Source organism: Pseudomonas sp. TMW22091, assembly GCF_022496705.1.
Classification (GTDB): domain Bacteria; phylum Pseudomonadota; class Gammaproteobacteria; order Pseudomonadales; family Pseudomonadaceae; genus Aquipseudomonas; species Aquipseudomonas saxonica.
Window position 1 is genome coordinate 57,672 of the sequence record NZ_SCFI01000011.1, and the last position, 55,697, is coordinate 113,368.

The 55,697-nt window shown below is 56.1% G+C and carries 56 protein-coding genes (2 of these 56 cut by a window edge); 25 read left to right on the plus strand and 31 right to left on the minus strand.

From position 1 onward, the window contains the following. The 4 genes from prmC to EQV93_RS18430 all read left to right on the plus strand — a co-directional run. A protein-coding gene (gene prmC / locus EQV93_RS18415; protein WP_240892135.1) for a peptide chain release factor N(5)-glutamine methyltransferase crosses the window boundary here: on the plus strand, nt 1–597 show its 3' portion. The gene continues 234 nt to the left of window position 1, outside the view; the window shows 597 of its 831 coding nt (coding positions 235–831); the start codon falls outside the window, past its left edge; its stop codon occupies nt 595–597. Next, nucleotides 591–1,340 (plus strand): molybdopterin-synthase adenylyltransferase MoeB, encoded by a 750-nt coding sequence (locus EQV93_RS18420; RefSeq protein WP_240892136.1) that lies wholly within the window; start codon nt 591–593, stop codon nt 1,338–1,340. Before prmC ends, EQV93_RS18420 begins: the two co-directional genes overlap by 7 nt. Next, on the plus strand, nt 1,333–2,124 hold the full coding sequence (murI, locus tag EQV93_RS18425; RefSeq protein WP_240892137.1) for a glutamate racemase: 792 nt from the start codon (nt 1,333–1,335) through the stop codon (nt 2,122–2,124). The genes EQV93_RS18420 and murI overlap by 8 nt, the downstream gene beginning before the upstream one ends. A 115-nt stretch (nt 2,125–2,239) precedes the next feature. Then, nucleotides 2,240–2,758 carry an acyloxyacyl hydrolase gene (locus EQV93_RS18430; protein WP_122786354.1) on the plus strand — a complete coding sequence of 173 codons (519 nt, stop codon included), beginning with the start codon at nt 2,240–2,242 and terminating at the stop codon, nt 2,756–2,758. Here the strand turns inward: EQV93_RS18430 and EQV93_RS18435 are convergent, their stop codons facing one another. The 13 genes from EQV93_RS18435 to EQV93_RS18495 form a co-directional block, all read right to left on the minus strand. Beyond that, nucleotides 2,759–3,064, minus strand: coding sequence for a YkgJ family cysteine cluster protein (locus tag EQV93_RS18435; protein ID WP_122786355.1), 306 nt, complete (start codon nt 3,062–3,064; stop codon nt 2,759–2,761). It abuts the gene before it with no gap. 77 nt (nt 3,065–3,141) lie between these two features. Further along, a complete protein-coding gene (locus EQV93_RS18440; RefSeq protein WP_240892138.1) occupies nt 3,142–4,305 on the minus strand; it encodes an MFS transporter in 1,164 nt (387 codons plus the stop codon). A 397-nt stretch (nt 4,306–4,702) separates the two neighbouring features. Then, nucleotides 4,703–5,104, minus strand: coding sequence for a DUF5329 domain-containing protein (locus tag EQV93_RS18445; RefSeq protein WP_240892139.1), 402 nt, complete (start codon nt 5,102–5,104; stop codon nt 4,703–4,705). A gap of 467 nt (nt 5,105–5,571) precedes the next feature. Further along, on the minus strand, nt 5,572–6,060 hold the full coding sequence (locus tag EQV93_RS18450; protein ID WP_122786358.1) for a DUF2878 domain-containing protein: 489 nt from the start codon (nt 6,058–6,060) through the stop codon (nt 5,572–5,574). After that, a complete protein-coding gene (locus tag EQV93_RS18455; protein ID WP_146385458.1) occupies nt 6,053–7,324 on the minus strand; it encodes an SAM-dependent methyltransferase in 1,272 nt (423 codons plus the stop codon). Before EQV93_RS18455 ends, EQV93_RS18450 begins: the two co-directional genes overlap by 8 nt. Further along, complete coding sequence (locus tag EQV93_RS18460) at nt 7,311–8,111, minus strand: DUF1365 domain-containing protein (protein WP_122786360.1); 801 nt, start codon at nt 8,109–8,111, stop codon at nt 7,311–7,313. Before EQV93_RS18460 ends, EQV93_RS18455 begins: the two co-directional genes overlap by 14 nt. After that, the gene (locus tag EQV93_RS18465) at nt 8,108–9,355 is read right to left on the minus strand and encodes an NAD(P)/FAD-dependent oxidoreductase (RefSeq protein ID WP_240892140.1); all 1,248 of its coding nucleotides are present in this window, start codon (nt 9,353–9,355) and stop codon (nt 8,108–8,110) included. Before EQV93_RS18465 ends, EQV93_RS18460 begins: the two co-directional genes overlap by 4 nt. After that, on the minus strand, nt 9,352–10,122 hold the full coding sequence (locus EQV93_RS18470) for an SDR family NAD(P)-dependent oxidoreductase (protein WP_240892141.1): 771 nt from the start codon (nt 10,120–10,122) through the stop codon (nt 9,352–9,354). Before EQV93_RS18470 ends, EQV93_RS18465 begins: the two co-directional genes overlap by 4 nt. After that, nucleotides 10,115–11,560 (minus strand): deoxyribodipyrimidine photo-lyase, encoded by a 1,446-nt coding sequence (phrB, locus tag EQV93_RS18475; protein ID WP_240892142.1) that lies wholly within the window; start codon nt 11,558–11,560, stop codon nt 10,115–10,117. Before phrB ends, EQV93_RS18470 begins: the two co-directional genes overlap by 8 nt. Nucleotides 11,561–11,573: 13 nt before the next feature. Continuing rightward, entirely contained in the window at nt 11,574–12,509 is a 936-nt protein-coding gene (locus EQV93_RS18480) for a MerR family transcriptional regulator (RefSeq protein ID WP_240892143.1), read from the minus strand. Between the two features lie 2 nt (nt 12,510–12,511). Further along, nucleotides 12,512–13,480: a DUF523 and DUF1722 domain-containing protein gene (locus EQV93_RS18485; protein ID WP_122786489.1), complete on the minus strand. Its 969-nt coding sequence runs from the start codon at nt 13,478–13,480 to the stop codon at nt 12,512–12,514. 142 nt (nt 13,481–13,622) lie between these two features. Further along, nucleotides 13,623–13,838, minus strand: a complete 216-nt coding sequence (locus EQV93_RS18490; RefSeq protein ID WP_122786365.1) for a TIGR02450 family Trp-rich protein — start codon at nt 13,836–13,838, stop codon at nt 13,623–13,625. Then, on the minus strand, nt 13,835–14,824 hold the full coding sequence (locus tag EQV93_RS18495; RefSeq protein ID WP_122786366.1) for an NAD(P)/FAD-dependent oxidoreductase: 990 nt from the start codon (nt 14,822–14,824) through the stop codon (nt 13,835–13,837). Before EQV93_RS18495 ends, EQV93_RS18490 begins: the two co-directional genes overlap by 4 nt. 192 nt (nt 14,825–15,016) lie before the next feature. Here EQV93_RS18495 and EQV93_RS18500 point away from each other — a divergent pair, with 192 nt between their 5' ends. Together EQV93_RS18500 and hemH are read left to right on the plus strand one after the other, a co-directional pair. Then, nucleotides 15,017–15,919, plus strand: coding sequence for a TIGR01777 family oxidoreductase (locus EQV93_RS18500; protein WP_240892144.1), 903 nt, complete (start codon nt 15,017–15,019; stop codon nt 15,917–15,919). A 13-nt stretch (nt 15,920–15,932) separates the two neighbouring features. Continuing rightward, the gene (gene hemH / locus EQV93_RS18505; RefSeq protein ID WP_122786368.1) at nt 15,933–16,958 is read left to right on the plus strand and encodes a ferrochelatase; all 1,026 of its coding nucleotides are present in this window, start codon (nt 15,933–15,935) and stop codon (nt 16,956–16,958) included. Nucleotides 16,959–17,039: 81 nt separating this feature from the next. Here the strand turns inward: hemH and EQV93_RS18510 are convergent, their stop codons facing one another. Together EQV93_RS18510 and upp are read right to left on the minus strand one after the other, a co-directional pair. Further along, nucleotides 17,040–18,314 carry a uracil-xanthine permease family protein gene (locus EQV93_RS18510; protein WP_122786369.1) on the minus strand — a complete coding sequence of 425 codons (1,275 nt, stop codon included), beginning with the start codon at nt 18,312–18,314 and terminating at the stop codon, nt 17,040–17,042. Nucleotide 18,315: 1 nt separating this feature from the next. Then, the gene (gene upp / locus EQV93_RS18515) at nt 18,316–18,954 is read right to left on the minus strand and encodes a uracil phosphoribosyltransferase (RefSeq protein ID WP_122786370.1); all 639 of its coding nucleotides are present in this window, start codon (nt 18,952–18,954) and stop codon (nt 18,316–18,318) included. Between the two features lie 165 nt (nt 18,955–19,119). Here upp and EQV93_RS18520 point away from each other — a divergent pair, with 165 nt between their 5' ends. From EQV93_RS18520 to EQV93_RS18530, 3 genes are all read left to right on the plus strand, one after another. Continuing rightward, on the plus strand, nt 19,120–19,677 hold the full coding sequence (locus EQV93_RS18520) for a hypoxanthine-guanine phosphoribosyltransferase (protein WP_122786371.1): 558 nt from the start codon (nt 19,120–19,122) through the stop codon (nt 19,675–19,677). A 17-nt stretch (nt 19,678–19,694) separates the two neighbouring features. Further along, a complete protein-coding gene (locus EQV93_RS18525) occupies nt 19,695–20,168 on the plus strand; it encodes a WbuC family cupin fold metalloprotein (RefSeq protein ID WP_122786372.1) in 474 nt (157 codons plus the stop codon). Nucleotides 20,169–20,235: 67 nt separating this feature from the next. Beyond that, on the plus strand, nt 20,236–21,177 hold the full coding sequence (locus tag EQV93_RS18530) for an AEC family transporter (protein ID WP_240892145.1): 942 nt from the start codon (nt 20,236–20,238) through the stop codon (nt 21,175–21,177). A 9-nt stretch (nt 21,178–21,186) separates the two neighbouring features. Here the strand turns inward: EQV93_RS18530 and EQV93_RS18535 are convergent, their stop codons facing one another. From EQV93_RS18535 to gatC, 5 genes are all read right to left on the minus strand, one after another. Then, a complete protein-coding gene (locus EQV93_RS18535) occupies nt 21,187–22,227 on the minus strand; it encodes a calcium/sodium antiporter (protein ID WP_122786490.1) in 1,041 nt (346 codons plus the stop codon). A gap of 47 nt (nt 22,228–22,274) precedes the next feature. Then, on the minus strand, nt 22,275–22,646 hold the full coding sequence (locus tag EQV93_RS18540) for a septal ring lytic transglycosylase RlpA family protein (protein ID WP_122786374.1): 372 nt from the start codon (nt 22,644–22,646) through the stop codon (nt 22,275–22,277). A 180-nt stretch (nt 22,647–22,826) separates the two neighbouring features. Next, nucleotides 22,827–24,272 carry an Asp-tRNA(Asn)/Glu-tRNA(Gln) amidotransferase subunit GatB gene (gene gatB / locus EQV93_RS18545; RefSeq protein WP_122786375.1) on the minus strand — a complete coding sequence of 482 codons (1,446 nt, stop codon included), beginning with the start codon at nt 24,270–24,272 and terminating at the stop codon, nt 22,827–22,829. 10 nt (nt 24,273–24,282) lie between these two features. Next, nucleotides 24,283–25,734 (minus strand): Asp-tRNA(Asn)/Glu-tRNA(Gln) amidotransferase subunit GatA, encoded by a 1,452-nt coding sequence (gatA, locus tag EQV93_RS18550; RefSeq protein ID WP_146385444.1) that lies wholly within the window; start codon nt 25,732–25,734, stop codon nt 24,283–24,285. Nucleotides 25,735–25,749: 15 nt separating this feature from the next. Further along, nucleotides 25,750–26,037 carry an Asp-tRNA(Asn)/Glu-tRNA(Gln) amidotransferase subunit GatC gene (gene gatC, locus EQV93_RS18555; RefSeq protein WP_122786377.1) on the minus strand — a complete coding sequence of 96 codons (288 nt, stop codon included), beginning with the start codon at nt 26,035–26,037 and terminating at the stop codon, nt 25,750–25,752. Between the two features lie 210 nt (nt 26,038–26,247). On the opposite strand from gatC, the gene mreB reads away from it, so the two are divergent. The 8 genes from mreB to tldD all read left to right on the plus strand — a co-directional run bounded on the left by mreB (nt 26,248) and on the right by tldD (nt 37,509). Then, nucleotides 26,248–27,285 carry a rod shape-determining protein MreB gene (gene mreB, locus EQV93_RS18560; RefSeq protein ID WP_002555108.1) on the plus strand — a complete coding sequence of 346 codons (1,038 nt, stop codon included), beginning with the start codon at nt 26,248–26,250 and terminating at the stop codon, nt 27,283–27,285. A gap of 144 nt (nt 27,286–27,429) precedes the next feature. Further along, the gene (gene mreC, locus EQV93_RS18565) at nt 27,430–28,545 is read left to right on the plus strand and encodes a rod shape-determining protein MreC (protein WP_336247130.1); all 1,116 of its coding nucleotides are present in this window, start codon (nt 27,430–27,432) and stop codon (nt 28,543–28,545) included. Next, nucleotides 28,545–29,033, plus strand: a complete 489-nt coding sequence (gene mreD, locus EQV93_RS18570; protein WP_122786379.1) for a rod shape-determining protein MreD — start codon at nt 28,545–28,547, stop codon at nt 29,031–29,033. The genes mreC and mreD overlap by 1 nt, the downstream gene beginning before the upstream one ends. A 52-nt stretch (nt 29,034–29,085) precedes the next feature. Continuing rightward, complete coding sequence (locus EQV93_RS18575; protein WP_122786380.1) at nt 29,086–29,691, plus strand: Maf family protein; 606 nt, start codon at nt 29,086–29,088, stop codon at nt 29,689–29,691. 56 nt (nt 29,692–29,747) lie between these two features. Then, on the plus strand, nt 29,748–31,205 hold the full coding sequence (gene rng, locus EQV93_RS18580; RefSeq protein ID WP_122786381.1) for a ribonuclease G: 1,458 nt from the start codon (nt 29,748–29,750) through the stop codon (nt 31,203–31,205). A 77-nt stretch (nt 31,206–31,282) separates the two neighbouring features. Then, on the plus strand, nt 31,283–35,095 hold the full coding sequence (locus EQV93_RS18585) for a YhdP family protein (RefSeq protein WP_240892147.1): 3,813 nt from the start codon (nt 31,283–31,285) through the stop codon (nt 35,093–35,095). Between the two features lie 61 nt (nt 35,096–35,156). Next, nucleotides 35,157–36,005: a carbon-nitrogen hydrolase family protein gene (locus EQV93_RS18590; RefSeq protein WP_122786383.1), complete on the plus strand. Its 849-nt coding sequence runs from the start codon at nt 35,157–35,159 to the stop codon at nt 36,003–36,005. 61 nt (nt 36,006–36,066) lie between these two features. Beyond that, nucleotides 36,067–37,509, plus strand: a complete 1,443-nt coding sequence (gene tldD, locus EQV93_RS18595; RefSeq protein WP_122786384.1) for a metalloprotease TldD — start codon at nt 36,067–36,069, stop codon at nt 37,507–37,509. Nucleotides 37,510–37,553: 44 nt separating this feature from the next. On the opposite strand, the gene yjgA is transcribed toward tldD, so the two are convergent. After that, on the minus strand, nt 37,554–38,075 hold the full coding sequence (gene yjgA, locus EQV93_RS18600; RefSeq protein ID WP_122786385.1) for a ribosome biogenesis factor YjgA: 522 nt from the start codon (nt 38,073–38,075) through the stop codon (nt 37,554–37,556). A gap of 107 nt (nt 38,076–38,182) precedes the next feature. Between yjgA and pmbA the strand changes: the two genes are divergently transcribed. The 7 genes from pmbA to EQV93_RS18635 all read left to right on the plus strand — a co-directional run bounded on the left by pmbA (nt 38,183) and on the right by EQV93_RS18635 (nt 47,947). After that, on the plus strand, nt 38,183–39,529 hold the full coding sequence (gene pmbA, locus EQV93_RS18605) for a metalloprotease PmbA (RefSeq protein WP_240892148.1): 1,347 nt from the start codon (nt 38,183–38,185) through the stop codon (nt 39,527–39,529). A 249-nt stretch (nt 39,530–39,778) separates the two neighbouring features. After that, complete coding sequence (locus tag EQV93_RS18610) at nt 39,779–44,074, plus strand: dermonecrotic toxin domain-containing protein (protein ID WP_240892149.1); 4,296 nt, start codon at nt 39,779–39,781, stop codon at nt 44,072–44,074. Between the two features lie 102 nt (nt 44,075–44,176). Continuing rightward, complete coding sequence (locus tag EQV93_RS18615; RefSeq protein ID WP_122786388.1) at nt 44,177–44,572, plus strand: FagA protein; 396 nt, start codon at nt 44,177–44,179, stop codon at nt 44,570–44,572. Beyond that, nucleotides 44,565–45,941 carry a class II fumarate hydratase gene (locus EQV93_RS18620; RefSeq protein WP_122786389.1) on the plus strand — a complete coding sequence of 459 codons (1,377 nt, stop codon included), beginning with the start codon at nt 44,565–44,567 and terminating at the stop codon, nt 45,939–45,941. The genes EQV93_RS18615 and EQV93_RS18620 overlap by 8 nt, the downstream gene beginning before the upstream one ends. 27 nt (nt 45,942–45,968) lie before the next feature. Further along, complete coding sequence (locus EQV93_RS18625; protein ID WP_240892150.1) at nt 45,969–46,418, plus strand: DUF2753 domain-containing protein; 450 nt, start codon at nt 45,969–45,971, stop codon at nt 46,416–46,418. 1 nt (nt 46,419) lies between these two features. Next, the gene (locus EQV93_RS18630; RefSeq protein WP_122786391.1) at nt 46,420–47,031 is read left to right on the plus strand and encodes a superoxide dismutase; all 612 of its coding nucleotides are present in this window, start codon (nt 46,420–46,422) and stop codon (nt 47,029–47,031) included. Nucleotides 47,032–47,053: 22 nt separating this feature from the next. Then, complete coding sequence (locus EQV93_RS18635; RefSeq protein WP_122786392.1) at nt 47,054–47,947, plus strand: ZIP family metal transporter; 894 nt, start codon at nt 47,054–47,056, stop codon at nt 47,945–47,947. Between the two features lie 7 nt (nt 47,948–47,954). On the opposite strand, the gene EQV93_RS18640 is transcribed toward EQV93_RS18635, so the two are convergent. The 10 genes from EQV93_RS18640 to EQV93_RS18685 all read right to left on the minus strand — a co-directional run bounded on the left by EQV93_RS18640 (nt 47,955) and on the right by EQV93_RS18685 (nt 55,040). Then, nucleotides 47,955–48,227 carry an HPr family phosphocarrier protein gene (locus EQV93_RS18640; protein WP_122786393.1) on the minus strand — a complete coding sequence of 91 codons (273 nt, stop codon included), beginning with the start codon at nt 48,225–48,227 and terminating at the stop codon, nt 47,955–47,957. 16 nt (nt 48,228–48,243) lie between these two features. After that, nucleotides 48,244–49,101, minus strand: a complete 858-nt coding sequence (rapZ, locus tag EQV93_RS18645; RefSeq protein WP_240892151.1) for an RNase adapter RapZ — start codon at nt 49,099–49,101, stop codon at nt 48,244–48,246. Between the two features lie 2 nt (nt 49,102–49,103). Next, on the minus strand, nt 49,104–49,568 hold the full coding sequence (gene ptsN / locus EQV93_RS18650) for a PTS IIA-like nitrogen regulatory protein PtsN (protein WP_240892152.1): 465 nt from the start codon (nt 49,566–49,568) through the stop codon (nt 49,104–49,106). A gap of 12 nt (nt 49,569–49,580) precedes the next feature. Further along, nucleotides 49,581–49,895 carry a ribosome hibernation-promoting factor, HPF/YfiA family gene (gene hpf, locus EQV93_RS18655; RefSeq protein WP_122786396.1) on the minus strand — a complete coding sequence of 105 codons (315 nt, stop codon included), beginning with the start codon at nt 49,893–49,895 and terminating at the stop codon, nt 49,581–49,583. Nucleotides 49,896–49,971: 76 nt separating this feature from the next. Then, a complete protein-coding gene (locus EQV93_RS18660) occupies nt 49,972–51,465 on the minus strand; it encodes an RNA polymerase factor sigma-54 (RefSeq protein ID WP_122786397.1) in 1,494 nt (497 codons plus the stop codon). Between the two features lie 238 nt (nt 51,466–51,703). Beyond that, nucleotides 51,704–52,429: an LPS export ABC transporter ATP-binding protein gene (lptB, locus tag EQV93_RS18665; RefSeq protein ID WP_122786398.1), complete on the minus strand. Its 726-nt coding sequence runs from the start codon at nt 52,427–52,429 to the stop codon at nt 51,704–51,706. Next, entirely contained in the window at nt 52,429–52,974 is a 546-nt protein-coding gene (gene lptA / locus EQV93_RS18670; protein ID WP_122786399.1) for a lipopolysaccharide transport periplasmic protein LptA, read from the minus strand. Before lptA ends, lptB begins: the two co-directional genes overlap by 1 nt. Continuing rightward, nucleotides 52,961–53,533: an LPS export ABC transporter periplasmic protein LptC gene (lptC, locus tag EQV93_RS18675; RefSeq protein ID WP_122786400.1), complete on the minus strand. Its 573-nt coding sequence runs from the start codon at nt 53,531–53,533 to the stop codon at nt 52,961–52,963. The genes lptA and lptC overlap by 14 nt, the downstream gene beginning before the upstream one ends. An 8-nt stretch (nt 53,534–53,541) precedes the next feature. After that, nucleotides 53,542–54,066: a KdsC family phosphatase gene (locus EQV93_RS18680; protein WP_122786401.1), complete on the minus strand. Its 525-nt coding sequence runs from the start codon at nt 54,064–54,066 to the stop codon at nt 53,542–53,544. Then, nucleotides 54,066–55,040 carry a KpsF/GutQ family sugar-phosphate isomerase gene (locus tag EQV93_RS18685; RefSeq protein WP_122786402.1) on the minus strand — a complete coding sequence of 325 codons (975 nt, stop codon included), beginning with the start codon at nt 55,038–55,040 and terminating at the stop codon, nt 54,066–54,068. Before EQV93_RS18685 ends, EQV93_RS18680 begins: the two co-directional genes overlap by 1 nt. A 295-nt stretch (nt 55,041–55,335) precedes the next feature. Here EQV93_RS18685 and EQV93_RS18690 point away from each other — a divergent pair, with 295 nt between their 5' ends. After that, a protein-coding gene (locus EQV93_RS18690) for an ATP-binding cassette domain-containing protein (RefSeq protein ID WP_146385426.1) crosses the window boundary here: on the plus strand, nt 55,336–55,697 show its 5' portion. 448 nt of this gene lie beyond the right edge of the window; 362 of the gene's 810 nt are visible here — the first part of the coding sequence; its start codon is at nt 55,336–55,338; its stop codon lies off the right edge, out of view.

A 55,697-nucleotide genomic window follows, 5' to 3' on the forward strand; every position in this document is an offset into this window, starting at 1 on the left:
CTTGACCTGGAAGTGGCACCGCACACGCTGATCCCGCGCCCGGACACTGAGCTACTGGTCGAAACGGCGTTGGCGTTATTGCCTGCAACTCCGGCTCGTGTGCTGGATCTGGGTACTGGCAGCGGCGCCATCGCCTTGGCGCTGGCCAGTGAACGTCCGGCATGGAAGGTCACGGCAGTTGACCGGGTGCTCGAAGCCGTGGCGCTTGCCGAGCGCAATCGTCAGCGCTTGCAGCTTGAAAACGTCAGTGTATTCACCAGTCACTGGTTCAGCGCGCTGGCAGATCAACGCTTTGACTTGATCATCAGCAACCCGCCTTATATAGCCGCCGGCGACGTTCATCTGGCTGAAGGCGATGTGCGCTTCGAGCCTGAAAGCGCGTTGGTGGCCGGTACCGATGGCCTTGACGACCTGCGTGAAATCGTCGCGCAAGCCCCGCAACACCTCAATGCCGGCGGCTGGCTGATGCTTGAACACGGTTACGATCAGGCTGGCGCCGTGCGTGATTTGTTGCACACGGCAGGCTTCGAACAGATTGAAAGTCGCAAGGACTTGGGCGCTCATGAGCGCATTACCTTGGGTCGCCTGCCGTGCTGACCGATCAGGAACTGTTGCGCTATAGCCGACAGATTCTGTTGCAGCAGGTCGATATTGACGGTCAGCTAAAGCTGAAAAACAGCCGCGTACTGATTGTCGGTGTGGGCGGGTTGGGTTCGCCCGTTGCCCTTTATCTTGCGGCTGCGGGAGTGGGTGAGCTGCATTTGGCCGACTTCGACCGCGTTGACCTGACCAACCTGCAGCGCCAGATTATTCATGACACCGACAGCGTGGGCGAACACAAAGTCGATTCGGCGCTACGCCGTCTGAGTGCAATCAACCCTGAAATCAAATTGGTCGCCCATCGCTCGGCGCTGGAAGCTGACTCATTGGCGGACGCAGTGGCTGCTGTTGATCTGGTGCTTGATTGCTGTGACAACTTCAGCACCCGTGAAGCGGTCAACGCCGCCTGTGTGGCTGCACGCAAACCGCTGGTCAGCGGTGCCGCGATCCGGCTGGAAGGGCAGTTGTCGGTGTTTGACTCACGCCAGGCGGCCAGCCCTTGCTACCACTGTTTATACGGGCATGGCAGCGAAGAAGAATTGACCTGTAGTGAGGCCGGGGTCATTGGCCCGTTGGTGGGGCTCGTAGGCAGCTTGCAAGCTCTGGAAGCCCTCAAAGTGCTGGCCGGTTTTGGCGAGCCATTAGTGGGTCGCCTGTTGCTGATTGATGCCATGAGCACGCGTTTTCGCGAGTTGCGGGTTAAGCGCGATCCGGCATGCAGCGTATGCGGCCATGCGTGAAGCACCGATTGGTGTGTTTGACTCCGGCATCGGCGGCTTGTCGGTGCTCAACGAAATCAATCAACGGCTGCCCAGTGAGTCGCTGCTCTATGTAGCGGATTGCGGGCACATCCCTTATGGCGAAAAAAGCCCCGAGTTTATCCGACAGCGCTGTGCCGTGATGGCCGAGTTTTTTCAACAGCAAGGGGCCAAGGCGTTGGTGCTGGCCTGCAATACCGCTACCGTGGCGGCTGTTGCCGACCTGCGTCAGCGTTACCCCGCGTGGCCCATTGTGGGGATGGAACCCGCGGTCAAGCCAGCCGCCGCAGCGACACGCAGCGGCGTCGTCGGCGTGCTCGCCACGACCGGTACCTTGCAAAGTGCCAAATTCGCCGCCTTGCTGGATCGCTTTGCCAGTGATGTGCGCGTCATCACCCAGCCTTGTCCGGGCTTGGTGGAGTTAATAGAAACCGGCGACCTGCACAGCGAGGCCTTGCGTACGTTGTTGCAGGGGTATGTCGAGCCTTTGCTGGCGGCCGGTTGTGACACCCTGATTCTGGGCTGTACGCATTATCCCTTCCTCAAGCCTCTGCTCAGTCAGATGCTCCCGTCTTCGGTCATCTTGATCGACACGGGCGCCGCCGTGGCTCGCCAATTACACCGTCTACTGGCTGAGCGCGATTTGCTGGCATCCGGCCCGGCAGCTGACACACAGTTTTGGACCAGCGCTTCTGCGCAACATTTAAGAAAAATCCTGCCGATGCTATGGAATAAATCAGGAAGTGTGCAAAGCTTCGGGCAGTAAAAAAAGGTAATTTTTGGTTAAATTGGATGAACTTTCAGCGTTTGATTGGATTCATAACCGCTGTCTGATGAGACACACAACTACTGACCTATGCATACGAAAATAGGATTTTCTTATGAAGCAATTGTTTTGCCTGGCTGCGCTTGCGGCTTCCATTCTGGGGTATAGCTACACTGCGCAAGCGGCGGGCGTCGAATTTAGTGTTGGGCATAGCAGCCAGTCGACCATGACCTATCGACTGGGTTTGAAATCCAACTGGGACAAAAGTTGGCTACAAAGTGATGTGGGCCGCCTGACCGGCTATTGGGATGGTGCTTACACCTACTGGGATGGAGACAAGTCTTCGAGCGCCAGCAGCCTGACGTTCTCTCCGGTGTTTGTATACGAATTTGCTGGCGAAACAGTTAAGCCGTATGTCGAGGCAGGCATCGGTGTATCGCTGTTCTCCAAGACCAAAGTTGAAGAGCAGGAATTGGGCACGGCCTTCCAGTTTGAAGACCGCCTTGGTTTTGGCCTGCGTTTCAACGGTGGGCATGAAGTGGGTATTCGCGCTACTCACTATTCCAATGCCGGACTCTCCAGCAACAACGACGGCATAGAAAGCTACGCGCTGCATTACACGATGCCACTGTAACTAGCGATACGCGGTCGTGATGCCTTGACGTTCGTTGAGGCATTCGACTTCTCCCATCTCGAACTCGCGGCAAATCAGCGGGCGCACTTCATAAATAGTGCACATCATGGTGTTGCGATCCAGCGCTGCACACCAGCCATCATCCAGACGCAGCATCACCTCACCACCCCAGTCATCGTTGTCGATAAAGCGCTCAGGCACGCCCGTGTCCGTGATCAACATCACTTCCAGTTGGCAGCAGCATGCCGCGCACGTCGAACAGGTGACGGCGGGTTCGGTAATTTCAGTCAGGGGGATGTTGGTCATAGGCGCGCAGTGTAAGGCAGAGTCGGGGTGATGTGTGAAACGCCAGACAGACTGAGGCGATCAGCTCGCTAAACGGGTCAAGCCCTTGGCTGCATAATCTTCACACCCAGCACCATGACGACCAATAGCAAACAGAGGCTGGCCAGAGCTATCGGCTGTTGAATACCCAGCCCACTGACTGACGCGCCAATCACCGCCGCCAGCACCTGGTGGATAAACCCACACAGCGCCATTGCATAAGGGCCGCCAACAGGGGAATGCTCACTGGCTTGAGACAAGCTGATGGGGTAATTGATCGCTTGCCCGCAGATGATTAAACAATACGGCAACCACAAGAGCAGTGCGGACGTGGAATTTATCCACAATGCGGCCATCATTCCGGCACTTGCGGCCAACATCACCCTGATAGCCATGCGGCTCATCGTCGTTTGGCCCCAGACGGTGACGTATCGGTTAACAACCAGTGACCCCAGTAGATAAGCCAGGCTCATTGCCCAGCCTAATTGCCCATAGTCGTAGGCAGACCACTGATACGTGTTTTGAAAGATCGAAGGCGCCGTCGTGTTGAATCCAATAATGATTCCGTAGCCCAAGCCCCCCATCAGCACCGGGAGCAAGAAAGGCCGGTGCCGCACAAGCGTCAGATAATGGCTCCAGCAAACGGGTGTATGGCTGACGTGTGGTGAGTCAGGCAAATAGGTGTAAACCACAACAATCTGAATGAGGGCTGAGGCTCCCAGTCCCCAAAATATGACAGGCCAGTCAAAGGCGCTCATTAACACCGCCCCTGCGTATTGGCCAATGCCCAGCGAGATGACAAAGGCGATAGACAGCCACGACAATACTTTGGCCAACTCACTGCCTTTAAAGTGCTGCGCGATTAATGATCGTGCCATGACCGAGAGGCCGCTGGCGCCCATACCCTGGACAAACCGCAGTGAAATGAAGGTTTCGATCTGCGTGCACAGGCTCAACAGTGCGCTGCTGACGCTGAACAGTAAAAGCGAACCCATCATGATTCGCTTGATGCCCAGCGCTGCTCCCCAATTGCCCCACAGCAACATGGGCAGCGCCATGCCCGCCAGATACACAGGCAGCGCCAATGAGGTCAGGTCTTGAGTGGTGTTCAATGCCTGGGCGATTGAAGGCAACGCTGGCAAGTACATCATCATGCCCAGTTGCGACAGGAATACGGCCAGGCAGGACATACTGATCAAGAAGGCGGCGTTTGAAAGGGGCATCAGTAGGTCCGCAGGCGAGGGGAGAGTGTTTGGTTAAAGCGGCCACTGAGCGAGGTTAATTAAACATGAGCGCTCAATCCATGTTCTTTCCAATACGCGTTGACTGAATCACAAAACTGCCTTGTCAGCTCAAATGTCATGTCGGCCTGAAGGGTGATTCTTATTGCTGATTGATGTTGCGCCCCGACCGGGGAAAAGACGGCCGCTGAGAAAGCCATTGTTAGAGAGGTATTCAACTGCTTGAGTGGCAATCTCTGTTTCACTAAAGTGAATCAAACGAATGGCGGTAAAACTTCCCTGTTGCCGGAGGTCTTTATAGTGCCTCTGATTTTTAGTAGCTCAAAGAATACCCGTCCCCTCTATGCAACGGTAAAAACTACCAATCCCGTGTCACAACCTACGGTCGGAACTGTCGTAGCCTTTTTAGTTCTGTGGTGAGCCAAATGCTCGCCGGTTGTACACCTGTCGGGCATCTAACCTCATAGGCAGTGCCCGTCATACTGCTTTTAGTGGCCCCTAGATCAATGAAGTCTTCTGCACTGCTCACCCGGTTTTTGCCTTCGAGATAAGCCAGCTTTTTACCCAAATGGGCACTCGCCTGGGCACCCGGGTATTCTTTACCGTTGCGCACAAACCGACACTCACTGTGTTCGACAAAGGCCAGCAAGCCCTGAATTTCTTGAGCGGCCTGCGGTGTGGTTTGGGCCTGTACAGGGGGCACCATGATCATTAGGCCGAGACCCGCCGCGCTTAAGCATTGGCTGATGAGGAGAGCCTTCCATCGTTTCAAAATACGCATGATATTTCCTGAGATTCATTGACTGTAAAGAGTGTTTAGTCATGAGCACCGACTGGCGCGCCGTTATTTCAGGGGGCTACTGAATGGCATCGGTTAACAATAAGTTCGTTGTTTTGGTTGAGTGTCTATTCATTTCATTTAATCCAGCTAAGCGCGAGGGAATAAATTAACTAATAAACGCGCAGTTTCATTCTGAGGCTGCCTCGGTCGTTCGCGTGGGTAGTACAGTATTAGTTGAGTAAGCTGGGTGGCGAGGGCTGTCGAGGAGGTTGGCTTTTTTTGAGTGGTATATCCAGTGCGTAGGTGAAGTTTCAGATAATTCCTACAGTATTTATATTGGTGTTAATTGCCTTCCCGTCGTTGCATGTGTTGCGTTAATAACTCATTAAATGATCAAGCAGGGTTTTATTGATTAGTCTCGATGTGCTGCAGAGGCTCAAGCCAAGCGCTTCACGGTACTTAAGGTGCTAAACATGCCTGCCTGCCAACCCTTGCAATACCACAAACAACCCCGCCCAAATGACGGATAACATTGCCAGCGTAGGCCATAGGCCATATCCGAACGATACGGCCCCCATCCGTTCCCCCGCGTAATACGACAACGGCCCGCCAATGGCCCCCAATAACGCTGCCCGCCAGACAGGTCGGGCTGTCCATGCCAGGCAATGCCTCAATGTGGTTGCCAATAAGGCCCAGAGCACGATCAGCCAGAGTGGAATCAAGACGCTTGCGTGTTTGAACTCAAATACCCCGGCGTTGAGCAATACACTGTCCACCAGCGTACCGATTACACAGACGGCCACTATCAAACGGATTTCGCTCCAAGAACGGCTTACCCACAGAACGTGTACTGCTAACGCCGCAAAGGCGAGCAATAGCCACGGGCTGTTGCCGCCCAACACACAGGCAAACCAGCCGAGCTGAAACAGCCCGGCGTTGATCAGGTTTTTAAGCATCAAGGCGCCCAAGCACGGGTTGCGGCATGGCGGCAGGTTTTGCCAGTAACAGTTGCGCGGTGCCTATGCTGCGCTCAAGAAATCCGCCTTCGCAGTAGCACAGGTAAAACTCCCACAAGCGTAGAAAGTATTCGTCGTAGCCCAGTTCGTTCAGGCGGCCATGGGCATGACGGAAGTTCTCGTGCCACAAGCGCAGGGTTTTGGCGTAGTGCAGCCCAAAGTCCTCCATGTGCATCAAATTCATGTCAGTTTCGCGGGTGATGATTTCGAGCATTTTTTGCAGGCTGGGCAGGGCGCCACCAGGGAAGATATAACGCTGTATAAAGTCCACGCTGTTTTTTGCCTGTTCATAACGCTGATCACGAATGGTGATGGCTTGCAGCAACATCAATCCGTTGCTTTTGAGCAGGTGCGAGCACTGTTTGAAGTAGACAGGTAAAAAACGATGGCCAACGGCTTCAATCATTTCAATGGAGACCAGCTTGTCGTATTGCCCGGTGAGATCGCGGTAGTCTTCCAGCAGCAGTGTCACTTGATTCTGTAAGCCCTGTGCAACGATCCGCGCTTGGGTGTAATCGAATTGTTCCTTGGACAGCGTGGTCGTCGTGACCTTGCACCCGTAGTGCTGTGCCGCATAGATCGCCATGCTGCCCCAGCCTGTACCGATTTCGAGCAAATGGTCTTGAGGTTTGAGGTCGAGTTTTTGGCAAATACGTTGCAGTTTATTGAGCTGCGCTTGCTCCAGGGTGTCGTCAGGGCTGAGGAATTGAGCCGCTGAGTACATCATGGTCGGGTCAAGGAACTGCTCGAACATCTCGTTGCCAAGGTCGTAATGGGCGGCAATATTTTTTTGCGAGCCTGTGCGGGTATTACGATTAACCCAGTGCAATGCCCCGATAAAAGGACGGCCCAATCGTGCCAGGCCGCCTTCCATGGCATCGAGCACATCCATATTGCTGACCAGTACACGGATGACTCGGGTCAGGTCGGGTGAGCTCCAGTAGCCGTGAATGAACGCCTCGCCAGCGCCAATGGAGCCTTTGCTGGCGATCATGCCCCACACACTCGGATCATGAATCTGTACTTCACCGACCAATGTTGAGGTGTTGTCGCCGAAGGTCTGGCGCACGCCGTTTTCAAAGATAACCAAGAGACCCTTGTGCAGTTGGCTGAGCTGGCGCATCACGCCTTCGCGCAGCAGCCCACTGGTCAGGTTAAAGGTACTGAACCGAGAAATCTTGCTCACCAGGCTAGGGCTTTTCATGACGTTTATTCTCTGGTTGCTGGGCGGCAATGCGTAATACGCCGTCGGCGGCCCGGTGGGGGAAAATCGGTGTGCGTTTGATAAAAAGGCGCAACGCTTGCCAGTAAATGGCCAGACAGGTCTTGGCCGTCATCCACGGGAATTGGCGCAGGTAGCGATGCAGCCCAGCGCGATCAAGCGTGCTGCGGTGCAGGTTCAGGGTGGCATCAAACAGTTTCAGTTCGCCTTGCCAGTCGGCCATGTGCACGCCGAGCCGTGTATCAGGCGGGCTGAAGCTCATGCGGTATTGCAGGTCACGCGGCAAGAAAGGTGACACGTGAAAGGCCTTGGCCACGGCAACGTACTGGTGACCGTCACCGACTGCCGGGAGCACGTAGTGATAACGCTCGCGCCACGGTGTGTTACTCACTTCGCACAAGATGGCGGCCAGTTGTCCGTCAGCTTCATAGCAATAGAAAAAGCTGACCGGGTTAAACGAAAGCCCCCAGCTGCGGGCTTGCGTCAGCAGGCGAATGGCACCTTGGGGTGTGCGCCCAAGGGCTTCGCCGATGAGTTGGCGAACTGCATCGATCAGGCGCATGCCGGCGTGGGTGTAGGTCTTCAGGTAATCGGTTTCACGAAATGAAAAGGGCGAAAAACGGCTGTTGCCTGCCAGCGGTGACAGCCCGAACACAGCGTCTTGCTCATCCAGATCCAGGTACAGCAAGCCAATCTGATAACGGAAAGCATGGGTGGTCGGCGCAAAGCGTCGATGAGCAATCCAGCCGCTGTACAGGGCGCTGTTCATAGCCGGTGGCCGAAGGCTTGGGCGACGCGCAACGCGCTGACCACGCCATCTTCGTGAAAGCCGTTGGCCCAGTAAGCCCCGCAGTAATAGCTGTGCTGCGCGCCCATCAGTTCTGGCCAGCGGCCTTGAGCTGCCACGGCATCCAGGCTGTATTGCGGATGGGCGTAGGTGTAGCTGGCCAGCACCTTGTCAGGGTCAATGTCTGCGCGCTGGTTCAGGCTGACGCAGAACGTGGTATCGCTCTGTATCCCTTGCAAGATGTTCATGTCGTACGTGACGGCGGCGCGGTGTTGTCCGGCATTGCCTAGCCGATAGTTCCAGCTGGCCCATGCCAATTTCCTGTCGGGCAACAGTCGCGTGTCGGTGTGCAGGACAACATCGTTATCAGCGTAAGGCAGGGCGCCGAGGATTTGCTGTTCCGCTGCGCTGGGTTTTGCCAGCAGTGTGAGCGCCTGATCGCTGTGGCAGGCAAAAATCACCTTGTCATAGCGTTCGCTGCCTCTGGGGCTGTGAATCGTTACGCCTTGGTTATCACGCTCGACTCCGGTGACTGGACAGCCAAGGCGGATTTTTTCGGCAAAGCCTGCACTCAGCGGTTTTACGTAAGCGCTGGATCCCCCTTCAATGACTCGCCATTGCGGGCGATGACTGACGCTTAACAAACCGTGGTTTTTAAAAAAGCGCACAAAAAATTGCAGAGGGAAGGCCAGCATATCGCTCAAAGACATGGACCAGATGGCCGCGCCCATGGGCACGATGTAGTGCTCGATGAACCGCTCGCCATAGCCACGTTGTTGCAGGTAGTCGCCCAGACGGGTGTCGACGGCAATGCGCTGTTCTTGCAGGTCGCGCACCGCTTCACGATTGAATCGCAGAATGTCGCGCAGCATGCCCCAAAAACCGGGCGATAACAGATTGCTGCGCTGGGCAAACAAACTGTTGAGGGTGTTGCCGTTGTATTCAAGGTTGTTGCTGGGGTCGCACACTGAGAAGCTCATTTCTGTGGCTTTTGAGCTCACACCCAGTTGGTCCAGCAGCTTGATGAAGTTGGGGTATGTCCAGTCGTTGAACACGATAAAGCCCGTGTCGATTGCATAACGCTGCCCCTGTACGCTGACGTCCACGGTATGGGTGTGACCGCCTACCCAATCACTGGCCTCAAACACGCAAATGTCGTGTTCTTTATGCAGCAGATAGCCACAGGTCAACCCTGAGATGCCGCTGCCAATGATGGCGATTTTCATGATGGCTTCTCGTCAGAGTTTCTGGCCAGGCGCTTGCCTAGTGCCAGTTGCAGGCGTTTAGGCAGACTCGACAGCAGTTTCAGAATGGCGATAAACAGCGCAGGAAAAGTGATTTCCAGCGGCCGTTTGTCCAGATGCTGGCATATATGCTGTGCAGCTTTTGGCGCTGACCAGCGCATGGGCATCGGGAAATCATTATTTTCAGTCAGCGGGGTGTCGACAAAACCGGGGCTGATCAGGGTGATGTCGATGTTTTCATGGGCCAGATCGATGCGCAGCGACTCCAGCAGATAGCGCAGCCCGGCTTTCGACGCGCCGTAGGCCTCGGCGCGCGGCAGCGGCCAGAAGGTCACGCTACTGACGACGCCGACCAGGTGCGGGCGCAGGCCAGCCCGTAACAAGGGCAGGGCAGCCTCCAGGCAGTAGCTGTTGGCCAATAAATTAGTGCGTACTACGCGTTCGATCAGCGCGGCATCAAAATGGCGAACATCGACATATTCACAGGTGCCAGCGTTGAGAATGACGGTGTCCAGCGCACCCCAGGCTTGAGCAATCTGCTGACCGATTGCTCGCACGTGTGCACTGTCGGTCAAGTCTCCCGGCACCAGCAGGACTTGGCCGGGGAAACGGTCGGATAACGCTTGCAGCGGTGCAATAGTGCGGGCACTCAAGGCCAGCGTTGCGCCGCTTTTGAGCAGTTCTTCGGCCATGTGCGCGCCGATACCGCTGCTAGCGCCTGTGAGCCAGATACGCCGGGACTTATTCATCACCACTCACCGCCAGTGCCCGCGACGGCAAATTTTTGAAAGCGGTGAGCGCGCGCTCGCGGCTTTTTTTCAGGTCGACCATTGGCCGTGGGTAATCGGCCACGCCAAACAGTCCGCCGGCAACGGAAGGGTTATGGATGTCCTTTTTGCTCAGATCGGCCAGCTCCGGCAGCCAGTGTTTGATGAAGCGGCCTTCGGGATCGAAGCGTTCGGACTGACTGAGCGGGTTGAAAATCCTGAAATACGGTACTGAATCAGTTCCGGTCGATGAGCTCCACTGCCAGCCGCCATTATTGGCCGCCAGATCGCCATCAATTAAATGCTGCATGAAAAAGCGCTCGCCTTCGCGCCAATCGATCAGCAGGTTTTTGGTGAGGAACATGGCCACGACCATCCGTAGACGGTTATGCATCCAGCCAGTGTCCAGCAGTTGGCGAATGGCCGCGTCGATGATGGGAATGCCAGTACGGCCTTCTTTCCAGGCCGCCAACTCTTCGGGGGCGTCACGCCACGGCAGGAATTCGGTTTCAAGGCGAAAGGCGCGGTGACGCGAAACCCGTGGGTAGCCCACCAAAATGTGTTTATAGAATTCACGCCACAGCAGTTCGGTGATCCATGTATACACGCCTGGGCTGCCGCTTTCGAACTCGCCCTGATTGCTTCGCAATGCCGCATGCAGACATTGCCGAGGGGAAATGACACCGGCTGCAAGGTAGGGCGAAATCTGGCTGGTGCCGGGTTTGGCGGGCAGATCGCGTTCGTCCTTGTAGTAATGGATCTGCTCATCGGCAAAGTGCGCCAGCCGTTGCTGGGCATGACGCTCGCCAGCGGGCCACAGTGCGCGCAATGACTCGGTTGGCTGGATAAAACCGTCGACCGATTGTGGAATGGCATCGCGCTCGATGGTTACGGCTGTTTGTGCCTGAGGCGACTCGACGATTGGCGGGAGTGCGCGGTGCAGGTGGTTGTAGCAAATCCGACGGAACTGGCTGAAGACCTGGAAATAAGTACCCGACTGCGTGAGCACAGTACCCGGCTGAAACAGGAGTTGGTCCAGGTAGCTGTGAAACTCTATGCCTTGGGCCTCCAGCGCCTTGGCGGCGGCTTCATCGCGGCGGGTTTCATTGATGCCATATTCCTGATTGGCATGTACCGCTTCAATTCCGTGTTGTTGGCACAGCTCAAGGAGCACGGCTGGGGCTTGATCCCAGGTATCCGCCGTTCTAATCAGCAAGGGAATATTCAGTGCCTGCAAGCTGTCGCTCAGAGTGGCCAGATTGCGTAGCCAAAAATCGACTTTGCACGCTGCATCGTCGTGGCTCAGCCATTGTTGCGGGCTGATCAGGTACACGGCCACGGTGGGGCCGCGTTTGACGGCGGCGCTCAGTGCGGTGTTGTCGGATTGACGCAAGTCGCTGCGTAGCCAGATAAGTTGCATGTCAATTCCTCGCTTATATAAGACCGAGTTGGTCGAGTTGCTGGTGGGCTTCAAGCGGGTCGTTGGCAAGCGTCAATCCGGCAATTTCGGTGGTAGTAATGGCCAGTTCCGTGCTGTGGATACGGACACAGGTTCCGGCAAGCACAATCGGGCAGTTGATCCAGGCCAATAGTTTGGGCAATAGCTGGGTGTTCAGGGCTTGGCTTGAGTAGAGCACTACCGCACGGGCTTTCAGGCGTTCAACAGCCAGCCCAAGCTCACCTGCGGGTACTGGCGTGTCGAAGACTTCAACCGGGCAATGGCTGCTGCTGACCAGCAGGGCGGTCAGCCATAGAGCGGCTTCGAAGGGTTGGGACGACTGGTTGATCAACAGAACGGGGGCGCCGCTTACTGAGCGATTATTGTGGTAAACCCGCGCCCCCAGTTTGCTGCGTAACCAGGAGTTAAAGAACGCGCGCTCCAGCTGCGTGCCGAACTGGCCCTGCCAGCGTTGTTCCAGCTCGCGGATCAGGGGGATTAATAGCTGTTTGCAGAGCGTGCGGGCAGGGTAGAGCGACATCACCTGATTCACATTGTCATCGAGCTTGCGCTCGGACAGTTCGCTGATTGCCCGCGTCAGGGCTTGCCGCCACGCCTGCCAGTCATTATCAGCAGGCTCGTGGAAGGCGGGCGCAGAGTCCAGTAACGGTTTCACCTGACTCACTGATACACCGCGGTTAAGCCAGGTCAGGATGTGCTTTATGCGCAGAATCTGGTCGGGCGAAAACAGGCGGTGGCCTTTGGCCGTGCGGTGCGGAACGATCAAGCCATAGCGGCGCTCCCACGCGCGCAGGGTCACGGCATTCACGCCGGTTATGCGGGCCACTTCGCGGATCGGCCGCCAGCCTTCAGCGAGTGCCTGGCTGTAGTCGTTGTCGGGAATATTCGTCATGGGGCGGTCATCACTCATGGTCAGATCGCATTACGCAGGCTGAGATTTTCAGGGTGCGGTTGCAGATAAACCTGACGCGCAATATAGGGATCCGGGTGCAGGCGAAAGTGATGTTTGAGCAGCGTAAGCGGAACGACCAGCGGCACAATGCCGTTGAGGTATTGCACGATCAATTGCTGCATTTCTTGCTTGTCTTCGCGGCTGATGGATTGCTTGAGGTAGCCGCTAATGTGTTGCAGCACATTGGTATGAGTGCGCCGGGTCGCGCATTTTTTCAGCGCCTTCATCAGTTCGCTGAAGTACTGCGCTGCAATGGCTTGAGGGGGCGCTTTCCCCATGCTGCCCAGTAGGTTGCCCAATGTTTTGTATTGCACGGGATGGTGGGCCATCAGCAGGTATTTGTAGCGCGCATGAAACTCGGTCAGTGAGCGGCGGGTGAGGCCCGCTTTGAGCAGGTCTTGCCACGCACTGTAGGCGTATACCCGGGTAAGAAAGTTTTCACGCAGGATGGGGTCGTTCAAGCGGCCGTCTTCTTCGACCGGTAAATCGGGATGCGCGGCGCAAAAGGCCTGTGCATAAATGCCTCGCCCGCTCAACTCTGCCGGTCTGCCGCCATCCTGGTACACCTTCACCCGCTCAAGCCCGCAGGAAGGCGACTTTTGCATAAAGATGTAGCCGCAAATATCAGTGTGCGTGGCCGCCATGCTCACGCCGTAGTCATGCAGTGCGTGAGTCACATCCAGCGTGCTGTCGACGCTGCCTACTGCTTGGGGCATGGTCGGGTCGCCGACAAGACGGATCGGTTGGCGCGGAATGCCCAGACCAATCGCGACTTCAGGGCACAGGGGCACAAAATCGAAATGTTCACTCAAGGCCTGACTGCACAGCCGCGACTCTTTATGGCCGCCGTTAAAGCGAACTTCCGCTCCCAGCAAGCAAGCGCTGATGGCGATTTTTGGCTTGCAACGCGTTGAGGTGTCGTTGGCCATGTCATGAACCTCCAAGAATTTCTTGTACATCTTTTGTAAGATGTACAACTTGAGTTCATCATAGGCTTGGCGTTGTACAAGTACAAATTACTTGTACAACTATTTGTGAGATTGCGGGGTTCGCAGGGGGGAGGGGCGTCTATTATTTCCAGCCCATTGTCCAGGTCTGCATGTCCTGCAGACGTTGCCAGGGCATGCGCTGAGTGCGTTGGGTCAGCACCGCTTGCAACTCGATATCGAGCACGGTGCCTTCCTCATCACAAAACACGTCGGTGACCAGAAAGTGTTTTTCGCGGTGTTCAGGGGTGGCTGCTGTCCACTTGGACAGCAGCAGTTTGCGAGGGTTGATGCGGTTCACTGCAAACGCTCGATAACCCGGCGGGCAGCTTCCTGTCCACTCAGCCATGCGCCTTCGACCCGCCCGGACAGGCACCAGTCGCCACAGGCATAGAGGCCCAGATCGGAGTCTGCCAGAACACCCCACTCATGGGCTCCCGCAGGACGTGCATACAGCCAGCGGTGCGCCAAGGTAAAGATCGGTGCAGGAACGGTGATATGCATCAGTTCGGCAAATGCACCATGCAAATGTTCGATGACGGCTTCTTTGGGCATATCGATGTGTTCTTTGCTCCACGCGCTGGTTGCGTGCAGAACCCAAGTGTCCGGTTTGCTGTCACGCCCGGGTTTGCTGCTGTTGCGAGCCACCCAGTCGAGTGGACTGTCTTGTACAAAACAACCATCGATGACCGTGTCCAATGCCGTTTCAAAGGCGAGAACCACGGCCCAGGTCGGGTCCATTTTTACGCCGGCGGCAGCACTGGCAAGTTTGGGTGCAGTGGCGAGCAGGGCCGTTGCCTGCGGTGCCGGGGTCGCCACGATCACATGACTGAACGGGCCGTGGTCATTGCCTTCGGCATCTTGCAGGTGCCAGTGTTTTTCACCGCGAATCAGCTCGGTAATCCGGCACATGAAGCTCGCGGTCAAATGGCCTAACAAGCCCCGGGTAATTGCACTCATGCGCGGGTTGCCGACCCAGCGTGTTTGCTCGTCGGGTGATGGGGTCAATTGACCATCTGTGTGATTGTTGTACAGATGCGGCTTCCATTCGCTGGCCCAGCCTTCGGAGTGCCAGCGATTAACTTCTGAAACAAAGCGCGGGTTGCGGGCAGTGAAGTATTGAGCCCCCAGATCCAGTGAGCCGGCGTCGCTGCGCTTGCTGGACATCCGTCCGCCACTGCCCCGACTTTTGTCAAACAAGTGCACCGTGAGCCCGGCATCGTGAAGTTTGCGTGCTGCTGAAAGCCCGGCAATGCCGGCCCCGATAATTGCGATAGGTACAGTCATAGTGGCCTCGATCCAGTTTGCACAGACTACTGCCTCGTTAATTCCTGTACAAATTATTTTATTAGTATAGGTTTTAGTGCGCCTGTCGGGTCAGTCTGGCCTATTCTTCTTTCAGGTCAGAGGCCCTGAGGATTGGGCTTTCTTTAAAAATAGACCAGTGCATCCGATAAAACTTACAGCGAGGATCACCTCATGCACATTTTGCTGACCGGCGGTACAGGCTTGATCGGTCGCCAGCTTTGCCGGCATTGGCTGGCCAAAGGCTATCGCCTGAGTGTATTGAGTCGGCGCCCTGAGCGTGTGAGGGAATTGTGTGGTGAGGGAGTCAGGGGTGTTGCCGTTCTTGAAGAGCTGGGTCAAGAACCGTTGGATGCGGTCATTAACTTGGCTGGTGCGCCGATAGCGGATCGCCCGTGGACTCGTAAGCGTAAGTCCGTGCTGTGGAGCAGTCGAATTACCCTGACTGAAACACTCGTGGCCTGGCTTGAAAGCCGCGAACAGAAGCCTTCGGTATTGGTCTCCGGATCGGCAGTGGGGTGGTACGGCGATGGTGGCGAGCGCGAACTGACGGAGGAATCGCCTCCGGTCAATGACGACTTCGCCAGCCATCTGTGTATCGCCTGGGAAGAGACAGCGCAGCGTGCTCAGGCATTGGGCATACGTGTGGTGTTGGTGCGCACGGGTCTGGTACTGGCTGCTGAAGGTGGCTTTTTGTCACGTTTGTTGCTGCCCTTCAAGCTGGCGCTGGGCGGCTCGATAGGCAATGGGCGGCAATGGATGCCGTGGATTCATATCAAAGACCAAATAGCCCTGATTGATTTTCTTGTGCATGAGAATGCCGCGACCGGCCCATATAATGCCTGCGCGCCGCACCCTGTACGTAATGCCGAATTTGCCAAAACCTTGGGTCAAGTGTTGCATCGCCCGGCATTTTTACCATTGCCCGCGTTTGTGCTGCGGGTCGGTTTGGGTGAGTTGTCACTGTTGTTGTTGGGTGGTCAGCGGGCGACACCGGCCCGATTGCTGGCCACCGGGTTCATTTTTCAGTTCACTGATTTACGTGCGGCGCTGGATGATTTGTCCGCCCGCCTCTGAAATAGGATGTTGCATGACCGAGCACGCGCTTTTGCTGGTTAACCTGGGTTCGCCGGCCTCTACTTCGGTAGCGGATGTACGCAGCTACTTGAACCAGTTTTTGATGGACCCGTACGTCATTGACGTGCCGTGGCCCTTGAGGCGTTTGATTGTGTCGCTGATCCTGATCAAGCGTCCCGAGCAGTCAGCCCATGCCTATGCGTCCATCTGGTGGGACGAAGGATCACCGCTTGTAGTCCTTAGTCGGCGCTTGCAGCAGGCTATGACCAAGGAGTGGAAACAGGGGCCGGTGGAATTGGCCATGCGCTATGGCGAGCCTTCCATCGAAACGGTGTTGACCCGTTTGGCGGCTCAAGGGATTAAAAAGGTCACGCTTGCGCCGCTTTATCCACAGTTCGCCGACAGTACGGTGACTACGGTGATTGAAGAAGCCAAGCGGGTGGTCAAAACCAAAAAGCTGGCGGTGCAGTTTTCAATTGTGCAGCCGTTTTATGATCAGCCTGAATACCTGGATGCCTTGGTGGAGAGTGCCAGGCCGCACCTTGAGCAGGATTACGATCACCTGCTGCTGAGTTTTCATGGTTTGCCCGAGCGGCACTTGCATAAGCTCGACCCCACCGGCAATCACTGCCTGAAGAGTGAGGACTGCTGCCAGTATGCGTCGCCTGCGGTCATGGCTACGTGCTACAGGGCGCAGTGCCTGCGAACGGCGCAAGCTTTTGCGCAGCGCATGGGCTTGGCTGAGGGGCAATGGTCAGTCGCGTTCCAGTCGCGTTTGGGCCGTGCGAAGTGGATCGAACCTTATACCGAGGCACGTCTGGATGAGTTGGCCAAGCAAGGTGTGAAGAAGGTATTGGTGATGTGCCCGGCGTTTGTGGCCGATTGCATTGAAACCCTGGAAGAGATTGGCGATCGTGGGCGCGAGCAGTTTATTGAGGCGGGGGGTGAAGAGTTGGTGCTTGTGCCGTGTCTCAATGACAACCCTGAGTGGGCCAAGGCGCTGAATACATTATGTGAACGGGCGCCGATGGCGCTCTAAAGGTCAAAAGCCCCTCACCCTAACCCTCTCCCAGAGGGAGAGGGGACTAACAGTCCAAGGCAGGGTGAGGGTCAAGCCGATTTAGATAATCGGCTCATCACCTTTTTTCTTTTTCCAACTGTCATTACCCGGCAGTATCAGGTTCAGCGCGATCGCCACGATGGCGCACAACGCGATGCCTTTAAGACCGAAGTCTTCCGGGCCCATCCCCGTGCCGATCAGCACGCCGCCAATACCAAACACCAGAGTCACCGACACAATCACCAGATTGCGCGCTTCACTGAGGTCGACTTGATGGCGAATCAGGGTGTTCATGCCCACGGCTGCAATCGAACCGAACAACAGGCACAGAATCCCGCCCATCACCGGCACCGGAATGCTTTGCAGCAATGCGCCGAACTTACCGATAAAGGCCAGGCTGATAGCGAAGATCGCTGCCCAGGTCATGATTTTCGGGTTGTAGTTCTTGGTCAGCATCACTGCGCCCGTCACTTCGGCGTAGGTGGTGTTGGGTGGGCCGCCGAGCAATCCCGCTGCGGTGGTGGCAATGCCGTCACCAAACAACGTGCGATGCAGGCCCGGATTTTTCAGGTAGTCGCGGCCAGTCACGCTGCCCACGGCTATCACGCCACCAATGTGTTCAATGGCCGGGGCCAACGCCACGGGCACGATAAACAGAATTGCTTGCCAGTTGAACTCGGGAGCCGTGAAGTGCGGCAAGGCGAACCAAGGGGCTGCCGCGATCTTGGCGGTGTCGACGACGCCGAAGTAGAACGCCATGCCAAAACCGACCAGAACGCCCGCAATGATGGGTACCAGACGGAAAATCCCTTTGCCGAATACCGCCACGATCAAGGTGGTCAATAAGGCTGGCATCGAGATCAGCATGGCGGTTTGGTAATGGATCAGTTCGGTGCCATCTTCCGCACGGCCCATGGCCATGTGCGCAGCAATCGGTGCCATCGCCAGGCCGATCGAGATGATGACCGGGCCAATCACCACGGGTGGCAGAAGGCGGTCAATAAAACCGGTGCCTTTGAGTTTCACTGCAAACCCGAGAAAGGTGTACACGAAACCGGCTGCCATGACGCCGCCCATCGTCGCTGCCAGGCCAAATTGGCCTTTGGCGAGAATGATCGGGGTGATAAACGCAAAACTCGACGCCAGAAAGACCGGCACCTGGCGCCGGGTCACGATCTGGAACAGCAGAGTCCCGAGACCCGCCGTGAACAGCGCAACGTTAGGGTCGAGGCCTGTAATCAGAGGCATCAACACCAACGCGCCAAAGGCCACGAAGAGCATCTGCGCACCAGAAATAATCTGGCGCCAGAGCGGGTCATTGAACTCGTCCTGCATGTTATGCGTCCTTTTGCTTGGTGCCGAAGATCTTGTCGCCGGCATCACCCAAGCCCGGAATGATGTAGCCATGATCGTCAAGGCGCTCATCAATGGACGCGGTGTAGATGGTTACATCAGGGTGTGCTGCTTCAACCGCTGCAATACCTTCTGGCGCGGCAACCAGCACCATGGCGCGGATTTCTTTACAGCCGGCTTTCTTCAACAGGTCAATGGTGGCAACCATCGACGAACCGGTGGCCAGCATCGGGTCAATGATCATCGCCAGACGCTCATCGATTTCCGGTACCAGTTTTTCCAGGTAAGTGTGGGCTTGCAGGGTTTCTTCGTTGCGGGCAACGCCTACAGCACTTACTTTGGCACCCGGGATCAGGCTCAGAACACCTTCCAGCATGCCGATACCGGCGCGCAGGATAGGTACGACGGTAATTTTCTTACCGGCAATTTTTTCAACCATAACTTTGCCGCTCCACCCTGCAATTTCGTAGGATTCGAGCGTCAGATCTTTAGTGGCTTCGTAAGTCAGCAGCGCGCCGACTTCCTGTGCGAGCTCACGGAAGTTCTTCGTGCTAATGTCAGCGCGGCGCATCAAGCCGAGTTTGTGGCGGATCAGCGGATGGCGGATCTCAAGAGTGGGCATAGGGAAAGACTCCGGGGGGCAGGCAAAAAAACCGGCCTAGATTAATCTAATCCGAGGTTATGTCCTACAGACATTAGTGCACGTTAGTCCATAAATGCTTGATCTGAGCCATGCGGATGCGTACCTTTGCCCGCTTTTCTTGCACAACCCCCCCTGGAGAGCGTCATGTCTGCTGATCTCGAGCATATCCGTCAAGTCATGCGAGAGGCTGACTGCCTGTACACCGAAGCTGAAGTCGAGGCGTCTATCGCCCGTGTCGGCGCGCAAATCACAGCCGAAATGGCTGAGACCAATCCAGTGGTGTTCTGTGTGATGAACGGCGGCCTGATTTTTGCTGGCAAGCTGCTCACCCACCTGAAATTCCCGCTTGAATCGTCTTACCTGCACGCCACGCGCTATCGCAACCAAACCAGCGGCGGTGACCTGTTCTGGAAAGCCAAGCCGGAAGTGTCCTTTATGGACCGTCACGTGCTGATTATCGATGACATTCTCGACGAGGGTCACACCCTTAGCGCGATTGTGGATTTCTGCAAGCACGCGGGTGCCCGTCAAGTTCATACTGCCGTGCTGATTGATAAAGAGCATGACCGCAAAGCGAGCCCTGGCCTGAAAGCCGATTACGCGGGGTTGCCGTGCATTGACCGTTACATCTTTGGTTATGGCATGGATTACAAAGGTTACTGGCGTAACGCTGCCGGCATTTACGCGGTTAAAGGTTTGTAAACAAGGACGTTTTTCCTATGGTTAGCCCACGCTTTCTTGATAAATCGCTGTTTGACGATCTGGCCGAGAAAGCTGCCGGTAACCCTCGCGGTCGCCAGCATCACAACCTTCATCAGATGCAGGAGTCTTGTCATCGCATGGTGGTAGGGCTGCAACCGTCAACCTATGTGCCACCGCATCGCCATTTGAGCAGCGAGAAGGCTGAAACCTTGTTGGTGCTCAGGGGCACACTGGGGGTGCTGATCTTCGATGAAGACGGTCAGGTACTCGACAAGCGCGTGTTGCAAGCGGGCGGTAATAGCCTTGGGGTTGATCTGCCGCCAGGTGTGTTTCATGCCTTGGTGGTACTGGAGCCGGACAGCTTGATGTTTGAATGCAAAGCCGGGCCCTATCAACCCGTGGGCGACGGTGAGCTGGCCCACTGGGCACCTCGTGAGGGGGAGCCAGGTGTGGCTGAGTATCAGGCCTGGATGCGTGCGCAGTTCGTGTGACCTGTCTTAACCTTTGCCCAAAAAGCTGGTATACCGTTAGCTTGCTTACGTCCTAGAGCGTGCTGACATGCTGGCCATTTTCCTTCAGACGCTCTCTATTACCGCCCCCGTATTTGCCATGTTGTTTTTAGGCGTGGCGCTCAAGCGTGTGGGCTGGATCAATGACAACTTTATCCATACTGCGTCGGCTCTGGTGTTTAACGTCACCATGCCGGCGTTGTTGTTTCTGGGTATTTTGCACGCTGACCTCAGGGCTGCGATGCAGCCCAAAGTGCTCGGTTACTTCACGCTGGCAACGCTGATCAGCTTTGCATTGGCATGGGGTTGGGCGATTTGGCGGTGCCCGCGTGAAGACCGTGGCATCTACACACAAGGTGCGTTTCGCGGTAATAACGGGGTTATCGGGTTGGCGCTGGCGGCCAGCATGTACGGTGACTACGGCATTTCGCTGGGAGCGGTGCTCGCCGGTCTGGTGATTTTGCTCTTCAACACCTTGTCGACCATTGTGCTGGCGGTTTACAGCCCGGTGATCAAGTCTGACCCGTGGAGCATTTGCAAAAGTGTGGTCAAGAACCCGCTGATCATCAGTGTGTTGGCGGCTGTACCCTTTGCGGCCTTTAAAATTGGCCTGCCCGGCTGGTTGCAGGCCTCTGGGGAATACCTGGCCGCAATGACCTTGCCGCTGGCGCTGATCTGTATTGGCGGCACGCTGTCGCTGGCCAGCTTGCGCAAAAGCGGCAAGGTAGCGGTGAGTGCCAGTCTGGTCAAAATGGTCAGTTTGCCGTTGCTGGCTACTTTGGGCGCTTGGCTGTGTGGTTTTCGCGGGGCTGAACTGGGGACGTTGTTTTTATACTTCGCCAGCCCGACTGCCGCCGCCAGTTATGTCATGGCGCGGGCGGCCAATGGCAATCATGAATTGGCCGCGGCGATTATCGTGATCACCACCTTGATGGCGGCAATCACCACCAACATCGGGATTTTTGTGTTGCAGTGGGGTGGCTGGATTTAACACCATGCTTCAGTGCTGCCGACGCCATGCTTGCACGGCGCTCAACAGCACAAACACCAGCAATGCCGGCAGGATATAAAAGAACATCAGGTGTTCGAGCTTGCTTGCCAGCGGCATGCCGGTAGTGAATGACACCACGTGCAGACCATATGCCAGATACAACCCCAGAAACAGCAAACCCTCCAACCGTGTGATGCGATAGCCGCTATAGAACACGGGCAAGCACAGTACCGCGACCCCGAGCATGACTGGCAGGTCGAAGGCCAGTGCATTAGGCGAAACGGATAACGGTGAGGGTGCCAGCAGGGCGGTGAGCCCAAGCACCCCCAGCAGGTTGAATACGTTGCTGCCAATCACGTTGCCGACGGCTATTTCACGCTGGCCGCGAAACGCGGCGATCAAGGAGGTCGCCAATTCGGGCAGTGAGGTGCTGACGGCGACAATGGTCAGGCCGATGATGCGTTCGGACAAGCCGAGCTCTGAGGCCACCTCCAGTGCCGCCCCCAACAGCAGGTGGCCGGCAATCCCCAGGAGCAGCAACGCGCAACCCATCAGCGAGAGCGTGCGTAGCCATGACGTCGGTGGGCGATCGTGATGGGGGTGATGATGGCCGCTGTGGCGCGATTGGTGCAGCAGCAGGAGCAGGTAGATCAGCAGGCCGCCCAGTAGCAAGACCCCGTCCAGACGGTCGAGCTGATGGTTCAGGGCCAGCGTGAAGACCATGGCGCTGGCGAGGATCATTAACGGGATGTCGATTCGCACCAGTTGGCGCGATACCCGCAGCGGAATGATCAGGGCCGAGAGGCCAAGGGTGACAAGGATGTTGAAAATGTTACTGCCAATGACACTGCCGACGGCAATGTCTGCCGTGTCGTTGAATGCCGCTTGCAGGCTGACCGTCATTTGGGGCGCGCTGCTGCCCATCGCGACAACGGTCAAGCCGATGAGTAGCGGGCGAACCTTCAATTTAGCGGCGATGTGCTCGGCGCAGCGCACCAGCAGTTGCGCTCCGGCGATCAACAGCACAAGGCCGCCGAGCAATTGCAGCAAGCTCCACGCAGATAATGCGTTCAACCCGAAAATACCCACCCCCTCGATTAATCGCTCAAGCCCTGCACGCGGACTTTAGCAGTGCCGCTGCGCAGCATATCCAACTGTTGAGCGGCCTGACGAGACAGATCAATGATTCGCCCTCGTGTATGCGGGCCGCGATCATTGATGCGGACCACAACAGACTTGTCGTTGCTGAGGTTGGTCACCAGTACCCGGCTGCCAAATTGCAGGCTGGGGTGGGCGGCGGTGAGACCGTGCTGGTTGAAGGGTTCACCGCTGGCAGTGCGTTTGCCGTGATGGCGAGCGCCGTAATAAGAGGCCATGCCTGTCTTGTCATAACCGCGAGGGTCAATGTCATGGCTGGCACAGCCGGCGAGCAAGCTGAGCAGGGCGCAGGCGCCGAGTAGCTGCTTCATGGGGAATCCTTATATTGCTATGAAAAATGCCACCCGTAGCAGCTGCCGCAGGCTGCGTTCGGCGGCGAAGCCGTCGTAAACCAGAAGTGTTCAATTCAAACTTTGAACCGCGGTTCCTGATTTACGATCGCTTCGCAATCGGACGCAGCCTGCGGCAGCTGCTACGGGTTTCGCATTGCTTTAGCCTTCGAGTTTGCTTTTCAGCAGTTCGTTGACCTGTTGCGGGTTGGCTTTGCCTTTGGACGCTTTCATGGCCTGACCGACGAAGAAGCCGAACATCTTGCCGCGCTTGGCTTCGTCTGCCGCACGGTATTGCTCGACTTGTTCTGCGTTGGCCGCCAGTACTTCATCCAGCACTTTTTCAATCGCGCCGCTGTCTGTCACTTGCTTGAGGCCGCGTTTTTCGATGATCTCGTCAGCGCTGCCTTCGCCGTTAGCCATTGCTTCAAGCACCACTTTGGCAATCTTGCCGGAGATGGTGTTGTCCTTGATGCGTTGCAACATGCCGCCCAGTTGTTCGGCAGTGACTGGCGACTGATCAATGTCCAGGCCTTGCTTGTTGAGCAGGCTGCCCAACTCAACCATGACCCAGTTGGCCGCCAGTTTGGCGTCGCCACTGATGCTGACGACTTTTTCGAAGTAGTCCGCTTGTTCACGGCTTGATGCCAGTACGCTTGAGTCGTAAGCCGACAGCCCGAACTGCGACTGGAAGCGCTCGCGCTTTTGCGGTGGCAATTCTGGCAGGGTGGCGCGCACGTCTTCGATAAACGAATCTTCGATCACCACCGGCAGCAGGTCAGGATCGGGGAAGTAACGGTAGTCGTTAGCTTCTTCCTTGCTGCGCATGGCGCGGGTTTCATCTTTGTTCGGGTCATACAGGCGGGTTTGCTGGATGACCTTGCCACCGTCTTCGATCAGTTCGATCTGGCGCTGAACTTCGCTGTTGATGGCCTTTTCGATGAAGCGGAACGAGTTGACGTTCTTGATCTCGCAACGAGTACCGAATTCGGCCTGACCCACCGGGCGAATCGACACGTTGCAGTCGCAACGTAACGAACCTTCGGCCATGTTGCCATCGCAGATGCCCAGGTAGCGAACGAGCGCGTGCATGGCTTTGACGTAAGCCACGGCCTCTTTGGCGCTGCGCATGTCCGGTTCGGAAACGATTTCGAGCAACGGCGTGCCGGCCCGGTTCAGGTCGATGCCGGTAGCGCCGCTGAAATCTTCGTGCAGGCTTTTACCCGCGTCTTCTTCCAGGTGGGCACGGGTGATGCCGACACGTTTAACGGTGCCGTCTTCCAGTGTGATGTCCAGATGGCCTTTGCCGACGATAGGCAGTTCCATCTGACTGATCTGGTAGCCCTTGGGCAAATCCGGGTAGAAGTAGTTCTTGCGGGCAAACACGCTGTGCTGACCGATTTCGGCATCAACCGCCAGGCCGAACATCACGGCCATGCGCACGGCTTCTTCGTTGAGCACCGGTAAAACCCCTGGCATGCCCAGGTCAACCAGGCTGGCCTGAGTGTTCGGCTCAGAGCCGAACGTGGTGGCGCTACCGGAGAAAATCTTCGATTGGGTGGCGAGCTGGGAGTGAATTTCCAGCCCGATCACAACTTCCCATTGCATATGTTTCTCCTCAGAAGCCGGCAGGTGAGCGCGTGTGCCAGTCAGTATTCAACTGATACTGGTGGGCGACATTGAGCAAGCGACCTTCCTGAAAGTAGGGTGCCAGCAACTGCACGCCCACAGGCAACCCGTCAACAAAACCGGCTGGCATCGACAGGCCTGGCAGGCCCGCGAGGTTAGCGGTGATGGTGTACACGTCTTCCAGATAGGCAGAAACCGGGTCGCTGTTTTTAGCGCCGATTTTCCAGGCCGGGTTAGGCGTGGTTGGGCCGAGGATGATGTCGACTTCATTGAAAGCGGTCATGAAGTCGTTTTTGATCAGGCGACGGATTTTTTGAGCTTGCAGGTAGTAAGCGTCGTAGTAGCCGGCGGACAGAGCATAAGCTCCCACCAGAATCCGGCGCTGCACTTCAGGGCCAAAGCCTTCGGCGCGCGAACGCTTGTACAGGTCAGTGAGGTCTTTAGGATCTTCGCAACGATGACCGAAGCGCACGCCGTCAAAACGCGACAGGTTAGAGGATGCTTCAGCCGGCGCGATCACGTAGTACGCAGGGATTGCGTGCTGCATGTTAGGCAGGCTGATGGTCTTGATCACGGCACCGAGCTTTTCAAGTTCTTTGACGCTGGTGTGGATCAGTTCGGCAATACGAGGGTCAAGACCTTCGCTGAAGTACTCTTTAGGCACGCCGATGCGCAGGCCTTGCAGCGAACCGTTGAGGGTGGCGCTGTAGTCCGGCACGGGCTCATCGATGCTGGTGGAGTCTTGCGGGTCGAAGCCAGCCATGCCTTGTAACAAAATAGCGCAGTCTTCAGCGGTGCGCGCCAAAGGGCCGCCCTGATCAAGGCTGGACGCGTAGGCAATCATGCCCCAGCGTGAAACGCGACCGTAAGTCGGTTTCAGGCCGGTGAGGTTGGTCAGCGCTGCCGGCTGTCGGATAGAACCGCCGGTGTCGGTGCCGGTTGCCGCGGGCAACAGGCGGGCAGCAACGGCGGCTGCCGAGCCCCCCGACGAACCACCGGGCACGTGCTCAAGGTTCCACGGGTTTTTGACCGCGCCGTAGTAGCTCGATTCGTTGGCCGAACCCATGGCGAACTCGTCCATGTTGGTCTTGCCAAGGGTCACAGCACCGGCAGCTGCCAGCTTGGACACCACGGTGGCGTCATACGGGGCTTTGAAGTTGTCGAGCATCTTCGAGCCGCAACTGGTGCGCACGCCCAGGGTGCAGAACAGGTCTTTATGACCAATGGGCGCGCCCAGCAGAGCGCCGGTTTCACCGTTGGCGCGACGTGCGTCGGCGGCCTTGGCCTGCTCTAGGGCGAGGTCTTCGGTGAGGGTGATAAAACTGTTGAGCTGAGGATCGAGCTGAGCGATACGCGCCAGCAGGGTCTTGGTCAGCTCTTCGGAAGAAAACTTTTTATCGGCGAGTCCGCGAGCGATCTCGGCCAGAGTCAATTGATGCATGCAGGCTCTTTCCTTTTACTCGATGACTTTAGGAACCAGGTAGAGGCCTTTTTCGACCGCCGGTGCGATGGACTGGTACGCCTCGCGATGATTAGTCTCAGTCACGACGTCTGCACGCAGGCGCTGGCTGGCTTCCAGGGGGTGAGCCAGAGGCTCGATACCCGTGGTATCGACAGCCTGCATCTGGTCAATTAGCCCCAAAATGCTGTTAAGAGCTTCGGTGGTGCGTGGAATATCGGCATCATTGAGACCCAGACGGGCCAAATGAGCGATTTTTTCCACGTCGGAGCGTTCAAGCGCCATGGGATTCTCCAGTGGAAAACAAGACGGATGCTATCCGTGTGTTAGATTGTCGGAACACTACCGCATTTCTACGGTCTAATGGCCGCGATTGTGGGGGCTGGTGCTCTGAAAAGCTGCCAATTTAACATATTGGCGCCTTGCCCAAAATCCCTGTCGTTGTTAGAGTTTGCCGCACTTTTTTACCCACGCGTTGCCTAGGGTCCCTTTCCCATGTTCAAGAAACTGCGTGGCATGTTTTCCAGCGATCTTTCCATTGACCTGGGCACTGCCAACACCCTTATTTACGTGCGTGAGCGCGGTATTGTCCTGAATGAGCCATCGGTTGTGGCTATTCGGACGCACGGTAACCAGAAAAGTGTCGTTGCCGTTGGCACCGAGGCTAAGCGTATGCTTGGCCGTACACCGGGCAACATTGCTGCCATTCGTCCGATGAAGGACGGCGTGATCGCTGATTTCAGCGTTTGCGAAAAGATGCTGCAGTATTTCATCAACAAAGTGCACGAAAACAGTTTTCTGCAACCAAGCCCTCGGGTTCTGATTTGTGTGCCATGCAAATCGACTCAGGTCGAACGTCGCGCTATTCGTGAATCGGCACTGGGTGCCGGTGCCCGCGAAGTGTTTCTGATCGAAGAGCCAATGGCAGCCGCCATCGGTGCCGGCTTGCCGGTTGAAGAAGCACGCGGTTCGATGGTCGTCGATATCGGTGGCGGGACCACTGAAATTGCCTTGATCTCCCTGAACGGTGTGGTTTACGCCGAGTCAGTGCGGGTTGGTGGCGACCGCTTCGACGAAGCGATCATTACCTATGTGCGCCGTAACTACGGCAGCCTGATCGGTGAATCGACCGCTGAGCGTATCAAGCAGGAAATCGGTACAGCTTATCCGGGTGGTGAAGTGCGTGAAGTCGACGTGCGCGGCCGTAACCTGGCAGAAGGCGTACCCCGAGCGTTCACCCTGAACTCCAACGAAGTGCTTGAGGCTCTGCAAGAGTCGCTGGCAACCATCGTTCAGGCCGTGAAAAGCGCTCTGGAGCAATCGCCGCCAGAGTTGGCTTCGGACATCGCCGAGCGTGGTTTGGTACTGACCGGTGGTGGCGCCCTGTTGCGTGACCTCGACAAGTTGCTGGCCCAGGAAACCGGTCTGCCGGTGATCGTCGCCGAAGACCCGCTGACCTGCGTTGCTCGTGGTGGTGGCCGTGCACTGGAAATGATGGACAAACACACGATGGACCTGCTTTCCAGCGAATAAGATCGTCTGGTGCAGTTCTACGGTTATCACCAAAAGGTAGCACTTTGCAGTGCTGCCTTTTGGCGTTTACCTTCTGTCAATCTTCATCCAGGCCGCTTTGAAGCCGTATGAATACATTGAACACTTGCCCGGGAGGAGCGGCCTATTAAACCGCTCTTCGCCAAAGGCCCCTCGTTGGGTGTACGCCTGTTAGTGCTGGTCGTACTGTCGGTCGCGCTGATGGTGGTTGATGCCCGTTTCACGGTGCTAAAGCCCGTGCGCAGCCAAATGTCGCTGGTGCTGATGCAGTCCTACTGGATCACTGACTTGCCACAGCGCTTGTTTCAGGGCGTTGCCAGTCAGTTTGGCAGCCGTACTGAACTGGTGGCTGAGAACGAGAAACTCAAAACCGAAAACATTCTGCTGCAAGGCCGCATGCAAAAACTGGCTGCCTTGACTGAGCAGAACGTTCGTTTGCGCGAGTTGCTGAATTCTTCGGCGCTGGTCAACGAAAAGGTTGAAGTCGCCGAGTTGATCGGTATGGACCCGAACCCCTTTACCCATCGCATCATCATCAACAAGGGTGAGCGGGACGGTGTCGTGCTTGGCCAACCTGTACTCGATGCTCGCGGTTTGATGGGGCAAGTGGTTGAGTTGATGCCCTATACCTCTCGTGTCTTGTTGCTGACCGATACAACCCACAGCATTCCGGTACAGGTTAACCGTAACGGCTTGCGTGCGATTGCCAGCGGTACGGGTAACCCCGAGCGTCTGGAGTTGCGCCATGTCGCGGACACAGCCGATATCAAAGAAGGCGATTTACTGGTCAGCTCAGGGCTAGGGCAGCGCTTTCCTGCGGGTTATCCGGTTGCGACGGTCAAAGAAGTGATTCACGACTCCGGCCAACCGTTTGCCATTGTTCGCGCCGTTCCCACAGCGGCCTTGAACCGTAGCCGCTACTTGCTGCTGGTTTTCAGCGACAGCCGCACGCCGGAAGAGCGCGCCAATGAAGCGGCCCAGGCTCAGGACGCAGAGCAGGGTGGTGTTGCTCCGGCCACTATTCCGGCCACGGTGCCCAAGCCAGCTGCCGTTGCGCCGGCTCCAGTCGCTGCACCTGCACCAGCCGCTGTGCCTGCTCCAGTCGCGGCACCTGTTCCTGCCGTTGCGCCGGTTACTCGCGCTGCAGTGCCAGCGGCGGCGAAAAAACCGGCTCCAGCGCCAACCCCTGCCGCACCCAACCCGCCAGCCGCTGCGCCGGCCACGACTCGGGAGAGGCAATAATGGCGAATACCCGTTCACGTAATGGCTGGATCATCTGGCTGACATTCGCCATCGGCCTGTTGCTCAGCATTTCACCCATGCCGCAATTCATGGAGGTGTTCCGGCCTTTGTGGCTGGGGTTGCTGTTGACCTTCTGGGCGCTGTACCTGCCGCATAAAGTCGGCATGGTCACTGCGTGGTGCCTGGGTTTGGCCGAAGATGTGCTGTATGGCACTTTACTGGGGCAGAACGCACTCATCCTGACGCTCATCACTTTTCTGGTACTGACGCTTCAACAGCGTTTGCGAATGTTCCCGATGTGGCAGCAAAGTTTGGTGTTGCTTGTCATTTTTGGGCTGGCTCAGTTGGCTCAACTATGGCTAAGTGCCTTGACCGGTAACCGTCAGCCGACGCTTGCACTGGTCTTGCCGGCACTGGTCAGCGCGCTACTGTGGCCGTGGGTCAGCTATGGTCTGCGCGGCCTGCGCCGACGCTTCAAAATCAATTAACAGGAGCGCGAGCCATTTCCGGGTTTGTGCACTATGACAAGGAGATGTCTCGATGCTTTCGCTTTATCTGGCTTCCGGGTCACCGCGCAGACGCGAGTTATTGACTCAAATCGATGTGCCGTTCAGCACGGTCATTGCCGCCATTGACGAAACCCCACTCGTCAACGAAACCCCTGAGTCCTATGTCGAACGCCTGGCGTGCGAGAAGGCTCAGGCTGGGCGTAATGTATTGCTGAAATCGATCCACCCGGACTTGTTCTGCGTGCTGGGTGCCGACACGGCCGTGGTGCTGGAGGGCCGAATTCTCGGCAAGCCGGTCGATCAGGCTGATGCCATGGCTATGCTTAAGGCACTTTCAGGGCGTGAGCATGATGTGCTCACGGCCATTGCGGTCATTGATAGCCAGCTCTGTGAGACCCGTGTGGTGCGCAGTCGAGTGAGATTTCGAGACATCAGTAAACAAGAAGCGAGCCTTTATTGGGCCAGCGGAGAGCCGCAGGACAAAGCTGGCGGATACGCCATTCAAGGCTTGGGTGCGGTGTTTGTGGCGGGCCTCAATGGCAGTTATTCCGGTGTCGTGGGCTTGCCCGTATGCGAAACCGCAGAACTGTTGGGGCATTTCGGCATACCCTGTTGGCAAAACCTTACCGTGCGCTGAATACCGCACCTACGAGACGTGGCACTACTGTGATGACGCCTGAACGAGACCCAGCCATGAGTGAAGAGATCCTGATCAACATCACGCCGATGGAATCGCGCGTGGCGGTGGTAGAGAACGGTGTTCTACAAGAGGTGCACGTCGAACGGACCCAGCGCCGTGGCATTGTTGGCAATATCTATAAAGGCAAAATAGTCAGGGTTCTGCCCGGCATGCAGGCCGCCTTTGTCGATATCGGTCTGGACCGTGCGGCGTTTATTCACGCCTCTGAAATTTCCCTGCGTGAAGGTCAGGCGGTTGAAAGCATCAGTGCACTGGTGCATGAAGGTCAAAGTCTGGTGGTGCAAGTGACCAAAGACCCGATTGCCTCAAAAGGTGCGCGTCTGACCACACAGCTGTCCATACCTTCGCGCTATCTGGTGTACATGCCGCGTACCGCTCATGTCGGCATTTCGCTGAAAATTGAAGATGAAGCCGAGCGTGATCGCCTGAAACAGGTGGTCAGTGATTGCGTGGCTCAGGAAGGTATCAAGGAAGCCGGTGGTTTTATCCTGCGCACGGCGGCCGAAGGAGCCGGGGCAGATGAGATTTTGATGGACATTCGCTACCTGCGGCGTCTGTGGGATCAAATCGGTTTGCAGATAAAAACCGCTGGCGCCCCGAGTGTGATCTATGAAGACCTGGGCTTGGCGCTGCGCACACTGCGCGACCTGGTCAGCCCAAAGATTGAGAAAATCCGCATCGATTCGCGAGAAACCTTCCAGAAAACCACGCAGTTTGTAGCTGAACTCATGCCGGAAATCGCTGATCGCCTTGAGCATTATCCGGGTGAACGGCCAATTTTCGATCTGTATGGCGTTGAAGGCGAAATCCAGAAAGCCCTGGATCGTAAGGTGCCACTCAAGTCCGGTGGGTATCTGGTAGTCGACCCTGCCGAAGCCATGACCACGATTGATGTCAACACAGGCGCTTTTGTCGGCCACCGCAATCTTGAAGAAACCATTTTCAAAACCAACCTTGAGGCGGCTACCGCCATTGCGCGGCAATTGCGTCTGCGCAATCTGGGCGGGATCATCATTATCGACTTCATCGACATGGAAGATGAAGAGCACCAGCGTCAGGTCTTGCGCACCCTCGAAAAACAGCTCGAACGGGATCATGCCAAGACCAATATCATCGGTATCACCGAGTTGGGCCTGGTGCAGATGACTCGCAAACGTACCCGCGAAAGTTTGGAGCAGGTGCTCTGCGAGCCGTGTTTGTGCTGTCAGGGACGGGGCAAACTAAAGACTCCGGAAACCATCTGTTACGAGATCTTCCGTGAAATTTTGCGCGAGGCTCGTGCTTATCAGGCGGTTGGCTATCGTGTATTGGCCAGCCAGAAGGTGGTTGATCGTTTGCTTGACGAAGAGTCAGGCAACGTAGCGGAGCTTGAAGGGTTCATAGGCCGTACGATACGTTTTCAGGTTGAGACCATGTACTCCCAGGAACAATACGATGTGGTGCTGCTCTGAACAGCCACGGGCCATGCAGGGTAAAAACAGAGGGCCGTTTCGGCCCCTGCGATCAATGATAAAAGGGGCAACATGACATGGAGCGTCTGCCACGCTTTTTTGCCGCGCTGACCCGCTGGGGGCTGGGACTAAGTGCTGTGGTCCTGGTGATCACGGCGTTGTATGTCAGTTTGGGGCGTGAGCTCACGCCGCTGATTGCCGAGTACCGCGTAGAACTTCAAAACAAGGCGCGTGATGCCTTGGGCATGCCGTTGACCATTGGCAGCCTTGAAGGCAGCTGGAGTGGAATGGCGCCGGTGTTGATGGCCCATGACGTGATGGTCGGCGAGGGCAACCATGCTCTGCGTCTTGATCAGGTACAGGTGGTGCCCGATGTCTGGTCCAGCCTGTTACATCGCGATATTCGCATCGCCCATCTGCAGCTCAACGGTTTGCAGTTGAGCGCACGTCAGGATCAGGCCGGTCACTGGGCCTTTGAAGGCGTGCCGGTGCAGGATGATCAACCCCTCGATCCTGAACAACTTCTCAATCAATTGCAGCGTGTGGCGCGGCTGTCGGTGCTCGACAGTCAGGTGACCCTTGAACCTTACAAACAAGCGCCATTGACCCTGACCTATGTTGGCTTGACGCTGGATGTGGGCGCGTCGGATCAGCGGCTCGATGCGCGCTTGACCTTGCCCGACGGCCAGCCTGTGGCTTTGAGTGTAAAAACCCAAATAGAGGCCAGTCACTGGCGCGATGCTGCGGCTCAGGCCTATGTGAGCCTGCCTCAAAGTGATTGGGCCAAATGGCTGCCGGCCTCGCTGATCAACCCGTGGAAAGTGTCAGAACTCAAAGCGGGTGGCGAGCTGTGGTTTGACTGGAGCAAAGGGTCGGTACAGCGCGCAGTTGCGCGTTTGAATGCACCCACCTTGCGTGGCGCTTATGCAGAGCGAAAAGCCCAAACCTTCGATAATCTGGCCTTGCGTGCCTGGGTGGAGCGCGGCGAGCAGGGATTTAATGTCGTCCTCGACTCGCTGGCGGTGAACCTGGGTGATAAACGCTGGGAAACCCGCATGCAGTTGCAGCAGTTTGCTGCCAATGACCCGGCGCAAGAGCGCTGGCACTTGCAGGCCGATCACCTTGACCTGACCCCCCTCACAGCGCTGATGGATTCGCTGGCGCCTGTGCCGCAAGCCGCTGCCCAAGTGATTGATCAGCTCAACGTTACCGGCACCTTGCGCAATGTATTGGCCGACTACCGGCCTCATGCCCCGGATGATCAAAAACTGAGTTTTGCTGCCAACCTGCAGCAGGTGGGTTTCAATGCCACTCACGGCGCACCGGCGGCACGCAATGTCAGCGGTTTGATCAGTGGTGATTTGGGCAAGGGTGAGCTGCGGCTCGACAGCAAGGATTTTTCGCTGCACCTGGACCCGATCTTCGCCAAACCCTGGCAGTACCTTCAAGCCAACGCCTTGCTCAAGTGGACGTTGGACAAGAACGCCTTCACGCTGATTGCACCCTATATCAAAGTGCTGGGCGAAGAGGGCAAGATTGCTGCTGACTTCCTGATCCGCATTCATCTGGACCATTCGTCAGAGGACTACATGGATCTACGGGTGGGGCTGACCGATGGTGATGGTCGCTTCACTCCCAAGTACCTGCCCGAAGTCTTGAGTCCTGCACTCACTGAATGGCTGAGCACGGCCATTATCAAAGGTGCAGTTGAAGAGGGCTTCTTTCAGTATCAAGGTTCGCTCAGCCACGATGCAGTTGCAGCAGCGCGCAATATAAGTCTGTTTTTCAAAGTTCACGGAGTCGAGTTGGCCTTTCAACCCGGTTGGCCTCACGTGCGCGATGTTTCGGGTGATGTATTTATCGAAGACAGCGGCGTACGCATCATGGCCAGCAAAGGCCTGTTGCTCTCCACCAAGGTACGTAATGTCGCGGTCAGCATCCCGCATGTTCCCACCGGAAAAGTCAGCCATTTGTTGTTGAACGGCGATTTTGATGGCGGTCTGGGCGATGGGCTGAAAATTCTTCAGGAGGCTCCCATCGGCACCGCTGAAACCTTTGCCGGATGGCAGGGCGAGGGCCCACTCAAAGGCCGTGTCGACCTCGATATCCCTCTGGAAAAAGACGTAGAGCCGAAAATTCTAGTCGACTTCAACACTGACAAGGCGCGCTTGAAAATCAGCGAGCCCGAGTTTGAGCTGACGCAGCTCAAGGGCGCCTTTCGGTTTGACAGTGACAAAGGCCTGAGTGGTAAGGGCATCAGCGCACGGGCGTTCGATCGTCCTGTCACGGCGCAGATTTATGCCGATGGCAAACCCGGCAGGCTGAACACGCGTGTGGTGGCTAACGGTCAGGTCGGTGTTAAACAGCTGACGGACTGGCTCAAGTTCAATCAGCAAATTCCCGTGAGTGGTGTCTTGCCTTATCAGTTGCAGCTCACGCTGGACGGCGCGGACAGTCAGTTGCGGGTCAACTCCAATCTGCGCGGAGCGGTAATCGACTTACCTGCACCTTTCGGCCTGGCTGCCAATGAAGCCCGCGACACAGTATTTCGCATGACCCTGCAGGGGGCCGAGCGCCGCTACTGGTTTGACTATGGCGATCTGGCCAACCTGACGTTTGCAGCACCCAATGGCAAGTTTGAAGACGGGCGGGGGGAGTTGTTTTTGGGGGGAGGCACGCCGGTGTTGCCGCCCACCAAAGGTGTACGCATTCGCGGCGTCTTGTCGGAACTGGATATAGCACCCTGGCAGACTCTGGTGGAGCAGTATGCAGGCAAGGACCCGGGAGGCAGTGCCAAGCAAATGCTCAGCAGTGCGGATTTTAAAGTGGGCAAGTTGACCGGATTTGGCACACAGCTTGACCAAGTCAGCTTGAACATGAAGCGTACGGGCTCGGCGTGGGGCTTACAGATCGACAGTAAACAAGCTGTGGGTACGGTGAGACTTCCGGACGCCAAGAGCGCGCCCATCGTGGTCACGATGCAGACCATCCGTTTGCCCGCGCCTGATCCCAAAGCGGTGACCGACGACAATGCCCCGGATCCACTGGCCTCAGTCGACCCACGAAACATCCCGGCGCTGGACATCATTATTCGCCAGCTCTATCAAGGGCCGGATCTGCTGGGGGCCTGGTCATTGAACATTCGTCCGACCGGCCGTGGCATCAAACTGAGTTCGCTCAACCTGGGGCTCAAGGGCTTGCTGCTTGATGGCTCCGGTGGCTGGGAAGGCGTTGCCGGTGCTACCAACAGCTGGTATCAGGGACGTCTTGGCGGTCGCAATCTGGCCGATGTGCTTAAAAATTGGGGGTTCGCGCCGAGCGTGACCAGCGAAGACTTCCATGTCGACGTGGATGGTCGCTGGCCGGGTTCACCGGCCTGGATCGGTCTTAAGCGCTTCTCGGGCACACTGGATGCATCGTTGAGAAAAGGCCAGTTTGTTGAGGTTGATGGCAGCGCTCAGGTGTTGCGCATTTTTGGCCTGCTGAACTTCAACGCCATAGGCCGCCGCTTGCGTCTGGACTTCTCTGACCTGTTTGGCAAAGGCCTGAGTTATGACCGGGTCAAGGGTGTGTTGAACGCCAACAATGGCGTGTACAGCACGAGCAAACCTATTTTGATGACCGGGCCGTCCACTAATCTGGAGCTTAATGGCACGTTGAACATGGTGACTGATCAGGTCAATGCCAAACTCTTGGTCACATTGCCGGTCACTAACAACCTGCCGCTTGCTGCCCTGTTGGTAGGCGGTCCGGCGGCAGGCGGGGCGATGTTTTTGCTGAATAAGTTGATTGGTGATCAGGTGTCGCGTTTTGCCAGCGTGCAGTACAGCATTCAAGGCCCATGGACGGATCCGAAGATCACCTTCGACAAACCTTTTGAGAAAAACTAGGAGTAGCATGGTACGGGTTCGGGCCTAAACGCTTCTACACGATGCTTATCAGGAAAATGCCATGTCGCTTGCAGTGATTCAAATGGTCAGCCAGAGCGACGTGCTGGCTAACCTGGGCCAAGCCCGGCGGCTGCTTGAGCAAGCGGCCGAGGGCGGAGCGCAACTGGCCGTGCTGCCCGAAAATTTCGCTGCAATGGGCCGGCGTGACATCGCCGATATCGGCCGCGCAGAGGCACTGGGGCAGGGTCCGATTCTACCGTGGTTGAAACAGGCCGCTCGCGACCTCAACTTATGGATAGTGGCAGGCACATTACCCCTACCGCCTGCCAATCAGCCCGATGCCAAGGTCAATGCCTGTTCATTGCTCATCAGCGCTGACGGCGAGCAAGTTGCACGTTACGACAAGCTGCACTTGTTCGATGTTGACGTGTCTGACAGCCGTGGCCGTTACCGTGAGTCTGATGATTATTCACCGGGTGAGCGCGTGGTGGTCACCGACACCCCGGTTGGCAAGCTGGGCTTGACGGTCTGTTACGACTTGCGTTTTCCCGAGCTATACAGTGAGTTGAGGGCGGCAGGCGCTGAACTGATCACCGCGCCTTCGGCCTTTACGGCCGTGACCGGTCAGGCCCATTGGGAGGTGCTGATTCGCGCCCGGGCTATTGAAACCCAGTGCTATATCCTCGCCGCCGCTCAGGGCGGTGTTCATCCTGGCCCGCGCGAAACCTGGGGGCATGCCGCAATTATTGACCCCTGGGGACGTGTGCTGGCACAACAGGCACAAGGCGAAGGGGTATTGCTGGCCGAGCGCGACAGTGCAGAGCAGGCGTCTATCAGGGCGCGCATGCCGGTGGTCAACCACCGGAGATTTTTTTCGCAGGGCGCACAGCGGCCTGCAACGCACGACTAATTTTCAGGCCCGTGGGTTCAGCACTCAAAGATGCTGAAGCAGGGGCCAAGACGGAGTGAATATGAGCGAGTTGTTGACCTCAGTCAGCGAACACCTGTTGGCACCGGGCGGTGTCACCATCGAAAGTCTGCAAAGTGTGCTGGGCGATCTGGCCGGGCCGGGTATTGATGCGGCAGATTTGTATTTTCAGGGTCAGATTTCCGAATCCTGGGCACTGGAAGACGGCATCGTCAAAGAAGGCAGTTTCAACCTCGATCAGGGTGTAGGTGTGCGCGCCCAATCGGGTGAGAAAACCGGCTTTGCTTACAGTAACGCCATTACCCTCGAAGCCTTGGGGCTGGCCGCCCGGGCTGCGCGCTCAATCTCCCGTGCCGGGCAGAACGGTACCGTTCAGGCATTTACGGCTCAGGACGTTGCCCAGCTGTACGCGCCGGATAACCCGCTGGAAGTCATCAGCCGTGCCGAAAAGGTAGAGCTGCTCAAGCGCATCGATGCCGCCACCCGAGCGCTGGACCCGCGTATTCAGCAAGTTACCGTCAGCATGGCCGGCGTCTGGGAACGTATTCTGGTGGCGTCTACTGACGGTGGCCTGGCTGCCGATGTGCGTCCATTGGTGCGCTTTAACGTCAGCGTGATCGTTGAGCAAAACGGCCGTCGCGAACGCGGTGGGCATGGCGGCGGCGGGCGTACGGATTATCGCTACTTCCTCACTGACGACCGTGCCATGGGGTATGCCCGTGAAGCGTTGCGTCAGGCACTGGTCAACCTTGAAGCTGTGCCTGCGCCTGCGGGTACCATGCCCGTTGTCCTGGGCTCTGGCTGGTCTGGCGTGCTGCTGCACGAAGCAGTTGGGCATGGTCTGGAAGGTGACTTCAACCGCAAGGGCAGCTCAGCCTACAGCGGACGCATGGGCGAAATGGTTGCTTCCAAACTGTGCACCATCGTCGATGACGGCACCTTGGCGGGTCGTCGTGGATCGCTGAGTGTCGATGACGAAGGCACCCCGACCCAATGCACCACGTTGATCGAAAACGGCGTGCTCAAGGGCTACATGCAAGACAAGTTGAATGCTCGACTGATGGGCGTAGCCCGTACCGGCAATGGTCGTCGTGAGTCGTACGCGCATTTGCCGATGCCGCGCATGACCAACACGTACATGCTGGGCGGCGAAAGCGATCCGGCAGAGATCATCGCCTCGGTGAAGAAAGGTATCTACTGCGCCAATTTGGGCGGCGGTCAGGTCGACATCACCAGCGGTAAGTTTGTGTTCTCCACCAGCGAGGCCTACTTGATCGAGGACGGCAAAATCACTCGCCCAGTCAAAGGCGCGACCCTGATTGGCAATGGGCCGGAAGCGATGAGCAAGGTGTCGATGGTCGGTAACGATCTGGCGCTGGACAGCGGTGTGGGCACGTGCGGCAAGGATGGGCAGTCTGTGCCGGTAGGCGTGGGCCAGCCGACCTTGAAAATTGACGCGATTACGGTTGGCGGTACAGGCGCTTGAAGGGCGGTGAGCGGGTTGCTGGGCAACCCGCTCACGTACGAGATTTAACGCAGACCGCGTTGTGTCTCGTCCAACCCACGAATGTACTTGAACAATTTACGGCTGGAAGCCGGTGCCTTGTTTTGAGCCAGTTCGTGTTTGGCCTGACGGATGATCGAACGCATTTGCTGGCGATCAGCCTCAGGGAACTCGGCGACAAACTTTTCCAGTACGGCGTCATCGCCCTCAATCAGGCGATCACGCCAGCGTTCCAGACCATGGAAACGCTCGTTGTATTGGCGCGAAGAGGCATCGACTTGATCGATCAGCGCAAGAATTTCATCCAGCGGTTGATCGCGCATCAGCTTGCCGATAAACATCATATGGCGCTTGCGCGCAATATTGGCCGTGTGTTTTGAAGCATCTGCCAAGGCCCGGCGCAGTGCGTCGGTCAAAGGCATTTTGTTGAGCAAGTCAGGCTTGAGTGTCGTGAGACGCTCGCCCAGTTCAACCAGAGCATGAAGCTCGCGTTTGACCTGTGATTTGCTTTTTTCGCCGTCGAAGGCGTCGTCGTAAGAATCAACCATGGTGGCAGTCCGCAAAGAAACGCCGCCATGATAACCAGTCGGGGGCCGCTTGTCCGGCCCGGTCGCTCGGCGGCCCTACCGAAAACAGAATTTGAGTGGAGAAAACCATGAGTGCAGTACAAAGCGTTGGCCCGCAGGCCCTGCCGGCACTGCAAGAGCAGGTCGAGCAAATCATCGCTGAAGCCAAGCGCCAAGGCGCCAGTGCCTGTGAAGTGGCGGTATCACTTGAGCAGGGTTTGTCGACGACTGTACGTCAACGTGAAGTCGAAACCGTTGAGTTCAACCGCGATCAGGGCTTTGGCATTACGCTCTACGTGGGACAGCGCAAAGGTTCGGCCAGCACCTCGGCTACGGGCCCTGACGCTATTCGCGAAACCGTCGCGGCAGCGCTGGCGATTGCCAAGCACACGTCTGAAGACGAAAGCTCGGGCCTGGCCGATGCCAGCCTGATGGCTCGCGACCTGAAAGATTTTGATGTGTTCCACACGTGGGATATCACTCCGGAACAAGCCATCGAAAAAGCGCTGGCCTGTGAGGCTGCGGCATTCGAAGCAGACAGTCGCATCAAAAATGCAGATGGCACCAGCCTCAGCACGCATCAAGGGTGCCGTGTGTATGGCAACAGCAACGGCTTTATCGGCGGTTCGGCATCAACCCGCCACAGCCTGAGCTGCGTCATGATCGCCGAAGGCGACGGGCAGATGCAGCGCGACTATTGGTATGACGTCAACTGCCAGGGTGAGTTGCTGACAGATGCTGTGATCATCGGTAAACGAGCGGCTGAGCGCGCTGCCCGTCGTCTGGGCGCACGACCGGTGCCGACCTGTGAAGTGCCGGTGCTGTTTTCGGCTGAATTGGCTGGCGGTTTGTTTGGTAGTTTTCTGGGGGCCATCTCAGGCGGCAATCTGTATCGCAAGTCATCTTTCTTGCTGGATGCGATGGGTCAGCAAATTTTCCCTGAGTGGTTGACGCTGGATGAACGCCCGCACCTGATGCGTGCGATGGGCAGTTCATCGTTTGATAACGATGGCCTGGCGACTTACGCCAAACCCTTTATCAAGGACGGCGAACTGGTGTCGTACATCCTCAGCACCTACTCGGGTCGCAAGTTGGGCATGCCGAGCACAGCCAACGCAGGCGGTGTGCATAACCTGTTTGTGACACACGGCGATGAAGACCAGGCGGCCTTGATCCGAAAAATGGACCGTGGTCTGTTTGTCACCGAGTTGATGGGCAGCGGCCTGAATATGGTGACGGGTGACTATTCCCGCGGCGCAGCAGGCTTCTGGGTCGAAAATGGCGAAATCCAGTTCCCTGTGCAGGAAGTGACGATTGCCGGCAATATGCGTGACATGTTCAAACAGATCATTGCGGTCGGTAACGATCTGGAGTTGCGTAGCAATATCCGCACTGGCTCGGTATTGATCGAGCGCATGACGGTGGCGGGCAGTTAAGCTTTTTACAATTCATCAAGGCGTATCACTATTGCGGTGATACGCCTTTTTTGTTTCTCGACCACAGGAATCAGAATGGTTGACTGGTGCACAGACGAGCGCACGAGACTCGAATGAGCACAGGTATACATATGTAGATAAGTTTAGAAGATCGCCGGGTTCAGACTGCTCTGGTATTTATCCTCCCCTATACCCTGTAGCTCTACAGCATGGGTATCGGGATAACTGAGCATTCTTGAGTGTTTCCCTATGAGTGAAGTTTTTCAATTATCTGACGCCTTGAGTTCCGATCTGGTTGGCATCAGTCCAGAGGCCGAAAAAACACACGTCCTGAAATGGATGGCTATAGATGCTGAAATTCAAACCCTGTTGACCGACCAGCCCAGCCTGTCTTCAGTTATTCAAAATAAATTCAAAAGCACTTTTACGGATGTCACCGAGGACATCGAGCCTGCGCATCTGCTGATTGTTTCCAAGTCGGAGGTAACGGTGCAAAGCGATGTTTCGACGGTGCCTCCTCCTCAATTTACAAATGTCATCGATACGGTAATCGAAACGTTGCGGGACAATGTGTTCCCTTCCTATTCCGCTGCAACCACAACGCTGATACGCGCCGGTGACTCCTCAGAGCTGGGGATTGATATCGCCCGTTTTGAGCTTTTTGTGGCGGATATACGCCGATACCTCGGGAGTTATATCAGATTACAAACCGCCGATTTCTGGCTGGCCAGTACTCCGCTTACCGGAACACGGTCAAGAAAGGACTGGCTTATAACCAAGCTCAGAGACGTACTGCGGGCTGAGTGCGAGATGCTCAACTTCGACAACACCCTGACGCCCGAACAGGTGCAAGTAGTGGACCTGATCGTGCGTTACCCCTCGCTGTCGACCCGCGCTGCGTTAGCGGCCTATTCACGCCCGGCGGTCTATGCCTTAGCGCTGAAAGGGCAGAGTGGGCTTGCTCCTGTTTATTTTGCAGGGGCATTTGTGATGACAGCGCGCGATGGCTCCGGGGTGGAGGATCAATTCGGGGCTTTCACTATTGCGCCCAAAGGACCCTCGGTAGAGATCGATTATCAGGCCAACGCCGGTGTGGTGGTGCTCTATACGCCATCAGGCGGCCTGCAAGGTTTTAGTTCATTGCAGACGCTGCAAGCGGAACTAGAGCGCCGTTGGCGTGCAGTCACGGAATTCGAGTCCATGCTGGAGCTGACCTCGTCCGCTGATTTGCCGCGCATCATGGCGTTGGAAAACGGGCCACAGGCAACACTGGAGCTGTTTTTCAGCGAGATCAAAGAGTCGGTCTTCGAGCATTGGTTCAAGGTACATGACGAGCAACGCCAGCAAAACTTGATCCATATTCTGTCTCATGCCGCGACTGCGAACGGTGCTGAGCTGGAGGGTGAACTGGCCCATGTGATCGATTATGCCCATCGGTTCAGGCAAGCCAGTGCGTTTAGTGCAAGAGTGCACAAACACTTATCGAAAAAAACCCGGGATTGGCTGGTTAAAGCCAACAGCGAAGATCGGGCCAGATGGCTTGAGGCAGCAGAGAATTACAAAACGCAATCATTGCTTGCCAATGAAGATGGGGAGCCTTCACCTCATCAATTTGGCGATAAAGCCTTTCTTCTGCGCTATGCCCGAGAACACATTCAGCAGCATATTCAGTTGGAATATGGCATCCATATTGACCCGGATACGCTCTTTATTACGACGACTGCCGCATTGGCTGGATCAGGGCCGGTTATCCCTGTCAGTGGCTTTACGTCTTCCTCTTATACGTCGGTGAACAGCCTGTCCCGTACCGGCCCTTCCATCAACATGGTCAGTACCTCAAGGACAATGACCCAACTGTCTTTGGAGAATGTCAGTAAGTTTGATGTTGACTATGCCCTCACTGCCCGTATCAGCACAGGCAGTGCAACAGGGCCGCGGTCAACGCAATTGAGTGCATCTCAAGTCAAGAACATTATCAGAACGGTGAACATCGGGGATAACTACCAAGCCTTCCTGCAGGATAAGTTGATCGATTCTCCCAGGGCTGTTTCCCGACGTGAAACAGCCATGCAGTTAATGATTGCGCAGATGCGGATGGATGCACTGGAGGCAAAGATATCCAAAGATTTTTCTCCGGATCGCCTCGATCGTGGTTATCGCTGGGTCGAAGCGGTACTGGATAAAGCGCAACAACTGAAGCCTGTCGCCGAGGTGGAGGGGCATACAATCACGGTGTATCAACTCCTGATAGATGGGGCCACGGTGCGTGGCGTTCTCATTATCGGAACGCCTGCACTTGCTCCCGAATCCTCATGGTCCACTTTTGAGTGGTCCAGCCAGCATCCACAATTCAGTGTTAGCTCACTGGTTGTTTATACCCCCGAAGCACCTGATGGTAAGCGTTTCCGTGAGTTTGAAAATCGTGCGCACTTTGCCAATAAGTTTTTGCATGACGCTGCATTTGCTGAGTATTTATCGGGGCGGGTCAGCATGGGGCATCAATCGCGGGTCAGTCAGCTGCTCAGGCAGGGGCTGCGCGCTCCCGATGTGAAGCTGTTGGTTATCGCTGATAATTTTATTGAACAGGGCTGTATTGCGCAGGCTCGACATGCGATTGCCAATGCCGATGCGCTAAGTAACTCAACGTCTGAAGTCAACGAGCTGACTGTTTGGAACAGTATCGAAATGGCCGTGGACATTGTGACATTCGCATTGCCTTTGAAAGCCACCATGCCTATTGCCCTCGGCCGGAGTTTGCTGTCGCTTTGGAATGGATTTGACGCATTAAAACGTGACAGTCAACTGGAAGCGCTCAGGCATTTTTTAGGCATGGTCGCGCATTGGGTGGATGCGAGCGTCGATCTCGGTGTCGCTGTTATCAAACTGCCGAACACGGGTGTTGTGACCTCGCCACCCGCACTTGATCCCAAACTGGCTTATACCAAAAATCTCACTGATCTGACCTTGCGTACTGATGGTGCTTACGCAGGCGTGTATGAAAAAGTGCCCAAGCAGGGGGGCTATTCTCAGTATTTCATTCAACAAGAGAAGCATTGGTATCAGCTCAAATATGACAAAGACCGCTTGGTCTGGCGGGTGATCGACATGCGTCGTCCGCAAGCCTGGTATCGGTCGCCCATTAGCAAAGACAGCGAGGGAATATGGCGGGTCAGTACTCCTGAATTAAGTTTGCTTGGCGGTGGCCCATCCACGCTCGCACCTTTTCGCGTTCGAGTGGCTTTTCCTAATCTCAGTCTCGAAGAAGCCCGAAGACTACTGGATCAATATAATTTTCCGGAGGGGAGAAGGGCTCATATGGAGCTTGCTATGGCTGAGTATCTGGTTAAACACAAAGAGCTACCGTTGTGGTCACATGCATACCTGAAACCCGGCCTGGAAGCCGCGAGACAAGCACGATTGCAACAGCCGCAGGACACTTCCAGTGTGTTGCTGAGCAACAAGCGAAAGGCGCCGGAGATTGCGCAGGAACAACCGGTTGCCCGCCCGCTGCAACCGGGGACTTCAACCAGTACGTCTCAATCCGGGGTTTCAATAAAGGACAGTTGGAAAAGTTGGGGGCAGAACGTTGAACCGGGACTTTCCAGTATGGCGAGTATCAACCCGCCTATTTTCAAGGTGACTGCCCCTGAACGTACTTACAGAGCAATAAAAATTGATGATCTGCACTATGAGATTTTGCCTCAGGGCCTTGAAGCTCAAACTAACCGCGTTCTCCTCGTCAATCCTCACAAGCCGTGCAAAAGTTTCCAGCAGCTGGAAAAACTCATTCGTGAGAACAAATATTTTCAACCTCGACTGGCTGAATTCGCCAACGGTAACTGGACGATAAAAGAGCCATTTTTCTACAAACCCCTAAGTAACTTTGTGCGTACGATTTTTCCGTCGATGACTGCTCAATCACGCATCGAGCTTGCCCGCCGACTCTTTCGGTTTGCTGATCCGGGCAATACCGAATTGACCACCAGCCGCATGCTCAATATCAACCAAACTCTGTATGGTTGGATCACCAAGAGCTCTGCACTGCTGAGTGTGCATCTGGGGGATCCTTTCGCGCTGTTGGCACATGGGCCCCGCATCGGTGAGCGTATTTATAATGTAGGCACGAAAGTGAGCGCCGGAATGTTCAGCCGAATGGACTTTGTATTGCTGGCGAGTGAACACGCCTTAATCACAAGGGCTGCAACCGCGCTTAATCAATCACTTAATGACGTGATGAAAAGTCTTTTGCAACGACTTGGGTATGAAATCTACCCAGGGGTGTCCGGTTATTCCCACCTTGTGTTCCGGCGCCGTGGCAGCAAAACCCTCAATTTCATGCAGCTGCATAAAACTGACTCACCACTGATCACCATGACCAAAGCACTCACAGACTCGCTTGAGGAGCTGATTAGTGAAAATCCTTTGTCTCCATTGTCTTTGGCATTGAGCAACGCGAGAACTGAAGGGAAATTGGTCTTTTTGATTGGGGGCTTGCAGCAAGCTGCTCCATCGGATTTGCCTGTCGGGTTCGTTTACCGCGTGTAGCCCTTTAAGGACGGCCCTTCGGCAAGGCGCAAATGCCCCAAGGCTTGTTTTGATAATCAATATCGCTTAATAATGAATCTCATTATCGAGTGAGCCAGGGTCATGAGTTCAGCCTTGCATGAAGGGCCTTATCTGGAAAGCTGGCGGTGGATGAGCCGCCAGATCCGTTGCGGGCTGGCGCCCGACGAGCCGCGTCTGATTGACCATTATCTGGCTGAAGGCCGCTATCTTGCTGCCTGTACGGCCACTTCCCCGTGGGGAGTGGCTGTGACCTCTTTCAGGCTGTTGCTCGACACGGCAAGCGATACCGCCTTGCCCTGGCATTGGCGAACCGTCTGTCTGGACAACGCGTGGCGTCCGCTTCGCGACCTCGAAACTCAAGCCCTGTGCGCGTGCCGACTCAAACGCTGGCAAAGCTTTGCCTGGCAATTGGCAACCTGCGAGCTCGAGCCATCGATTTCTTTAACCGAACTGTTGCAAGGATTTCACGATGAGTAATACCCGTATCGAACGTGACAGCATGGGTGAACTGCATGTGCCTGAAGATGCCCTGTACGGCGCTCAAACCCAGCGTGCGGTGAACAACTTTCCCATCAGTCATCAGCGCATGCCCGCACAGTTCATTCGGGCACTGATCTTGGCCAAAGCCGCAGCAGCCAAGGCCAATATCGAGCTCAAGCAAATAACCGAGGAGCAGGGTAAAGCCATTGTAGAGGCCACTCAGATCCTGCTGTCCGGCGATTATATGGAGCATTTCCCGGTCGACATATTCCAGACGGGGTCGGGTACCAGCTCCAATATGAATGCTAATGAGGTGATCGCCACACTGGCGACGCGGGTTCTGGGTGAGCCGGTCAATCCCAACGATCACGTTAACTGCGGGCAAAGCAGTAACGACATCATCCCTACCGCCATCCATGTGAGTGCGGCTCTGGGCCTGCATGAAGAACTGCTACCCGCGCTGACTCATTTGGTGCAAGTGATTGAGCACAAGGCAGAAGAGGTTCATGCCTACGTCAAAACCGGCCGTACCCATCTGATGGACGCCATGCCCGTGCGCATGAGTCAGGTGCTCAATGGCTGGGCGCAACAACTCAAAGCCAATATCGAGCATTTGCATAATCTACAGCCGGCCCTGCAGTCACTGGCTCAAGGTGGCACGGCGGTGGGTACTGGTATCAATGCTCATCCGCTATTTTCCGAATTGTTCAGTCAGCAACTCAGCGCGCTGACTCACCTGACATTCACCCCTGGCAAAGACCTGTTCGCATTGATCGGATCGCAAGACACGGCGGTTTCGGTTTCAGGCCAGCTCAAAGCCACGGCTGTGTCGCTGATGAAAATTGCCAATGATCTGCGCTGGATGAACTCAGGCCCATTGGCCGGTTTGGGAGAAATCGAGCTGCAGGCCTTGCAACCGGGTTCTTCGATCATGCCGGGCAAGGTCAACCCGGTGATCCCGGAAGCCACGGCAATGGTTGCAGCTCAGGTCATCGGTAACGACACGGTGATCACTGTCGCCGGTCAGTCTGGCAACTTCGAGCTCAACGTCATGCTGCCGGTGATTGCCCAGAACCTGTTAAGCAGTATTGAGCTGCTGGCCAATTCGTGCCGCTTGCTGGCCGACAAAGCCATTGCCAGCTTCAAGGTCAACGAGGCCAAGCTCAAGGAGGCGCTGTCGCGCAATCCGATTTTAGTGACTGCACTGAACCCGATCATTGGTTATCAAAAGGCCGCAGAAATCGCCAAGACCGCCTACCAACAAGGGCGCCCGGTGATTGATGTAGCGCTGGAGTTCACTGACTTGCCCCGTAGCCAGCTTGAGGTCCTGCTCGACCCCGAGAAACTGACCGACGGCGGCGTTTAACCCACGACACTGCTTTGGAGGTTTCACATGGAGCACTGGAAACGCACGATCGAAAGAGCGAACCGCTGTTTCGCTCAGGGCGAACTGGTCGACGCCCGGGAGCACTACTTGCAGGCCCTTGCTCTGGCACAGGTTCTGTTTGAGCGCTGGAGTGATGCCGACGAAGCAGTGGCTGCGTGTGTGATATCGCACCACAACCTGGCGGATTTGCATTTGCGCCTCAACCAGCCAGAAGAAAGCGTTGAGTACCTCTGTGCGATTCATCAACGATTACTGCACACCATGCAGAACGACCGTTTGGTCCCCGCGTTGCGCCAGGCTGCGCTGCGTCATAGCAGCAAGACCTATGTAGAACTGTTGAATTTCATTGGCGAACACGGTGAATACCCGCGCTCCAGCCTGTTGCTTAAAAACAGCGTGGCTCAAACCACCCTGGAGCGTTCAGTACACAGCGGCCATCACTCAGGAGTACATTGATATGACTTACACATTGCCTGCTTTGCCTTATGCCTATGACGCCCTTGAGCCGCATATTGATGCGCAAACCATGGAAATTCATCACACCAAACACCACCAGACCTATATCAATAATCTCAATGCGGCTGTGCAGGGAACCGAATGGGAAGACTGGCCAGTGGAAAAACTGGTCGCCAGCGTTCAGCAATTGCCCGAGCAACTGCGACCGGCAGTGATCAATCATGGCGGTGGACATGCCAATCACTCTCTATTCTGGGAAGTGATGAGTCCTAAAGGGGGAGGTATTCCAGAAGGCGCACTGCTTAAGGCGATTGATGAGCAGTTGGGAGGGCTTGATGCGTTCAAAGAAGCCTTTACCAAGGCTGCATTGACCCGTTTTGGCAGTGGCTGGGCATGGTTGAGTGTCACGCCACAAAAAACATTGGTCGTCGAAAGCAGCGGTAATCAGGACAGTCCGTTGATGAATGGCAACACGCCGATTCTTGGGCTGGATGTGTGGGAGCACGCGTACTACCTGCGTTACCAAAACCGTCGTCCCGAATACATCAGTGCGTTTTATAACGTTATTAATTGGCCAGAAGTGGCGCGTCGTTATCAGGCCGCTATTGGCTGACTCAACAGGATTCAGGCAGATTATGGGCACGCAAATATTAGCGGTCGGGGGCGTGCGAATGTTTCGCTATGCCCTTGGCACGCTCTTGCTGTTGGCGGGCACGGCCTTGCTGGTAGCCAAGGGATTGGTCTGGCTGGATCTGGAGCCCAGGATGTTACGGGCGCTGCAAGGCGGAGCGCTCTGCGCGTTGGGTACGGCGCTGGGCGCGGTGCCGGTGCTGGTTATTCGCAAGATGCCAGTGGCGGTCAGCGATACCTTGTTGGGCTTTGGTGCCGGGGTGATGCTGGCCGCCACGGCCTTCTCGCTGATTGTTCCCGGCATAGCAGCGGCTCAAAGTCTTGGCTTGTCAGCTTGGGCCGCCAGCGGGTTGATCAGTGCGGGTATCTTGCTGGGCGCTTTCTTTTTGTTTCTGGTGGACCGCAAGGTCGCGGGAGGCGGGCCAGAAGTCTTGGTCAGTCGTCCCGGTGAACCCGTGATTGCACCGCGCATCTGGTTGTTCGTGATTGCCATCGTGGCGCATAACATCCCCGAAGGCATGGCGGTCGGGGTGTCGGCAGGCGGCGGAATGCCAGACGCCGATAGTCTGGCGATGGGCATTGCGCTTCAGGATGTGCCAGAGGGGCTGGTAATTGCATTGGTGTTGGCTGGCGCGGGCATGTCGCGGGTCAGGGCATTCTTGATCGGGGCTGCCTCAGGCCTTGTCGAGCCGGTGTTCGCCTTGCTTTGTGCCTGGTTGGTCAATCTGGCCGAAGTATTGTTGCCAATGGGGTTGGCATTGGCGGCGGGGGCCATGCTGCTGGTGGTCACGCAAGAAGTCATCCCCGAATCACGCCGCAATGGCCACGAAAAACTGGCCAGTCTGGGCTTGTGTGTAGGGTTTTGCTTGATGATGGTGATGGATACGGCGTTGGGTTAAGCGTGGCTTACTCGCCTTCATCAAAGTAGTTATTGATGAGTTTGGTCAGGGCATCAAGGGCTTCCTGCTCTTTCTCGCCTTCAGTCTTGAGGTGGATAGTCGTGCCCTTGCCAGCGGCAAGCATCATCATGGCCATGATGCTTTTGCCATCCACCATCGAGTCAGCGGTACGTCCTGCTCTGACCAGACATGGAAACTGTCCTGCGATACCTACGAACTTGGCCGATGCCCGGGCGTGCAAGCCCAGCTTGTTGATGATTTCAATTTCCAGTGCAGGCATCGCGGTAGTGATCCTTTCAGGTAAGGTCGCGGTGGCGAACCTGGACGTTCTTCAGGGTTTCTTGCAGGCATTTACCGAGGCGTTCAGTCAGGTAGACCGAGCGATGATGCCCGCCTGTGCAGCCAATGCCAATGGTGACATACGCCCGGTTGCTGGCTGCGAAGCGGGGCAGCCATTTAAGCAGGTAGCTGGAGATATCCTGAAACATCTCTTCGACATCCGGCTGTGCTGACAGGTAGTCTGCGACCGGCTTGTCCAGCCCCGATTGCTCGCGTAGCTCTGGCTTCCAGTACGGGTTAGGCAAGCAGCGCACATCGAACACCAAGTCGGCATCGACCGGCATGCCACGCTTGAAACCAAACGACTCAACCAAAAATGCGGTCCCGGCCTCGGGTTTGTTCAGCAAACGCAGCTTGATGGTATCGCGCAGCTGATAGAGGTTGAGGTTGGTGGTATTGATCGTCAGGTCAGCCAGGTCGGCAATGGGCCCGAGCAAGAGGTTCTCGTCACGTATGGCTTCGGCCAGAGAGCGACTGGCGCTGCTCAGTGGGTGACGCCGGCGTGTTTCAGAGAAGCGTTTAAGCAAGGTTTCTTCGTCGGCATCCAGAAACAGCACATCGCACTGTATGTGCCGGTTGCGCACCTCTTCAAGCAGTTGCGGAAAACGCGACAAATGGCTGGGCAAGTTACGTGCGTCAATGGACACGGCAACCAGCGGCTGTGCCAATTCGGTATGAATCAGCGCACGCTCTGCCAGCTCTGGCAGCAGCCCGGCGGGCAGATTGTCGATGCAATAGAAACCGTTGTCTTCGAGGACAGCCAGTGCAGTGCTTTTTCCGGAGCCTGAGCGTCCGCTAACGATGACTAAGCGCATGATTAATGATCGCTCTGTACGTCCAGAACAACCTTATACAGCTCTTCGTTGCTGCTGGCTGCGCGCAGTTGGTCGCGCACGTCTTTGCGGTCGAGCATGCTGGCGATCTGCCTGAGCAGTTCCAGATGAGCATCGGTGGCCGCTTCAGGCACGAGCAAAACGAATAGCAGGTCGACTGGCGCGCCATCAATGGCGTCGAAATCTATGGGCGCATCGAGGTGCAACAAGGCGCTGACAGGCGCCTCGCAACCCTTGAGGCGGCAATGAGGTATGGCAATGCCGTTACCAAAACCGGTGGAACCCAGTTTTTCACGGGCAAGCAAACTCTCGTAAACGTCCTGCATGGCCAGATCAGGCACCTGATCGTGAATCAGCTTGGCAGTGTGTTCGAGTACGCGCTTTTTACTGCCGCCCGGCACGTTCACAAGGGAACGGCCAGGGGTCAGGATATTTTCAAGTCGAATCATGGGTATGGAGTATTAACGCCCCGTTGCGCCTTGAAGCAGGCTTTGGGACTTTTCCTTATGTTTTTTCAGTTGGCGATCGAGCTTGTCAGCGAGCAGGTCGATTGCAGCATACATATCGGTATGCTCTGCGTTCGCAACGACTTCCTTCGGACCCTTGGGGATATGCAGGGTGGCTTCAATCTTCTGCTGAAGTTTTTCGACTTTCATGATGACCTGTGCATTGGTGATCTTGTCGAAATGGTTCTCCAGGCGTTTGAATTTTTCGCCTATGTAAGCGCGTAACGCGTCGGTGACTTCCAGATGCTGTCCACTGATGTTGATTTGCATGCAGTTTCTCCTTCGGTTGCCATTGCATAAAGTGGCAGGCCGAACAGCCTGCCACTGAAACGCGGTGGCCCGTGGCTTACATCAACCTCTTGCGTTCGCTGGAAGGCGCTATCCCGAGGGATTCGCGGTACTTCGCGACGGTGCGACGGGCCACTTGAATACCTTGTGCCTCCAGTAAACCAGCGATCTTGCTGTCACTCAACGGCTTTTTCTGATTTTCAGCCGCCACCAGTTTTTTAATGATGGCGCGGATCGCTGTGGACGAGCATTCGCCCCCTTCAGAAGTGCTGACGTGGCTGGAGAAAAAGTACTTCAACTCATAAATGCCGCGGGGCGTATGCATGAACTTTTGCGTGGTCACCCGGGAAATGGTCGACTCGTGCATGCCTACTGCTTCGGCAATGTCATGCAGCACCAAAGGCTTCATGGCTTCATCACCATATTCCAGAAAGCCGCGCTGGTGCTCGACGATTTGCGTCGCCACTTTCATCAGCGTTTCATTGCGGCTTTGCAGGCTTTTGATAAACCAGCGAGCTTCTTGCAACTGATTGCGCATGAAGGTGTTGTCGGCGCTGGTATCAGCGCGGCGCACAAAACCAGCGTATTGAGGGTTTACCCGCAAACGTGGCATGGACTCCTGATTAAGCTCAACCAGCCAGCGATCATTGTCCTTGCGCACAATCACGTCCGGTACCACGTATTCGGCTTCGCTGGACTCGATTTGCGAGCCGGGGCGCGGGTTGAGGCTTTGTATCAGTTCAATGACCTGACGCAGCTCATCTTCCTTGAGCTTCATGCGGCGCATGAGCTGACTGTAATCGCGGGCGCCCAAGAGGTCGATGTAGTCCGTTACCAGGCGCTTGGCTTCATTGAGCCATAGCGTTTTGGACGGCAGCTGGCGCAATTGAAGAAGCAGACACTCACTGAGGTTGCGGGCGCCAATCCCAGCTGGTTCGAATTGCTGAATGCGGTGCAGAACGGCTTCGATCTCATCGAGTTCGATGTCGAGTTCTGGGTCGAATGCCTCAAGGATTTCGTCTAGTGACTCGTCGAGATACCCTTGGTTGTTGATGCAGTCGATGAGCGTTACGCCAATCAGCCGGTCAGTGTCTGACATGGGTGCCAGATTCAGTTGCCACAGCAGGTGGCTTTGCAGGCTTTCGCCGGCCGAGGTGCGGGTGGTGAAGTCCCACTCGTCATCATCGTTGCTTGGCAGGCTGCTGGCGCTGGTTTGGTAGACGTCTTCCCAAGCCGTGTCGACAGGCAGCTCATTGGGAATGCGTTCGTTCCATTCACCTTCTTCCAGGTTGTCCACGGTGGGTGTGGACTCCTGATACGACGGCTCCTGAATATCGTTATTGGGTTTTTGCTCGATGTTGTCGGCCAGAGGGTCTGAATTGTCGAAGTCGTCGCCTTCTTCCTGGCGCTCGAGCATTGGATTTGATTCCAGAGCCTCCTGGATTTCCTGTTGCAGATCCAGGGTGGACAATTGGAGCAGACGGATGGCCTGTTGCAGCTGCGGTGTCATCGTCAGCTGTTGGCCCATTCTCAGGACTAGCGATGGTTTCATGGCTGGGGCTTAAGACCTTATTCGCCGGCGCGCATGGCGCCATCCACTACCAAGGCGCGTGAGCGCCAAACATAAGCAAATTATATGCCTGAACCCAGTACGTTTGACTAGGGGCGTTTCCAATTAGTTTGAGATGTTTTCAGAAGCGGCGTGCAAGCGGGCCCCAAATGCGAAAAAACCTTGACCGTCATAATGATGTTCAAGGTTTATCGCTACAAGGGGCCACTCACGATGGGGTTTACAAGCGGAACTCATGCCCCAGATACACTTCGCGAACCAACTTGTTGGCCAAAATGGTTTCAGCATCGCCTTCTGCGATCAGTTGACCGTCGTTGACGATGTAGGCAGTTTCACAGATATCGAGGGTTTCACGCACGTTGTGGTCTGTGATCAGCACGCCAATGCCTTTGGCTTTGAGGTGGTGAATGATCTGTTTAATATCACCCACGGAAATGGGGTCAACGCCGGCAAAAGGTTCGTCGAGCAGGATGAACTTCGGAGCGGTAGCCAGAGCGCGGGCAATTTCTACCCGACGTCGCTCACCACCGGACAAGCTCATGCCCAGGCTGTCGCGGATATGATTGATATGGAATTCCTGCAGCAGGCTTTCCAGCTCTTTACGGCGACCGGCCTTGTCGAGCTCCTTGCGCGTTTCGAGAATCGCCATGATGTTGTCGGCAACCGACAGCTTGCGGAAGATTGACGCTTCCTGTGGCAAGTACCCGATACCGGCACGTGCGCGGCCGTGCATGGGTTGGTGGCTGACATCCAGATCATCGATCAGCACGCGACCCTGATCGGCCTGAACCAGGCCGACAATCATATAAAAGCACGTGGTCTTGCCTGCGCCGTTAGGGCCAAGCAAGCCTACGATTTGCCCGCTGTCGATTGACAAGCTGACATCGCGTACCACTTGGCGACTCTTGTAGCTTTTAGCCAAATGCTGGGCTTTCAGAGTAGCCATTAACGGGCCTTCTGCTGGTCAGTTTTCTTCTTCGGCTGGATGACCATATCGATGCGTGGTCGCGGTGCGGTGACATTAGAGCCATTGGCACGGCCAGCGTTAGCCACTTGCTTGACGGTGTCGTAGACGATTTTCTCGCCTTCGGTGGTGTTGCCGTCATTGATAACCTTGGCCTTGTCGATCAGTACGATGCGATTTTGAGGCGCATGGTATTGGATCGTTACAGCATAGGCCTGCACGGGCTTTGGATCAGTGGCTTTTTGCAATTGCTCGAAGTAAGCCAGATTGCCCACCGACGTCACAACGTCAATTTCGCCCGCAGCGTTACGGGTGATGGTTACCTTGTTGCCGGTAATCTTCATCGAGCCTTGGGTGATGATGACGTCGCCCTTGTAGGTAGCGACCCCGTTTTTGTCATCCAGCTGCGCATCATCAGCCTGGATGTGAATAGGCTGTTCATTGTCGTTCGGCAGAGCCCAGGCGCTCGCGCTTCCCAGTGCTGCGCTCAGGCTGAGCAATAATGGGAGGGTTTTAACGAGACTCATACTGTCCTCTTACGTTGGACAGCAGGTCCATCCTGCCGTCTTTCAAATATGCTTTCATTCCCTTGCCAGTCGTTACACCGCCAGCGCCGTCGATTCTAACGTCTCGGTCGGTCTGCGCATATTGCTTCTGAGGGAAAACAGTCATGCGGGTGCTGGTAATAATGGTGGTGCGATCTTTTTCGTCGGTACGGGCTACGCGCACCGAGTCGATCAGCTCAACTTCAGTACCGTCCGGGTTCACTTCACCGTGCTCGCTTTGTACGTGCCACGGATAGGCTGTGCCGCGATACATTTGCAGGTCGGGAGTGGTCAGCAAGGTGACTTCGGATGCCTTCAAGTGTTCAACCTTGTCGGCGGTCATTTCGTACTGCAACTTGCCGTCCGGTAAATATTGAAGGCTGCGCGTTTTCAGGGCGTAGTAGTCAATGGCGCCTTCATCAACAGCCACGGGAGGGCGGTCGAGAAAGCGTTCCGGGCTGATATTCCAGTAGCCAACAGCCGCGAACAACGCGGCAATGACTGTGAATAGCAGGATGTTGCGAATCTTTTTGCTCAGCATATAAAGCTCTATAGGTAGGCGGCGAGGGCAGCATCAAGGCGGCCTTGGGCTCGCAGAATCAGCTCGCAAAATTCGCGTGCTGCACCTTCGCCGCCTCGCGCCTGGGTAACCCCATGGGCGTGCTGGCGAACAAAACTTGCCGCATTGGCAACCGCCATGCCCAAGCCTACGCGGCGTATAACCGGCAAGTCGGGTAAGTCGTCGCCCAAATAAGCAACCTGCTCATAGCTTAGGTTGAGTTGGCCGAGAAGCTCGTCCAAAACCACTAATTTGTCTTCGCGGCCCTGATACAGATGTGGGATGCCCAGATTTTGCGCGCGACGCTCAACCGCAGGCGTCTTGCGACCGCTGATAATGGCTGTTTGAACGCCCGCAGCCATCAGCATTTTAATGCCCTGACCATCGAGTGTACTGAACGACTTGAATTCGCTGCCGTCTTCAAGGAAGTACAGCCGCCCATCTGTCAGCACGCCATCGACGTCGAAGACGGCCAGCTTAATACCTTTACCGCGTTTAAGCAGTTCTTGAGTCATTACATCACTCCTGCGCGCAGCAAGTCGTGCATGTTCAAGGCGCCTACCGGGCGGTCTTCCTTGTCGACAACCACCAGTGCGCTGATTTTATGGTCTTCCATGATCTTCAGGGCTTCGGCTGCGAGCATGTCGGCTCGTGCCGTTTTGCCATGTGGGGTCATGACCGTGTCGATGATGGCATTGCGAATATCGATCTCGCGATCCAGCGTGCGACGCAAGTCGCCGTCGGTGAAGATCCCGGCCAGACGGCCATCTTCTTCTATAACCACGGTCATGCCGAGGCCTTTATGGGTCATTTCCATCAACGCATCTTTGAGCAAGGTGCCGCGAACCACGTGCGGCAATTCATCACCCGAGTGCATGACGTTTTCGACTTTCAACAGCAAGCGTCGACCCAGAGCGCCACCTGGATGGGAAAAAGCAAAGTCTTCGGCGGTGAAGCCGCGCGCTTCAAGCAAAGCTATGGCCAGCGCGTCGCCCAGTACCAATGCCGCAGTGGTCGATGAGGTGGGCGCCAGATTGAGTGGGCAAGCCTCTTGTGCCACACGAGCATCCAGGCTGACATCGGCGGCTTTGGCCAATGGTGATTCGGGATTGCCGGTCATGCTGATCAATTTGATGCCCAGGCGCTTGATCAGGGGCAGCAGGGTCACGATTTCAGCGGTCGATCCGGAATTGGACAGCGCGAGGATAATGTCGTCGCGGGTAATCATGCCCATGTCGCCATGACTGGCTTCAGCCGGATGGACGAAGAAAGCAGTGGTGCCGGTGCTGGCCAGGGTCGCGGCGATTTTATTGCCGATGTGCCCGGACTTGCCCATGCCGACCACAACTACACGGCCTTTACTTGCAAGAATCATCTCGCAAGCGCTCACGAAATCAGCGTCGATATGGGTCAGCAAGCCTTCTACAGCTTCCAGCTCGAGGCGGATGGTGCGTTGGGCAGATTGAATCAGGTCGCTGGATTGGCTCATGTTTGAAGTCGGGTAGCCTGAGAAAAGGCAAAGATTATAGCGGTTATGTGCTGATCACTCACGCGCGATCGTCGTAGTTTGTGGTCTGCACCTGTAAAGAGGTCACGGCCTTGGTGCTCAATGGGATTAATTTCGCTGTCTGGATGCTTACAGGGCACTCCTTCGGCCTTGGGCGGTCAGTAAGAGCAGTGGTATAGTTCGCCGCCAGTTCGGCCCGCTCAGGGAGCATGCTTCTTTTTACTGAAGGAGCCGGGTGTCCGAGTGAGAGGCAGAGGCTGCATCGCAAGGAGTTTAGATGAGCGCTGATAACGCCTACGCGGTCGAGCTGAAGGGAGTGTCCTTCAAGCGCGGCACGCGCAGCATCTTCAATAATGTCGATATTTTGATCCCGCGTGGCAAAGTCACTGGGATCATGGGCCCTTCGGGCTGTGGCAAGACTACCCTTTTGCGTTTGATGGGGATGCAACTGCGTCCCAGCAGCGGTGAAGTGTGGGTCAACGGTCAGAACCTGCCGACGCTGTCGCGCAGTGACCTGTTTGATGCGCGCAAGCACATGGGCGTTTTGTTTCAGAGCGGTGCGTTGTTCACCGATCTGGACGTATTTGAAAACGTAGCCTTTCCGCTACGTGTTCATACCCATTTGCCTGAAGAAATGAT

What these genes read in the sequence shown, in the direction of transcription:
- hpf (WP_122786396.1), bottom strand. Translation starts at nt 49,895, where the DNA reads ATGCAAATCAACATCAGTGGACAGCATCTGGAAGTCACCGACGCGTTA.
- EQV93_RS18575 (WP_122786380.1), top strand. Translation starts at nt 29,086, where the DNA reads ATGCTTTCGCTTTATCTGGCTTCCGGGTCACCGCGCAGACGCGAGTTA.
- EQV93_RS18635 (WP_122786392.1), top strand. Translation starts at nt 47,054, where the DNA reads ATGGGCACGCAAATATTAGCGGTCGGGGGCGTGCGAATGTTTCGCTAT.
- EQV93_RS18660 (WP_122786397.1), bottom strand. Translation starts at nt 51,465, where the DNA reads ATGAAACCATCGCTAGTCCTGAGAATGGGCCAACAGCTGACGATGACA.
- EQV93_RS18615 (WP_122786388.1), top strand. Translation starts at nt 44,177, where the DNA reads ATGAGTTCAGCCTTGCATGAAGGGCCTTATCTGGAAAGCTGGCGGTGG.
- EQV93_RS18480 (WP_240892143.1), bottom strand. Translation starts at nt 12,509, where the DNA reads ATGAGTGATGACCGCCCCATGACGAATATTCCCGACAACGACTACAGC.
- ptsN (WP_240892152.1), bottom strand. Translation starts at nt 49,568, where the DNA reads ATGATTCGACTTGAAAATATCCTGACCCCTGGCCGTTCCCTTGTGAAC.
- EQV93_RS18540 (WP_122786374.1), bottom strand. Translation starts at nt 22,646, where the DNA reads ATGAAGCAGCTACTCGGCGCCTGCGCCCTGCTCAGCTTGCTCGCCGGC.
- EQV93_RS18525 (WP_122786372.1), top strand. Translation starts at nt 19,695, where the DNA reads ATGGTTAGCCCACGCTTTCTTGATAAATCGCTGTTTGACGATCTGGCC.
- lptA (WP_122786399.1), bottom strand. Translation starts at nt 52,974, where the DNA reads ATGAGTCTCGTTAAAACCCTCCCATTATTGCTCAGCCTGAGCGCAGCA.
- gatC (WP_122786377.1), bottom strand. Translation starts at nt 26,037, where the DNA reads ATGGCGCTTGAACGCTCCGACGTGGAAAAAATCGCTCATTTGGCCCGT.
- EQV93_RS18630 (WP_122786391.1), top strand. Translation starts at nt 46,420, where the DNA reads ATGACTTACACATTGCCTGCTTTGCCTTATGCCTATGACGCCCTTGAG.
- EQV93_RS18440 (WP_240892138.1), bottom strand. Translation starts at nt 4,305, where the DNA reads ATGCCCCTTTCAAACGCCGCCTTCTTGATCAGTATGTCCTGCCTGGCC.
- EQV93_RS18460 (WP_122786360.1), bottom strand. Translation starts at nt 8,111, where the DNA reads ATGAACAGCGCCCTGTACAGCGGCTGGATTGCTCATCGACGCTTTGCG.
- EQV93_RS18435 (WP_122786355.1), bottom strand. Translation starts at nt 3,064, where the DNA reads ATGACCAACATCCCCCTGACTGAAATTACCGAACCCGCCGTCACCTGT.
- EQV93_RS18500 (WP_240892144.1), top strand. Translation starts at nt 15,017, where the DNA reads ATGCACATTTTGCTGACCGGCGGTACAGGCTTGATCGGTCGCCAGCTT.
- EQV93_RS18510 (WP_122786369.1), bottom strand. Translation starts at nt 18,314, where the DNA reads ATGCAGGACGAGTTCAATGACCCGCTCTGGCGCCAGATTATTTCTGGT.
- upp (WP_122786370.1), bottom strand. Translation starts at nt 18,954, where the DNA reads ATGCCCACTCTTGAGATCCGCCATCCGCTGATCCGCCACAAACTCGGC.
- EQV93_RS18610 (WP_240892149.1), top strand. Translation starts at nt 39,779, where the DNA reads ATGAGTGAAGTTTTTCAATTATCTGACGCCTTGAGTTCCGATCTGGTT.
- EQV93_RS18520 (WP_122786371.1), top strand. Translation starts at nt 19,120, where the DNA reads ATGTCTGCTGATCTCGAGCATATCCGTCAAGTCATGCGAGAGGCTGAC.
- gatB (WP_122786375.1), bottom strand. Translation starts at nt 24,272, where the DNA reads ATGCAATGGGAAGTTGTGATCGGGCTGGAAATTCACTCCCAGCTCGCC.
- tldD (WP_122786384.1), top strand. Translation starts at nt 36,067, where the DNA reads ATGAGCGAGTTGTTGACCTCAGTCAGCGAACACCTGTTGGCACCGGGC.
- yjgA (WP_122786385.1), bottom strand. Translation starts at nt 38,075, where the DNA reads ATGGTTGATTCTTACGACGACGCCTTCGACGGCGAAAAAAGCAAATCA.
- lptC (WP_122786400.1), bottom strand. Translation starts at nt 53,533, where the DNA reads ATGCTGAGCAAAAAGATTCGCAACATCCTGCTATTCACAGTCATTGCC.
- rng (WP_122786381.1), top strand. Translation starts at nt 29,748, where the DNA reads ATGAGTGAAGAGATCCTGATCAACATCACGCCGATGGAATCGCGCGTG.
- EQV93_RS18640 (WP_122786393.1), bottom strand. Translation starts at nt 48,227, where the DNA reads ATGCCTGCACTGGAAATTGAAATCATCAACAAGCTGGGCTTGCACGCC.
- gatA (WP_146385444.1), bottom strand. Translation starts at nt 25,734, where the DNA reads ATGCATCAATTGACTCTGGCCGAGATCGCTCGCGGACTCGCCGATAAA.
- EQV93_RS18685 (WP_122786402.1), bottom strand. Translation starts at nt 55,040, where the DNA reads ATGAGCCAATCCAGCGACCTGATTCAATCTGCCCAACGCACCATCCGC.
- EQV93_RS18530 (WP_240892145.1), top strand. Translation starts at nt 20,236, where the DNA reads ATGCTGGCCATTTTCCTTCAGACGCTCTCTATTACCGCCCCCGTATTT.
- EQV93_RS18445 (WP_240892139.1), bottom strand. Translation starts at nt 5,104, where the DNA reads ATGCGTATTTTGAAACGATGGAAGGCTCTCCTCATCAGCCAATGCTTA.
- EQV93_RS18455 (WP_146385458.1), bottom strand. Translation starts at nt 7,324, where the DNA reads ATGAAAAGCCCTAGCCTGGTGAGCAAGATTTCTCGGTTCAGTACCTTT.
- EQV93_RS18625 (WP_240892150.1), top strand. Translation starts at nt 45,969, where the DNA reads ATGGAGCACTGGAAACGCACGATCGAAAGAGCGAACCGCTGTTTCGCT.
- rapZ (WP_240892151.1), bottom strand. Translation starts at nt 49,101, where the DNA reads ATGCGCTTAGTCATCGTTAGCGGACGCTCAGGCTCCGGAAAAAGCACT.
- hemH (WP_122786368.1), top strand. Translation starts at nt 15,933, where the DNA reads ATGACCGAGCACGCGCTTTTGCTGGTTAACCTGGGTTCGCCGGCCTCT.
- mreB (WP_002555108.1), top strand. Translation starts at nt 26,248, where the DNA reads ATGTTCAAGAAACTGCGTGGCATGTTTTCCAGCGATCTTTCCATTGAC.
- EQV93_RS18450 (WP_122786358.1), bottom strand. Translation starts at nt 6,060, where the DNA reads ATGCTTAAAAACCTGATCAACGCCGGGCTGTTTCAGCTCGGCTGGTTT.
- EQV93_RS18470 (WP_240892141.1), bottom strand. Translation starts at nt 10,122, where the DNA reads ATGAATAAGTCCCGGCGTATCTGGCTCACAGGCGCTAGCAGCGGTATC.
- phrB (WP_240892142.1), bottom strand. Translation starts at nt 11,560, where the DNA reads ATGCAACTTATCTGGCTACGCAGCGACTTGCGTCAATCCGACAACACC.
- murI (WP_240892137.1), top strand. Translation starts at nt 1,333, where the DNA reads ATGCGTGAAGCACCGATTGGTGTGTTTGACTCCGGCATCGGCGGCTTG.
- EQV93_RS18485 (WP_122786489.1), bottom strand. Translation starts at nt 13,480, where the DNA reads ATGGCCAACGACACCTCAACGCGTTGCAAGCCAAAAATCGCCATCAGC.
- EQV93_RS18465 (WP_240892140.1), bottom strand. Translation starts at nt 9,355, where the DNA reads ATGAAAATCGCCATCATTGGCAGCGGCATCTCAGGGTTGACCTGTGGC.
- lptB (WP_122786398.1), bottom strand. Translation starts at nt 52,429, where the DNA reads ATGGCTACTCTGAAAGCCCAGCATTTGGCTAAAAGCTACAAGAGTCGC.
- pmbA (WP_240892148.1), top strand. Translation starts at nt 38,183, where the DNA reads ATGAGTGCAGTACAAAGCGTTGGCCCGCAGGCCCTGCCGGCACTGCAA.
- EQV93_RS18620 (WP_122786389.1), top strand. Translation starts at nt 44,565, where the DNA reads ATGAGTAATACCCGTATCGAACGTGACAGCATGGGTGAACTGCATGTG.
- EQV93_RS18680 (WP_122786401.1), bottom strand. Translation starts at nt 54,066, where the DNA reads ATGACTCAAGAACTGCTTAAACGCGGTAAAGGTATTAAGCTGGCCGTC.
- EQV93_RS18585 (WP_240892147.1), top strand. Translation starts at nt 31,283, where the DNA reads ATGGAGCGTCTGCCACGCTTTTTTGCCGCGCTGACCCGCTGGGGGCTG.
- EQV93_RS18590 (WP_122786383.1), top strand. Translation starts at nt 35,157, where the DNA reads ATGTCGCTTGCAGTGATTCAAATGGTCAGCCAGAGCGACGTGCTGGCT.
- EQV93_RS18495 (WP_122786366.1), bottom strand. Translation starts at nt 14,824, where the DNA reads ATGACTGTACCTATCGCAATTATCGGGGCCGGCATTGCCGGGCTTTCA.
- EQV93_RS18430 (WP_122786354.1), top strand. Translation starts at nt 2,240, where the DNA reads ATGAAGCAATTGTTTTGCCTGGCTGCGCTTGCGGCTTCCATTCTGGGG.
- mreD (WP_122786379.1), top strand. Translation starts at nt 28,545, where the DNA reads ATGGCGAATACCCGTTCACGTAATGGCTGGATCATCTGGCTGACATTC.